The following is a 57,207-nucleotide window of genomic DNA, read 5'->3' as shown; positions in this document are numbered from 1 at the left end:
GCGCAGTACGGCGTCGGTGAACGCGGTATCCCGGTAGCGGGAGGCGGCGACGACGACGGCGTCGATGCCGGCCGCCCTGGCCGACTCGAAGAGGGTGGTGTGCGGCTGCCACTGCACCGGGTCGAGATCGGACGGCCATTGGCCGAGTTGCTGCACGACTCCGTCACGCTGCGGATCGCGCACGGTGTAGCCGACCATGCCGTGCCGACCCGAGGCGAGGCCGGTCGTGAGCGAGGCCAACGCCGACGCGGTCGTCGTCGGGAAGCCCGCGTCGATGGCTCCCCCGCGGGGTGGGATGGCGGCCAGGAGGCGCCGGGCATGGCCCGCGCGCGCGCGGAGGGCAGACATCCCGAGGCCATCGGCGAGCAGCACCGCGGCAGAGCGCGCCGCGGGCAGGGCGAGCCGCGAAGGCTGTGCGGTGAGCGAGGCGAGAGCACCCGACAACACGTCGGCGAGTGACGCCGCATCGGAGCGAGGCGCCGGTAGCATGGGCGCCATCCTATGACTCCGCCATCCCCCACCCTTCCGAGCGGGATCGAGCCCCTCCCCGACGGCGAACGCATCGACGACATCGAGCTCGCCGACGAGATGCAGGGCTCGTTCCTGGAATACGCCTACAGCGTCATCTACTCGCGCGCGCTGCCCGACGCCCGCGACGGGCTCAAGCCCGTGCAGCGTCGCATCCTCTACCAGATGGCCGAGATGGGCCTGCGACCCGACCGGGGTCACGTGAAGTCGGCGCGCGTCGTCGGGGAGGTCATGGGCAAGCTGCACCCCCACGGCGACACCGCCATCTACGACGCCCTCGTGCGGCTCGCGCAGGACTTCACGATGCGCGTGCCCTTCGTCGACGGCCACGGCAACTTCGGCTCCCTCGACGACGGTCCCGCGGCCGCGCGCTACACCGAGGCGCGGCTGCGCGCGGAAGCCCTCGCGATGGTCGACAGCCTCGATGAGGACGTCGTGGACTTCGTGCCCAACTACGACAATCAGCTCACCCAGCCGGCCGTGCTGCCCGCCGCATTCCCCAATCTGCTCGTGAACGGCGCGAGCGGCATCGCCGTCGGCATGGCGACCAACATGGTGCCGCACAACCTCATCGAGGTCTCTGCCGCTGCCCACCACCTGCTCGACCACCCCGACGCGAGCCTCGACGACCTCATGGCCTTCGTTCCCGGGCCGGATCTGCCGACGGGGGGCACGATCCTCGGCCTCGACGGCGTGCGCGATGCCTATGCGACGGGGCGCGGCAGCTTCAAGACGCGTGCGAAGGTCTCGATCGAGCCGGTGACGGCACGCAAGACCGGCATCGTCGTCACCGAGCTGCCCTACCTCGTCGGGCCCGAAAAGGTCATCGAGAAGATCAAGGACGGCGTGCAGTCGAAGAAGCTCGCTGGCATCAGCGATGTCACCGACCTCACCGACCGGCGCAACGGCCTGCGGCTCGTGATCGGCATCAAGACGGGGTTCAGCCCCCAGGCCGTACTCGAGCAGCTCTACCGCTACACCCCGCTCGAAGACGGCTTCTCGATCAACGCCGTCGCCCTCGTCGACGGATCGCCGAAGACCCTCGGGCTCAAGGAGCTCCTGCAGGTCTACGTCGACCACCGCATCGAGGTCGTCACGCGGCGCAGCCGCTACCGTCTCGACCGGCGACGCGAGCGCCTGCACCTCGTGGAGGGCCTGCTCATCGCGATCCTCGACATCGACGAGGTCATCCAGGTCATCCGCTCCTCCGATGACGCCGACACCGCGCGCACGCGCCTCATGGAGGTGTTCGACCTCTCGCAGGTGCAGAGCGAGTACATCCTCGAGCTGCGGCTGCGGCGGCTCACCAAGTTCAGCCGCATCGAGCTCGAGGCCGAGCGCGATCAGCTGCGCGCCGAGATCGCCGAGCTCGAGGCACTGCTCGCTGACCCCGCTCGCGTGCGCGCCGTCGTCGGCGAGGAGCTCGATGCCACCGCCGAGCGCTTCGGCACGCCGCGCCGAACTCTCCTCACCGAGGCCGCGCCGTCGGTCGCCACCACGCGCGGTCGAGGCGCCTCGGCGGTCTCGCTCGAGATCGCCGACTCCCCGTGCCGAGTCCTGCTCTCGACGACCGGCCGTGCCGTGCGCGTCGACCTCGCCGAGGGCGTGACGGTGACCCGACCCACCCGCCGCAGCAAGCACGATGCCGTGCAGGTCTCACTCGACTCCACCACGCGCGGCGAGCTCGTCGCCCTCACGAGCCGCGGTCGCTTCGTGCGCTTCACGCCCGTCGACCTGCCGAGCGTGCCCCCGAACTCGGTTCAGCTCGCCGCGGGCGCCAAGCTGCGCGACTACGTCGGCCTGACCGACGCGAAGGAGCGCATCGTCGCGATCGCGGATCCCGCGAGCAGCACGCCGCTCGCGCTCGGCACCCGGGACGGCGTGGTCAAGCGCCTCGCGCCAGGGTCGCTGCCGAGCCGTCCCGAAGGCGAGGTGATCGGCCTCAAGGCGGGTGACGAACTCGTGGGCGCCGCGCCAGCCGACGACTCTGCGGAGCTCGTGTTCGTCAGCTCGGCAGCCCAGCTGCTGCACTTCAGCGCCGCGAGCGTGCGTCCGCAGGGCGCCGCCGCGGGCGGTATGACGGGCATGAAGCTCGGCGCAGGTGCGCGCGTCATCTTCTTCGGCGCGATCGACCCGGCCGGGGCGCAGGTCGTCACGATCAGTGGATCTACCCAGACGATCGCCGGCACCGACCCGGGTCGCGCGAAGGTGTCGGCCTTCGCCGAGTTCCCCGGCAAGGGCCGCGCGACGGGCGGCGTGCGCTGCCACGCCTTCCTCAAGGGCGAGGATGCCCTGCAGCTCGCCTGGGTGGGTTCCGACCCGCTCGCCGTCGGCTCCGACGGATCCCAGCGCGCACTGCCCGAGGGAGGCTCCCGCCGCGACGGCTCCGGCACCCCGCTCGACGCCGTCATCGGCTCGGTCGGTCGCCCGGTCGCCTAGCCCGCGCTGCTGCGATCCGCCGCTCGGCCCGCGCCGAGCATCCCGATCTCCACAATTCAGGAGTGGTGATCGCGGGATTCCCCTCAGGGGGTCGGCCCGGGCGTGTCGCGGGGCTTGCAGAGCGCGGTCTCCTGAATTGTGGAGGTACTTCCGCGGGGTCTCCGGGGCGGGCGGATGCTGGGCTCACGCCGAGCGCTCGGCCACGGTGCCCGTCAGACGTCGATGCGGTCTCGGTCGAGACCCTGCCCGGCGATGATGAAGTCCTTGCGCGGTGCCACCTCGTTGCCCATGAGCAGCTCGAACATGCGCGAGGCCGCCTCGGCATCGGTCACGCGCACCCGGCGCAGCGTGCGGTGCCGGCGGCTCATGGTCGTGTCCGCGAGCTGATCGGCGTCCATCTCACCGAGGCCCTTGTAGCGCTGGATCGGATCCTGGTAGCGCTTGCCGGCCTTCTTGAGTGCCGCGAGCACGCCGTCGAGCTCTTTCTCGCTGTACGTGTACACCGTCTCGTTGGGCTTCGACCCCGGGTTCATGACGACGACGCGGTGCAGCGGGGGCACGGCCGAGAAGACCCGCCCCTCGTCGATCATGGGCCGCATGTAGCGGAAGAAGAGCGTGAGCAGGAGAGTGCGGATGTGGGCGCCGTCGACGTCAGCGTCAGCCATGATGATGACTTTGCCGTAGCGCGCCGACGCGAGGTCGAAGGTGCGGCCCGATCCCGCGCCGATGACCTGGATGATCGACGCGCACTCCGCGTTGGAGAGCATGTCGCTCACCGAGGCCTTCTGCACGTTGAGGATCTTGCCTCGAATGGGCAGGAGAGCCTGGAACTCGCTGTCGCGCCCGAGCTTCGCCGTGCCGAGAGCGCTGTCGCCCTCGACGATGAACAGCTCGCTCTGCTCGACGTCGCTCGAGCGGCAGTCGACGAGCTTCGCCGGCAGCGAGGAGTTCTCGAGCGCGTTCTTGCGACGCTGCGTCTCCTTGTGCGCTCGAGCCGAGATGCGACTCTTCATTTCGGAGACGACCTTCTCGAGCACGAGGCCCGTCTGGGCCTTGTCGTCTCGCTTGCTCGAGCGGAAGCGCTCCGCGAGCGATTCGGTGATGACCTTCGCGACGATCGCGCGCGCAGCGGGAGTACCGAGCACCTCCTTCGTCTGACCCTCGAACTGCGGTTCGGGAATCCGGACGGTGAGGACGGCCGTGAGGCCCGCGAGGATGTCGTCCTTCTCGAGCTTGTCGTTGCCCGCTTTGAGTCGGCGCGCGTTCTTCTCGACCTCGGCCCGGAGGAACTTCAGCAGTCCCTGCTCGAAACCGAGCTGGTGGCTGCCGCCCTTGGGAGTCGCGATGATGTTGACGAAGCTGCGGAAGGTCGTGTCATAGCCGGTGCCCCAGCGCAGCGCGATGTCGACGACGCACTCACGCTCGAGCTCGGTCGGCGTCATGTGCCCCAGCGAGTCGAGCACGGGCACCGTCTCGCTGAACGTGCCGCTGCCGGTGATGCGCCACGTATCCGTGAGCGCAGCATCCGGAGCGAGGTAGTCGGCGTACTCGCTGATGCCTCCCGAGAAGTGGAAGGACTCGGTGACCGGCGCCTCCGGCCGCTCGTCGCGCACGGTGAGCGTGATGCCGGGCACGAGGAACGCCGTCTGCCGCACGCGCGACATGAGCTCATCCGTGAGGAAGTCGGCACCCTTCGTGAAGACCTGCGGGTCGGCCCAGTAGCGGATGCGCGTGCCGGTGACCGCCTTCGCCACCTTGCCCACGACGCGCAGCTCGCTGCCAGAGACGAAGGGGCTGAACGGGGCGTCGGGGCGCGGACCTTCCGGCCCGTCGTCGAACACGCCCGGCTCGCCGCGGTGGAACGACATCGCCCACGTCTTGCCGTCACGATCGACCTCGACGTCGAGCCGCTCCGAGAGCGCATTGACGACCGAGGCGCCCACCCCGTGCAGGCCACCGGATGCGGCGTACGATCCCCCGCCGAACTTGCCGCCGGCGTGCAGCTTGGTGAAGACGACCTCGACGCCGCTCAGCCCCGTGCGAGGCTCGATGTCGACGGGGATGCCGCGCGCTTTGTCGCGCACCTCGACGCTGCCGTCGGGGTGCAGCACGAGGTCGATCGTCGACCCGTGGCCGCCGAGCGCCTCGTCCACCGAGTTGTCGATGATCTCCCACAGGCAGTGCATGAGACCACGGGAGTCCGTCGAGCCGATGTACATGCCCGGGCGCTTGCGGACGGCTTCGAGACCCTCGAGCACGGAGAGATGACGAGCGGAGTAGTCGGAACTGGCCACGGAAAGCGCCTCGCGAGATCGTTGCTGGGAACACGGTCGGTCGAGCAGGACTGCCGCGACCGCCGTCAGCCTATTCCGCGCACCCTGAGCGGTCTCGTCGCCACACCGCTCAGGCTCGCGCGCGCCGCCGGGGTCTTCGCGTTCAGCGAAATGGGAGCGCATTGTCACGAGGTGCAGGCATGCGTGTGGTGCAATGGAGCATCGACCGACTCGACGATCGTCCGAACACCCGAGCGATCCGATGAGAAGCGACTCGACTTGATGAGGGAAGGCACGAGGCACACCATGACGCAGATCACCACCGAGAGCCCGAACCTCGCGTCGACCGCACCCCTGACGGGGCTCGACCGCTGCGACAGCTGCGGCGCGCAGGCGTACGTGCGCGTGACTCTGGCGACGGGTGAGCTGCTGTTCTGCGCTCACCACGCCTCGCGCTTCAAGGAGAAGCTCGTCGGCTCCGCCCTCGCCTGGCACGACGAGTCGAGCCGGCTGCACGACGAGAACGACGCCTGAGTGGCGGCATCCCTCGGGCTGGCGCGCCGTGCACGCTACCTGGCGGCAAGGGCGCGGGCGGTCCGATCGAGCAAGCTCGCGACTCTCTCGGAACAGCTCTCCCGCAGCACGGGGCGCGCTCGACCGCTCATCGCGCTCGACATGCTGTGGTGCGCGGTGCGGCACGAGGCTGCCTTCCAGGACTACTTCGACTGGGACTTCCACGCGCTGAACCGGCGCGAGCGGCGCACGTTCATGACGCACCCGAAGTCGAACCACCTCGCCCAGAAGCTCAACGCGGTCGAGCATCGACCGCAGTTCAGCGACAAGTCGCTCTTCAACGCCCGCTTCGCTGACTACATCGGCCGGGCGTGGCTCGATCTGCGAACGGCGAGCGATGACGCGCTCGGCGCGTTCCTCCGGTCTCACGACCGCGTCATGGCGAAGGTTCCCGACAGTCTGGGTGGCGACGGCGTGGAGTCCTTCGACACGGCCGTCGCCCTCTCGGACCCGGCCGAGTTCCGCCGTGCACGCCTCGAGCGCCGTCAGTTCCTCCTCGAGGAGTTCCTCACGCAGGACGCCGAGATGGCCCGGTTGTGCCCCACGAGCGTCAACACCCTGAGAATCGTCACCTTCCGCGACGGCGACGAGGTGCGCACGCTCGTGCGCGTGCTCAAGATGGGCAACGGCGGCGACATCGACAACTTCAGCGGCGGCGGCATGTACACGATCCTCGACGCCGACGGCGTCGCCCGGTACCCCGCCTTCGACGAGTTCGGCGGAGTCTTCAGCGTGCACCCCCTCACGGGAGCCTCGATCCTCGGCTTCCAGGTTCCCCAGTGGGATGCGGTCGGACGGCTCGCCGACTCCCTCGCTCGCGAGGTGCCGGAGATCCCCTACGTCGGCTGGGACATCGCGATCACACCGGAGGGCCCCGTCGTCGTGGAGGGCAACTACAACACCGGCGTGTTCCAGCTCAAGCCGACGGCGACGGGCGTGCGCACGGGCCTGCTGCCGGTGTACCGCGAGGCGATCGGCTTCTAGGCCGATCGGCTCCTAAGCACTGACGAAGCGGACGACGCCGAGTGGCGTGCTCTGGTGCCCCTGACCGAGCGGATTGTCGGCGAGGATGCTCACGAGGCGACGCTCCCCCGCCGCGTCGAGGGTCGACCCCAGAATGTTGCCGCCGAAGTCGTTGATGTCGACCACGGCGACATCTACGGGTGCGACGGTCGCCAGAGCCTCTTGGAGGTCGCGCGCGACCTGGCGAGGTCTCTCCGGTACGAGCACGACCTGCGTGTTGTAGGGAGGAATCGTGCCCGACGTGGGTCCGTCGATGCCGCGGGCCTTGGACCCCGCGATGCGGTAGAAGTCGCCCCGTCGTCCGAGGGCCTTCGTGACGGCGGCCACGCCGGCGGCGAACACGATGCGCGCCGTGCCGCACTCGCGCAGTGCCATTTCCATGGTCTCGGGTATCCCGAGGCCAATGCCGTGCGAGGTCTTCGTCACGCGCCGCGAAAGCCAGTGCGCGAGCGGGCGAGCCTCGATCGAGTCGACCGCGTAGGAACGACCCTGCGCGATGGCCACGATCTTCTCGGTCACGAAGAGAAGATCGCCAGGCTCGATCACCGGGCTCGCATAGCGCGTGACAACCTCGACGATGTCGTCGTCCGTCGTCACGACGTGCGTCTTGATCGGGATGCGCCGCACGCGCTGCCCGGCCACATCGACGTCGAGCGCCTTGCCCTCGTTGGGTTCGCCTGCCATGGAGTCGCGCTTCCTATTCGAGGTAGTCGCGCAGTGCCTGCGAGCGCGAGGGGTGGCGCAGCTTCGCCATGGTCTTGGACTCTATCTGGCGAATGCGCTCACGCGTCACGCCGAAGGTGTCCCCGATCTGGTCAAGCGTCTTCGGCATGCCGTCTCCGAGACCGAAGCGCATGCGGATGACCCCAGCCTCGCGCTCCGAGAGGGAGTCGAGGAGGCTCTCGAGCTGCTTCTGCAGCATCGTGAAGCCGACTGCGTCGGCCGGCACGACCGCCTCGGTGTCCTCGATGAGGTCACCGAACTCGCTGTCGCCGTCCTCACCGAGGGGCGTGTGCAGCGAGATCGGCTCGCGGCCGTACTTCTGCACCTCGATGACCTTCTCGGGGGTCATGTCGAGCTCCCGGCTCAGCTCCTCCGGGGTGGGCTCTCGACCGAGATCCTGCAGCATCTGGCGCTGCACCCTGGCGAGCTTGTTGATGACCTCGACCATGTGAACGGGGATGCGGATGGTGCGCGCCTGGTCGGCCATCGCGCGCGTGATCGCCTGGCGGATCCACCACGTCGCATAGGTCGAGAACTTGAAGCCCTTGGTGTAGTCGAACTTCTCGACGGCGCGGATGAGGCCCAGGTTGCCCTCTTGGATGAGGTCCAGGAACTGCATGCCGCGGCCGGTGTAGCGCTTGGCCAGGGAGACGACGAGGCGGAGGTTGGCGCCCAGCAGGTGGTTCTTGGCCCGCTGACCATCCCGGGCGACCCAGGCGAGGTCGCGCCCCGCCGCCGTGCGCTTCTCCTTCTCCGTCATGGAGGAGAGCTTCTCCTCGGCGAAGAGTCCGGCCTCGATGCGCATGGCGAGCTCGACCTCTTCCGCGGCGTTGAGGAGGGGAACCTTGCCGATCTGCTTGAGGTAGTCCTTGACGGGGTCCGCGGTCGCACCCGTGATGGTCGTCGAGTAGACCGGCACCTCGTCGTCCTCAGTGTTGCTGAGCACGATCGCGCCGGTCGGCAGCGGGCCCGCAGCGGCCTTGTCGCCGTCGTCGTCCGCGCCCTCCTCGGCATCGCCCGTATCGTCCGCGCTCTCGGGAGCGTCCGTGCTGTCTGCCACGGCAGCCGTCGAAGTCTCCTCCTCGTCGTCATCCGAGCCCGCCGAGGAGCCAGCCGCAGACGTGGCCTTCTTGGTACGCGAAGGCTTGGTGGTCGTCGCACCGGAGGCCTTCGAGGCGGCAGGCTTCTTGGTGGCCGTGGATGCGGTCTTCGCCGCGGGGTCCTTGGGCGCAGAGCTCTTCGTCGCAGCGGTCTTCGTCGCGGTGCTCGCGGGAGCGGCAGCCTTCTTCGCCGGCGCCTTCTTGGCAGGCGCCTTCGTGGCAGCAGCCTTCGTCGCAGTCGTGGTCTTCGCGTCGTCGGACGACGAGGCGGCCTTCTTCTTCGCGGGCGTGGTGGTTGTTCGGGTAGCCATGGGCCCCTTCTTTCCGCGTTCTCCGGGCAGTACAACGACCCATGTCAAGTCGCGAACTCCTCGAGAAGCTCAGGGCTTCTGGGATGCTTCGTCGACCGACTGGGTCGTGAGGACTTATTATTGCACGCGCCGGGGCCCGGCCCGACCATCGTGCACTCAGCCGCGCCTCCGGCCGCCACGCCGACGCCAGTTCACGACGAGCGCCGTCCACAGCGGCGCGACCGCGATGCCCTCCTCCTCGACGAGCCTCCGCCGCGTCCGACGCCGGGCGGCGATGAGACCGATGACCGCGAGGCCGATGATCGGGTACTGCACGGCGAACGCGACACGCCAGTTCTGCCAGGCGTACAGCTCCGCCGGCGTCGTCCCACCGCTCACGGCGTCGAGCGCGAGGCCCACGACGAGCACGAGCACGAGAGTCGTCACGAACCCACCGACGTTCACGAAGCCCGTGGCCGCGCCGTGACTGGCTGACGGGTTGAAGGTGCGCGCGAAGTCGAAGCCGATGAGCGACCCGGGTCCGCCCACGGCGAGGATCGTGAGGAAGACGATGACCGCGGGCAGAGGTGGCGGGTTCTCGGGCAGCAGCAGCGCAGCCCACGCGATCGCGGTCATCGCCACGATGCCGAGCACGATGCTCGACCGGCGCAGCGGGAATCGTGCGGAGAGCAACCCGATGACCGGCCCCGCGAGTGCCCCTGCCAGGACGATGAGTCCGAGAAGCCAGCCCGTCACCTCGCGACTGTACCCGAGCCCTACCGACAGGAACGGATAGCCCCACAGCAGCACGAACATGGTGGGCGAGGACTGCGTGACCGCGTGCGCCCAGAACCCCAGTCGTGTGCCAGGCCGGCGAAGCGCCTCCGCCAGCCGCGTGAACGCGATACGCACCGTGAGCGCGCGCTCATCGACGTGGCCGGACGGCGCGTCCCGGACAGCCACGGTCACGAGCAGGCCCGCAAGGAGCGAGAGCGAGGCCGCAGAGAGGAAGGCCGTGGTCCAGCCTGCCAGCCCGAGGAGACCCGCGAAGGGAACGGCTGAGAGCAGCTGGCCGGACTGCCCGAGGGTTCCCACCCACTGCTGCAGCTGAGGCAGTCGCCGCGGTGAGAACCACGCGCCCAGCAGCCGCAGTACTGACAGGAACGTCATCGCGTCGCCGGCCCCGACGAGTACACGGCCGACGACCGCGAGCCCCAGATCGCTCGCGAGACCCACCGCGGCCTGCCCGAGCGCCATAGACAGGGCGCCGGCGACGATGAGCACGCGGGGGCCGAAGCGATCGATGAGCACACCGACCGGAATCTGCAGAGATGCGTAGACGCCGAGCTGAAGGACGGCGAGGGTGGAGAGCGCGGTCGCGTCGATCGAGAACCGCGTCGTCGCGTCGACACCGACGACGCCGATCGAGGTGCGTTGGAGGATCGCGACGACGTAGGCGAGGCACGCGATGACGAGGACGACGATCGCGCGGCGGGAATCCACACCGACAGCCTAGAGTCGGCGGGTCACGCCACCGTGCGGAGCGACCGCGTCAGCGGTCGCCGCGGTCGTCGTCGCTGCCGCGACGGAACGCGAGGAACTTCTCGAGCTCGGCCGCGATCGAGTCGGCAGTGGGCAGTTCGCCGTCCTCGTCCATGAGCGGTGACCGCAGCGGGTTGTCCTCCATATAGCTGTCATGACGCTCCTCGAGCGTGCCGACCATACGCGCGAGTTCGGCGTTGCCCTCCACCTGGCCCTCGATCTTGGCGAGGAACTCGCGCCCGTCCTCCCGCAGCTGGTCCGTGGGGAAGAGCAGGCCCGTGGCGGCCGTGATGCTCTCGAGCGCCGTCACCGCCGCGGACGGGAACTCGGTGTCGGCCAGGTAGTGCGGCACGAGGAGGACGAACCCGGCGAGCGGGTGGTCGCTCTCGGTGAGCCGGTACTCGAGCAGGTGCAGCGCGTTGCCGGGAACCTGCGTGCGCGGTCGCCACACGGAGAGGGTCTCGATGAGGTCCTCCCGATTGCCGCTGACGGTCACGCCGATGGGCCGCGTGTGCGGCACGGGCATGGGGATCGCGTGCACCCATGTCGTCGACGCGATGCCGTACCGCGCGATGAGCTGCTCGACCGCCTGCGTGAACCGCTCCCACTGGAAGTCGGGCTCGTAGCCGGTGAGGAGGAGAAAGGGCGAGCCGACGTCGTCCTGCGCGAGTCGCAGGGCGAGCGAGGGCTTGCGGAACTCTGTCAGCCGGGTCTCGTCGAAGAACAGCACGGGTCGCCTGGCGCGGTAGTCCAGCAGCTCGTCGTTGTCGAACACGACGACGTCGCGATGACTCAGCTCGTCGACGAGGTACTCGGAGACCTGGCCCACGGCACCGCCGGCGTCCGCGAAGCCGGTGAGCCCGACGACGAGCGGCAGCCCGGCAGGCACCTCGTCCTCCCGCAGGATGACGGTGTAGAGCTCGTCCGGCGATCGCATGCCTCCATGGTAGGGCGGCGCCCTGAACGCCCGGCACCACGGGCGAGCGCCCTGAGCGAACACCCCGACCACCGCGTCCAGGAGAGCCCCGGCTGCGTCGATACCATGGCCGGATGCCCTCCCCCACGCTCTCCACGACCGACCTCTCCCCCGCCGATCTCGACGCCGACGTGCTCGTGGTGGGGGTGCTCGCTACCGTGGACGGCCCTCGCCTCGCGGGCGAGTCGCCCCTCGGCGGATCCACACTCAGCACGGACGACTTGACGGCGGTCGGCGTCACAGGGGCCGTGGACACCACCCAGCGCCTCTCGTCTCCCGAGGGCGTGTCGGCCCGCAGCGTGCTGCTCGTCGGCCTGGGCAGTACCGCGCCCACCCCCGACTCGCTGCGATCCGCCGCTGGGTCGGCCGCGCGCGCCGCAAGCGATGCCGCCCGCCTCGCGCTCGCCCTTCCCACCGAGACCCTCGACGACACCCAGGCGGTGCTCGAGGGTGCCGCTCTCGGCGGATACAAGTACGTCGCTCGGACAGCGACGGCGCCAGCATCCACTCTCACCGAGGTGACCGTCGTCACGAGCGTGCCGGGAGCGAACGAGGCCGCCGAGCGCGCCGCCATCACCTCGGAAGCCGTCACGATCGTGCGCGATCTCGTCAACCAGCCGCCGAACGACCTCTACCCCGCGAGCTTCGTGGAGCGCGCCCGCGAGCTCACCGACGGCCTCGACCTCGAGCTCGAGGAGTGGGGCGTCGACGAGCTGCGCGAGGGCGGCTACGGCGGCATCCTCGGCGTCGGCCAGGGATCCTCCCGGCCCCCCAGACTGCTCGCGGTGCGCTACCGCGCCGGTGAGGATGCCCCGCACCTCGCCCTCGTCGGCAAAGGCATTACCTTCGACTCGGGCGGACTGTCGCTCAAGCCTGCCGCCTCGATGGTGGGCATGAAGTACGACATGACGGGGGCCGCGACGGTGCTCGCCACGATCATCGCAGCGGCCCGCCTCGGCGTGCCGCTGCGCATGACCGCGTGGCTGTGCCTCGCCGAGAACCTTCCGTCGTCGACGGCGATCCGCCCGAACGACGTGCTCACGATGCGCGGGGGCAAGACCGTCGAGGTGCTCAACACCGATGCGGAGGGCCGTCTCGTGCTCGCCGACGGCATCGTGCGCGCGAGCGAGGAGCACCCCGACGCCATCATCGACGTCGCCACGCTCACGGGAGCCGCACGGGTCGCACTCGGGGAGCGCTACGCCGGCGTCATGGGTGATGAGGAGCTCATCGAGCGCGTCCAGCGCGCGGCGAGTGCCACGGGCGAGCTCGTCTGGCCCATGCCGCTGCCGGCCGAGCTGCGACCGCTGCTCGCGACCGAGGTCGCCGACATCGCCAACGCGAAGCCGGGCAACACGGCGGCGGGCATGCTCCTGGCCGGTGTGTTCCTGCGCGAGTTCGTCGGGCGCGCGAGCGACGAGGAGGACGCGCCGGTCATCCCGTGGGCCCACCTCGATATCGCGGGCGCGGCCAACAACGGATCCGGCGCGTACGGCTACACGCCCAAGGGGCCGTCGGGTGTAGCCGTGCGTCTGCTGATCGCCCTCGCAGAGTCCTACGCCGCCAAGTAGTAGGCTCGACACCCGGGCGCGAGAGTTGCGCCCGCTGCCTCGGGCCGGCGCTCGACACTCTTTTGTCGGCCTCCGCACGAGAATCCTGATCATTGAGGGAGTACCTGCCGGTGTCGGACCAGAATTTTGACCTTGTCGTCCTCGGAGCCGGGAGCGGGGGCTATGCCGCCGCGCTGCGCGCCAGCCAGCTCGGCATGAGCGTCGGCCTCATCGAGAAGAACAAGGTGGGCGGCACGTGCCTGCACGTCGGGTGCATTCCGACGAAGGCCCTGCTGCACGCCGCCGAGATCGCCGACGCGGCGAGGGACTCCGCGCAGTTCGGCATTAACGCGACCCTCGAGGGCATCGACATTCCCGGCGTCACCAAGTACCGCGAATCGATCGTCTCGAGCAAGCACAAGGGACTCCAGGGCCTCATCAAGGCGCGCGGCATCACGACCATCGAGGGCGAGGGTCGACTGACCTCCCCGACGACGGTGGAGGTCGGCGACGACACGATCACGGGCAAGAACGTCGTCCTCGCGACCGGCTCCTACTCGCGCACCCTGCCCGGGCTCGAGATCGGCGGGCGCGTCATCACCTCCGAGCAGGCACTCCAGCTCGACCACGTGCCGAAGAAGGTCGCCGTCCTCGGCGGCGGCGTCATCGGCGTCGAGTTCTCGAGCGTCTGGCGCTCCTTCGGTGCCGAGGTTCACATCATCGAGGCGCTGCCGCACCTGGTGCCCATGGAGGACGAGGCGATCTCGAAGCTCTTCGAGCGCGCCTACCGCAAGCGCGGCATCGAGTTCACGCTCGGCAAGCGATTCCAGGGCGTGACGCAGGATGACAACGGCGTGGTCGTGACGCTTGACGACGGCACGACGATCGAGGCGGACATCCTGCTCGTGGCCGTCGGCCGCGGCCCCTCGACCGCGGGCCTCGGCTTCGAGGAGGTCGGGGTCACGATGGATCGCGGCTTCGTGCTCACCAACGAGCGACTCGAGACGAGCATCCCGGGCCTGTACGCGGTCGGCGACATCGTTCCCGGTCTGCAGCTCGCCCACCGAGGCTTCCAGCACGGCATCTTCGTGGCCGAGGAGCTCGCAGGGCTCAAGCCCGTCGTGATCGACGACGTCACCGTGCCCAAGGTCACGTACAGCGAGCCCGAGGTCGCCTCCGTCGGCCTCACCGAGGCGAAGGCCAAGGAGGTGCATGGGGACGACGCCATCGCGAGCTACGACTACAACCTGGCCGGGAACGGCAAGAGCCACATTCTCGAGACCTCCGGCATCATCAAGGTCATCCGCGTGAAGGACGGCCCCGTCGTCGGCGTGCACATGATCGGCTCCCGCGTGGGCGAGCAGATCGGTGAAGCGCAGCTCATCGTCAACTGGGACGCGTACCCCGAGGACATCTCTCCGCTGCTGCACGCGCACCCCACGCAGAACGAGGCCCTCGGCGAGGCATTCCTCGCCCTCGCGGGCAAGCCCCTGCACAGCGCCTGATCCGCAGACCGGTCACTAGGCTAAAGACACTCAAGGCTTCGAAGGAGCAACTACTGATGAGCGAATCCGTCAACCTCCCGGCGCTCGGCGAGAGCGTCACCGAGGGCACGGTCACCCGATGGTTGAAGAACGTGGGAGACCGCGTCGAGGTCGACGAGCCCTTGCTCGAGGTGTCGACCGACAAGGTCGACACGGAGATCCCCTCCCCCATCGCTGGCGTGGTCGAAGAGATCCTCGTCGCCGAGGATGAGACCGTCGAGGTGGGTACGGCGCTCGTGCGCATCGGTGACGGCGAGGGGGGCGGCTCCGCGCCTGCAGAGTCGGCACCAGCCGCATCCGCTCCCGCCGAGCCCTCCGCCCCGCCGGAGCCCAGCGCACCTGCTGAGCCATCCGCACCCACTGAGCCGTCCGCCCCGGCGGAGCCCTCCGCTCCGGCCGAGCCCTCCGCTCCCGCCGAGCCCTCCGCTTCCGCCGAGCCGTCCGCCCCGGTTGCACCGTCTGCTCCGGCCCAGCAGTCGGCGCCCGCCGAGCCGAGCGCTCCTGCCGAGCCCTCCGCACCCGCAGAGCCCTCTGCACCGGCACAGGCCAGTGCACCTGACGCGAGCGCCGCGGGCTACATCACGCCGCTCGTGCGCAAGCTCGCTCAGGAGCGCGGCGTCGACCTCTCCACCGTCTCGGGTACCGGCGTCGGCGGGCGCATCCGCAAGCAGGATGTGCTCGACGCCGCCCAGAGTGGCGGCGCGGCGACCGCGAGCGCGCCCACGCGGAAGCCCCTCGAGGCCTCACCGCTGCGCGGCACGAGCGAGTCCATGTCGCGCCTGCGCAAGGTCATCGCCGAGCGGGCCGTCGTCTCGATGCAGTCGACCGCGCAGCTCACGACCGTCGTCGAGGTCGATGTCACGAAGGTCGCCGCCCTCCGCACTGCCGTGAAGGACACCTTCCTCACGGCGACCGGCCTCAAGCTCAGCTTCCTGCCGTTCTTCGCGAAGGCGACGACCGAGGCACTGCAGGCCTTCCCGATCATCAACGCGACGGTCGAGGAGGACACGATCGTCTACCCGGAGTCGGAGAACCTCTCCATCGCGGTGGACACCGAGCGCGGGCTCCTGACCCCCGTCATCCGCAACGCGGGCGACCTGTCGATCGCCGATCTCGCCCGCGAGATCGCCGACCTCGCCGAGCGCACGCGCGACAACAAGCTCAAGCCCGACGAGCTCGCGGGCGGCACCTTCACGCTCACGAACACGGGCTCGCGCGGCGCTCTCTTCGACACCCCCGTCGTGTTCCTTCCGCAGGTCGCCATTCTCGGCACCGGTGTCGTGACCAAGAAGCCCGTCGTCATGACGGTCGACGGCTCCGACGTGATCGCGGTGCGCTCGACGGTGTACCTCGCACTCTCCTACGATCACCGCATCATCGACGGCGCCGACGCTGCACGCTTCCTGACCGCGATCAAGGAGCGCCTCGAAGAGGCGGACTTCGACGGCGACCTAGGGATCTAGCCTCCCGACGGCTCCACGAGCACGTCGCGAAGACGCCAGCCGGCCTCGCTCCTCATCAGCAGGAGCGAGGCCGTCGTCGTCTCCGGCCCGACGAGATCCACGATGACGGCCGCCCCCATGCGTTCGACGACGACGAGTTCGCGGTCGCCCTCGAGCCACCCCCGCAGACCGGTCACTGAGCCCTCCCCCGGAGCGCGAAGGACCGCCTCGGCCGACGACCCTGGCTGCGTCGACGCGTGCGCGCACGTCGCCGCGGCTGCTCGCTCGCGACAGCTCAGCCAGCGCTCGACGAGGTCGCCCACGACGTCAACCCATTGCTCTGGTTCCGGAGTGAGATGGCGCTCCGGCGCTTCGCCGCCCTCATCCCGGTGGGGAGTCGGCTCCTCAGGCAGCGCATGCTGCTCCGAGAGCGGCGAGGCGGAGGCGATCGGGGCTCCCGTTGCCCCGGGACCCTCGTCAGGGGCTCCGGCGCCCACGAGCAGCAGCGCAAGAAGCGCCGAGACGCCGCCAGCAGCGCCGAGCGCGACGGTGCGGGGCTTCACGCCCCCTCCCGGCCTCACTCGCACCGCTGCGCCGAGCGCCGCGAGCCGCGCCTCGAACGCGAGCACGGGCTGCACGAGGGAGTCGGGAAGAGCCAGACGGTGAAGGAGCGGGGCGAGCCGACTCTGCTCGGGCGGCCGTGGCGCCACGTCCCCGTGATTCGGCCCCGGGGCCCGCGCACCCGATTCCCCCGCGCCCGGGGGGTCCAGCACACCACGGTCGCGCACGCCGGTGCCGCCCGCGAGCGGTGAGCCCGGAGCGCAGCGCACCGGAGTGGGCTCTGCGCAGTCGAAGAGCGCGGCGATCGTGGACCGGAACCCGGGGTCGAGGTCGACCGCCTGGCCGCCCTCGAGCGCCGCCACGAGATCGTCGCCCGACGGAGCCGCGACATGGCCCGCCACGAGCGCGGCGAGAGACAGGGCGCTGTCGCGATCGACACCGTACTCGGCGACGCGGCCTCGGAAGTGCGCGGGAAGCACGGCTCCCGCTCGTGCTGTACTGAACCGGGTGATCACCGGCGCTCCGTCGGACCGGAGCCGGATCCCCTCGGCCGTGAGCCCGCCGAAGGTGAGCCCGCGATCGTGCGCCGACGCCACCGCCTCGAGCACGGGCACGATGAGCGTGACCGCCTCTCCCGCCGACAGGTCGCCCCTACGGGCAGCGAGGAGCTCGTCGAGTCGCGGGCCGGAGAGGTGCTCGAGCACGACGACCGGTGCGCCGGAGTCGATCGTCGCGAGATCGAGCACCGTCGCAGCGTGCTCCTGGGCCGCCCGAGCGCGAGCGTCGATCTCGCCGTCCAGCTGAGCCACGTCGTGCCCCTCCGCGACGATGCGCAGCACGCGCGGCTGCCCATCGTGATGCGCGAGCAGGAGGACGGCCCGAGGGCCGCGCGCGAGCACGCGCACGATCGTGTATCCCGCGACCTGCGCCGTCGGCTCGCTCGACACCATTCCCCCACTGTCGAGCACACACGCCGCGGCGCCGACCCGCGCACGTCTGCGTGGGGAGGAGGGCCGTGTCGACGATCGATCGGGAGGAGCAGCCGCCGAGAACCTCAGCGCGGGGCCCTATCCTAGAGACCATGGCACGCACCTCCTCCTCGACTCCCCCCAAAGAGCCCGGCCGCATGAAGCAGATGTGGCAGGTCTTCACCATGACCCGCCGCATGGACCCCGCGTCGCTGTGGTTCATGATCGCCGGCTTCGTCCTGCCCCTCGCCGCGGGCATCGTGCTCGCCATCGTGCTCTCCGGCGACAACGTCATCGGCATCATCCTGTACGTGGTCGCCGGCCTCATGGGCGGGCTCCTCGTCTTCCTCATCGTGCTCGGACGCCGCGCTGAACGCGTCGCGTACCGGCAGATCGAGGGTCAGCCGGGCGCCGTGGGCGCCGTGCTCAAGTCGTCACTGCGCCGCGCCTGGCAGGCGAGCGAGATGCCCGTCACGGTCTCTCCCCGCACCCAGGACGCCGTGTACCGCGCCGTGGGCAAGCCGGGCGTCGTGCTCATCGGCGAGGGCCCGCAGTCGCGCACCCGCCGGATGCTCGAGGACGAGCGGCGCAACGTCAACCGCATCGTGCCGAACGTGCCCGTGCACTTCGTCCACGTCGGCCCCGACGCCGAGTCGACCAAGCTCGAGCGCCTCGCAAAGACCCTCAACGGCCACAAGAAGACGCTCACGAAGGCCGAGGTGCTCGCCGTCAACAACCGCCTGAGCTCCCTCAGCAAGTCGTCGAGCCTGCCGATCCCCAAGGGAATCGATCCGACGAAGGTTCGCGCACCGCGCCAGCCGCGATAGTCGCCTGACTCCACGGGCCGACCGGCGACAGCACGACCCTGCCGGTCAGCGACGCAGCAGGATCGTGCCGGCGGCTCGATCATGCAGCCCGCGCTGGTCCACGTTCCAGAAGACCGCGGGCAGCACGAGCGCGATGAGCGCGGCACGCACGACCGGCCGCCACACGCCCAGGAGGCCTCCGGCCATGGGAACGACGCGCATCCCGAGCAGCAGGTGGCCGACGCTCGCGTTGACGACGACCGTGAACAGGATCTGCATGCCGACGAAGACCGCGAGCGTCGCGAGCGGGTCGTAGTCGAAGAACGCGACCGAGATGATCACCGCGATGCCCCAGTCGATCGCGATGGCCGCGAGGCGCCGGCCGATGCGTGCGACCGAGCGGGGTCCGCTCTCGGGGAGCCCGAGTCGCTGGCCCGGCCAGTCGGGCAGCTCGCTATCGGGAGTCACGACAGCAGTCTAGGAGGGCTCGCCTGCGAGGCCGCTCGCAGACGATCCGGAGCGCGGCACGTACACTGGCCTCGTGATCGACTACGTCGTCACGGGGCTAAGCGCCAACTCCGTGCCGTACCTGTCGGGTCTCGAGCAGCAGCGTGCCCTGCACGCCGCCGTCGTCGAGGGCCGGGCGCCCGATACCGTCATGCTGCTCGAGCACGAGAGCGTCTACACAGCGGGCAAGCGCACCGAGCCCCACGAGAGGCCCTCGGACGGCACGCCCGTCATCGACGTGGATCGCGGGGGCAAGATCACCTGGCACGGCCCCGGCCAGCTCGTCGGCTACCCCATCGTCCACCTGCGGGAGCCCGTCGACGTCGTCGCGTACGTGCGGCATCTCGAGGGCATGCTCATCGCCGTCCTCGGCGACCTCGGCATCGTCGGTGCCGATCGCGTACCCGGCCGCAGCGGGGTCTGGATGCGCGGCACCGACAAGATCGCGGCGATCGGCATCCGCGTCGCCCAGGGCGTGACGTCGCACGGCTTCGCTCTCAACTGCTCCAACTCCTTCGAGCCCTACCGCCGGATCATCGCGTGCGGGCTCGCCGATGCCGGAGTGACGAGCATCACCCACGAGCTCGGCCGCACCGTGACGCCCGGCGATGTCGTCCCGCTCGTCCAGCACCATTTCCGCCCGCTCGTGCTCGACACGGTGGGCCGAACCGAGGAGGTTTCTGCATGACCGCTCTGCCCCACGCCCCCACCGAGGGTCGCAAGATGCTGCGGCTCGAGGTGCGCAACGCCGCGACACCCATCGAGAAGAAGCCCGAGTGGATCAAGACCACCGCGAGGATGGGCCCCGAGTTCAGCGCGCTGCGCGCTCTCGTGGGTGAGAAGCAGCTGCACACCGTGTGCCAGGAGGCCGGCTGCCCGAACATCTACGAGTGCTGGGAGGACCGCGAGGCGACCTTCCTGATCGGGGGCAGCCAGTGCACGCGTCGCTGCGACTTCTGCCAGATCGACACGGGCAAGCCCGCCGACTACGACACCGACGAGCCGCGTCGCGTCGCGGAGTCGGTCGTCGAGATGAACCTCCGCTACGCGACGGTGACGGGCGTGGCGCGCGACGACCTGCCCGACGAGGGTGCGTGGCTGCACGCCGAGACGGTGCGTCAGATCCACGAGCTCAATCCCGGCACGGGGGTCGAGCTGCTCGCGACCGACTTCAGCGGTAACCCGGACCTGCTGCGCGTCGTCTTCGACTCCCGGCCCGAGGTCTTCGCGCACAACGTGGAGACCGTTCCGCGCATCTTCAAGCGCATTCGGCCGGCGTTCCGCTACGAGCGGTCGCTCGACGTCATCACCCAGGCGCGCGACTACGGGCTCATCACGAAGTCGAACCTCATCCTCGGCATGGGCGAGACGCGCGAGGAGGTCTCGCAGGCCCTGCGCGACCTGCACGCCGCGGGCACCGACATCATCACCATCACGCAGTACCTGCGGCCGACGGCGCGCCACCACCCGATCGACCGCTGGGTCAAGCCGGAGGAATTCGTCGAGATCAAGCAGGAGGCCGACGAGATCGGCTTCCTCGGCGTGCTCGCGGGTCCGCTCGTGCGCTCCAGCTATCGCGCCGGGCGGCTCTGGGCGCAGTCCATGGTCGCGAAGGGCCGGCCCATCCCCGACTCGATGCGCGCGCTCGCCGAGACGACGGAGGCGTTCGCGCAGGCGGTGGGCTGAGCATCCAGGGCCCAATGTGCTCGCAGGGTGAACCAGGCTCGGCGTAACATCCCCGAAACATAAGGGACACTGCAGGGAAACCCCTGCCCCCTAGGTTTGAGACACGGCGCGATCGCGCCCCTTTCCCGTACCAAAGCTCAGGAGATCAGTCACATGTTCAGTGATTCTTCCGAGGTGCTGAAGTTCATCAAGGACACGGACGTCAAGTTCCTCGACATCCGATTCACCGACCTTCCCGGTGTCCAGCAGCACTTCAACATCCCCGCCGCGACGGTCGACGAGGACTTCTTCACCGTCGGCCAGCTCTTCGACGGTTCGTCCATCCGAGGCTTCCAGTCGATCCACGAGTCTGACCTGCAGCTCATCCCGGACGTCTCGACGTGCTACGTCGACCCCTTCCGCACCGAGCGCACGCTCATCATGATCTTCGACATCTACAACCCCCGTACGGGCGAGATCTACGGTCGCGACCCGCGCCAGGTCGCCAAGAAGGCGGAGAAGTTCCTCGCCTCGACGGGCATCGCCGACACGGCGTTCTTCGCCCCCGAGGCCGAGTTCTACATCTTCGACGACGTCAAGTACGAGGTGAAGCAGAACAAGTCGTACTACGAGGTCGACTCGAGCGAGGCCGCCTGGAACACCGGGCGCACGGAAGAGGGCGGAAACCTCGCCAACAAGACCCCGTACAAGGGCGGCTACTTCCCCGTCACCCCCGTCGACCAGCACGCCGACCTGCGCGACGACATCGTCATGAAGCTCCTCGAGGTCGGCCTCGACGTCGAGCGCAGCCACCACGAGGTCGGTACCGCCGGTCAGGGCGAGATCAACTACAAGTTCGACACGATGGTCTCCGCAGCTGACGACATCCTGAAGTTCAAGTACATCGTCAAGAACACGGCCCTCGAGTGGGGCAAGGTTGCGACCTTCATGCCGAAGCCCCTCATGGGCGACAACGGCTCGGGCATGCACACCCACCAGTCGCTGTGGAACGGCAGCGAGCCGCTCTTCTACGACGAGGCGGGCTACGGCGGCCTCAGCGACATCGCGCGCTGGTACATCGGCGGTCTCCTCAAGCACGCGAAGTCGGTCATGGCGTTCACCAACCCCACGGTGAACTCCTACCACCGCCTCATCCCGGGCTTCGAGGCTCCCGTCAACCTCGTGTACTCGGCGGGCAACCGCTCGGCCGCGATCCGCATCCCCATCACGGGCACGAACCCCAAGGCCAAGCGCATCGAGTTCCGCGCGCCGGACGCCTCGGGCAACCCGTACCTCGCCTTCGCGGCGCAGATGATGGCCGGCATCGACGGCATCATCAACAAGATCGAGCCGCACGAGCCCGTCGACAAGGACCTCTACGAGCTGCCGCCCGAGGAGGCCAAGAGCATTCCGCAGGCGCCCGCCTCGCTGGATGCCGCTCTCGACGCTCTCGAGGCCGACCACGAGTTCCTGCTGCAGGGTGGCGTCTTCACCAAGGACGTCATCGAGGCGTGGATCGAGTACAAGCGCGAGAAGGAGCTCCTCCCCTTCGCGCAGCGCCCACACCCGTTCGAGTACGAGCTCTACTTCGGGGTCTGATTCCGGGAGGCCCTCAGAGCCACACTTCCGGTCTCTGAGCCCAGCAATTTACTGAGCCCCAGGCGGCATCTGCCGTCTGGGGCTCAGACTATCTCTGGACGTTTACGGACGGCTACGGGCGGTAAACGGACGGGTTTTCGGACGGAGCTGGTGAGCGCGGGGAGGCCACCGCCCGCCACGTAAGGCGATGGGCGTGGCGAGCTGGCGCACGCGCCCGGCACCGTTCGTTCGGGTCGGGGCTCGGATCATCCGTTCGTGGAGCACCGCGGTTACGTCGTCCGCATCGTCGAGCGGGCGTGAGGCGACGAGCGCGCCAAACGCGGTCGATCCGATGGCCGCGTCCGCTTCGGCCTCGGTGAGTCGGGTGGCGCACGAGGGCTTCCCACCTCCCTATTGTGCGGCGGCGGCGATGGTCTCGTACTCGGCGGCGAAGTGCGCGACCGAGCTCCAGGTGTCCTGCTCGGCGGCGATCATCTGGCGGGCGGCGAGTTCCGCGCCGACGTGCTGGAGCACCCCGGCGAGCACCTTGCGCGCCGCGACCGCGGCGGTGTCCTGGGTGGGCGGGTGGATGTGGTCGTCGTCGGGGCGGTTGAACGAGACGTAGGCGGTGTTGCCGAGTCGGCCGCGGATCATGGCGAGGTAGAAGTTCTCTCGCGTCCCGCCGGGCTCGACAAGGGTATGCCCGGTCTCGATCGTGACCCCTTGTGCCCGGTACGCGGTGACGGCGTAGCCGAGTTCGACGTGCTCGGCGACGTACTCGGCGTCACGATGAACGGGTCGGGCGCCCACCTCGAGTTCATCGCCTCGCGCGCTTCGTGTTCGAAGGCGAGATAGGGGTTGAGCAGGGTTGCCATCGGGGCTCCTCACTGCGGCCGCGCGGCCGCGCGGGGACAGGATGCCGCAGGCGGGCGCGCCTCGCTACCAGGAAGCGCTGCTTCCGAGTGCGAGAGATCGTGCGGGGCCGGTGCCCGCCGGTGCGCGGGCTGGACCGAACAGCGGCTGAGTGCATCGCCGCCATCGACTCCGGTGGCCGGCTGGTCGAGGATCGGCTGGCAGGGTCGGGCCTGATGAGCGGGTCAGGCCGATGCCACCTCGGCTTCGGCGTCGGTCCAGCTGCGGTTCCAGCGTTCGATCGCGAGGAAGACGTGCTCGAGCTCGCGCCCCATGTCGGTCAGCTCATAGCGCGGGCAGCCGACCTTGGGCCGGTGGATGACCACGCCAGCCCGGCACAGCTCCTCGAGCCGCTGGCTGAGCAGACGCGACGACAGGTGCGGAACCGCGTCGAGCAGGTCGCTGAAACGGACCGGCCCGTAGAACATGGGGCGCAGGATCGAGGCCGTCCACCGACGCCCGAGGAACTCGATCGACTCCTGGAACCTTGCGCAGTGCCGCGCATCCAACTCTTCCCTCACCACCATCATCTTCCCTCACCATCACAGTACGTAGGTCCCTCGCCATCACAGAACGCGGCGCATCATGTCAAGGATGCCGACGAGACTCACCTCGTCAGGACCGCATCTACAGCGTGGCGCAGTTGGGTTATGCTTCGTAATTACTAATAGTAATCGATTCGTGCTGGCTGAAGAGCCGGCTGGAAGGATGGCGTGATGGAGTGGCTAGTGCTGATAGGGCGGCTGTTGTTTGCCGTGCTCTTCCTGGGCAGCGGATGGGGTCACTTCACCCAGATTCAGATGATGGCCGGATACGCCCAAAGCAAGGGCGTGCCGTTGGCCCGCGGATCGGTCATCGGCACCGGTGTGCTGATCGTGGTGGGTGCGCTGATGGTGCTGCTAGGGGTCTGGGCCGACCTCGGTGCACTCCTGCTGGTGGTCTTCCTTGTCCCGACCGCCGTGGTGATGCACAACTTCTGGAACGTCGACGACCCGCAGAGCAAGCAGATGGAGCAGACGCAGTTCCTCAAGGACGTCGCCCTGGCTGGCGCTGCACTGATGCTGTTCGTCTTCTTCGCCACCACCCCTGAGCTGGGGCTGACTATCACCGGCCCGCTGCTGGGCGGCCTGTTCGAGTGACGCTCACGAGCTTGCCGACTCGGCCGGGGCCACGCCCGCGGCACCACGAGGGCCTCGTTCCGTTGTGGAGCGGGGCCCTCGTGGCGTTCCGCACCTCGTAGCGCTCCAGCCCTCGCCGTGCGCCGCACAGCGTCGCGAGCACCTCAGGCGTCGTAGAAGCCGCGCTCGAAGACCTGGCGGGCGAGGCGCGTGCGGCGCAAGTAGTCCTCCTCGAGCTGCGAGGCGCAGCCCGCCGGGTATCCCATGAGGCGCGCGATGCCCTCGAGCTGCAGTCGGTCGTCGGGCAGCACGTCGACCGTCTTGTTGAGCCATAGCGTGAGCGCCGACCGCACGCGTGAGGCGATGATCCACGCATCGCGCAGCCGGGCCGCGTCAGACTCCGTGACGAGGCCCTCCGCGACCACGGCGTCGAGCGCCTCGAGTGTCGACGTCGTCTTGAGCGCCGGCCTTGAGGAGGCGTGCTGCAGCTGCAGCAGCTGCACAAACCACTCGACGTCGCTCAGCGAGCCTCGACCGAGCTTGACGTGCCGCGCCGGGTCCGCCGCCTGCGGCAGGCGCTCTGACTCGACGCGCGCCTTGATGCGCCGCACCTCGCGCGCGTCCGCGGCCGGAAGCTGCTTCGGGTAGCGCACCGTGTCGGCGAGGGCGAGGAAGTCCTCGCGCAGCGACTCCTCCCCCGCGACGGCGTGCGCACGCAAGAGAGCTTGCGCCTCCCACGTGAGCGACCAGCGGTCATAGTAGGCACGGTAGGCGTCGAGCGAGCGCACGAGGGGGCCGTTCTTGCCCTCCGGCCGCAGGTCCGCATCCAGGTCGAGCGGCAGCCGCAGATCTTCGGTGAGGCGGGTGAGCTCGCGCACGATGCCCTCGGCGGTCGCCTGCGCGCGGTCCCCCGCACCCGCGTCGCGGTACACGTAGATGACGTCGGTGTCGCTGCCGAAGCCGAGCTCGCCGCCGCCGTAGCGCCCCATGCCGATGATCGCGAACTCGATGCCGTCGTCGGGCCGGTGCGCCAGCGAGAGCACTCCCGTCAAGAGCGCCGTCGTGACCGCGGTCAGGCCGCGCCCGACCTCCTGGATCGTGGACACGTCGAGGATCCCCGAGAGTGCGATGCGCAGGATCTCGCGCTGGCGGGCGGTGCGCAGGGCTTTCGCCGCAGCATCGGTGTCGCCGTCGTGCCGGGCGACCGTGGCTCGCGTCTCCTCGAGCAGGGCATCCAGTGATCGGGGCCGCAGCTCCTCATCGTTCTCGAGCCAGGCCGCACCCTCCGGATTCCGCTCGAAGAGCCCGCCCACGTACCGCGAGGCGGCGAGCACCTTCGTGAGCCGCTCTGCGGCACCGCTCGAATCGCGCAGCATGCGCAGGAACCAGTAGGACTCGCCGAGAGCCTCGCTGAGCTTGCGGAACGCGAGGAGGCCGTAATCGGGGTCGGCGCCGTCGGCCAGCCACTGCAGGATGACCGGCAGGAGCGTGCGCTGGATCGCCGCGCGACGCGACACTCCGCTCGTGAGCGCGGCGATGTGCCGCAGCGCGCCCGCCGGGTCGGTGAAGCCGATCGCCGCGAGTCGCGCCTTGGCCTGGTCGCTCGTGAGTGCGAGCCCGCCCTCCGGGAGGGAGGCCACCGCGGTGAGGAGCGGACGGTAGAAGAGCTTCTCGTGCAGTGAGCGCACCGCCGCCCGCGTGCTCTGCCAGAGCGCGACGATCTCGTCGGCCGAACCGGCGAGGCCCGTGGCTCGGGCAAGGACCCGCAGGCGGTCCTCGTCGCGGGGCATGAGGTGGGTGCGGCGCAGCTGGTCGAGCTGCACGCGGTGCTCCATGACGCGCAGAGTTCGGTAGTCGGTCGAGAACTCGGCGGCCTCGACGCGGCCGATGTAGCCGTGCTCGGCGAGGGACGCGAGAGCGCCCAGGGTGTCGGGCTGGCGCACGCGATCGTCGTGCAGGCCGTGGACGAGCTGGAGGAGCTGGATGGTGAACTCGATGTCGCGAAGCCCACCAGGGCCGAGCTTGAGCTGAACATCCAACTCATCGTCGGGGATGTGGTCGGTCACGCGCTCGCGCATGCGCTGCACCGACTCCACGAAGCCGTCCCGTTGAGAGATGGACCAGACCATGGGGTGGACCGTCTCGCAGTAGCGCTGCCCCAGCTCGGCGTCTCCCGCGAGCGGGCGCGACTTGAGCAACGCCTGGAACTCCCAGCTCTTCGCCCAGCGCTCGTAGTACGCGCGATGCGAGTCGAGCGTGCGGACGAGCGCGCCGTCCTTGCCCTCCGGCCGCAGGTTCGCGTCGACCTCCCACAGAGGGGGCTCGAGCGCCGGGTCCTGGATGCCGCGCGCCGTCTCCGCCGCGAGCCTCGTCGCGATCTCGACCGCGCGTGCGGTCTCGAGGCCCTCGGCGGCGTCGGCGACGTAGATCACGTCGACGTCGCTGATGTAGTTGAGCTCGCGAGCCCCCGCCTTGCCCATGCCGATGATCGCGAGCTTCGTGCGCTCGATATCCTCGGCGGGGAAGGTCGAGGCGCGGCGTGCGAGCAGAAGCGCGGCGTCGAGTGCCGCCCCGGCGAGGTCGGCGAGCCCCTCCGAGACGAGAGGCTGCGCCTGCAGCGGGTCATCCTGCTCGAGATCCCAGGCGGCGAGCAGCATGAGATGGCGCCGGTACGCCACACGGAGGGCTACCCGGCCCTGCTCGACATCGTCGGTGGCCTCGACCGCCGCGGCGAGTTCCGCGCGGTAGGTCGCCGCACCCAGCGGGCCGGGCGGCCGCTCGCGCAGTGCCTCGAGCTGCTGGGGGCGGCGGCGCAGAAAGTCGGCGAGCCCTTCGCTGGCACCGACGACGCGCACGGCTCGAGCGCTCCACTCGGCGTGCGACGACAGGGCCGCGACGTCCTCCGGATGCTGCTCCTGCAGCCGCGCGAGCGCCCTCAGCGCGCGATCCGGGTCGGCGGCCTGCCCGAACACGCCGGCATCCTCCGTCGCGATGTCGAGGGTCTCCAGCAGCGCGCGCACGTCACTGAGGTCGGTGAAGCCGACCCGAGCGAGCTCGGTGAGAGTGGACTGCGGTCGCGTCATGGCGTCAGCTGCCCCCGATCACAGAATCGGCAGGTTGCTCTCGAGCTCGTACGGAGTCACCTGCAGCCGGTACTCGCGCCACTCGCGACGCTTGTTGAGCAGCACGTAGTTGAAGACCTGCTCGCCCAGCGTCTCCGCCACGAGCTCGCTCTCCTCCATGAGCCCGAGCGCGAGGTCGAGGCTCGAGGGCAGCGCCTTGTAACCGAGCGCACGGCGCTCAGACTCGCTGAGCTCCCACACCGTGTCCTCCGCCTCGGCGGGCAGGTCGTAGCCCTCCTCGATGCCCTTGAGGCCGGCGGCGAGCAGCAGGGAGTAGGCCAGGTAGGGGTTCGCGGCGGAGTCGACGCCGCGGTACTCGACGCGCGCGCTCTGCCCCTTGCCGGGCTTGTAGAGCGGCACGCGCATGAGGGCGGACCGGTTGTTGTGGCCCCACGTGACATAGCTCGGCGCCTCGTCCCCACCCCAGATGCGCTTGTACGAGTTCACGTACTGGTTGGTCACCGCCGTGATCTCGGGAGCGTGCTGCAGGATGCCCGCGACGAACTGGCGGCCGATCTTGGAGAGCTGGTACTCCCCCGAGGCGTCGAAGAAGGCGTTCGTGTCGCCCTCGAAGAGCGACATGTGGGTGTGCATGCCCGAGCCCGGCTGGTTCGCGAGCGGCTTCGGCATGAACGTCGCGTACACGCCCTGCTCGATCGCGACCTCCTTGACGACGGTGCGGAACGTCATGATGTTGTCGGCCGTCGTGAGCGCGTCGGCGTACCGCAGGTCGATCTCGTTCTGGCCGGGCCCCGCCTCGTGGTGGCTGAACTCCACAGAGATGCCGAGCTCCTCGAGCATGCGTACGGCGCTGCGGCGGAAGTCGTGGGCCGAGCCGCCCGGCACGTTGTCGAAGTAACCGGCCTGGTCGACCGGCTGAGGACCCTCGGGGCCGTACGAGGCGCTCTTGAGCAGGTAGAACTCGATCTCGGGGTGCGTGTAGAACGTGAACCCGCGATCGGCGGCCTTCGCGAGCGTGCGCTTGAGCACATTGCGCGGGTCGGCGGCGGCCGGCTGGCCGTCGGGGGTCGTGATGTCGCAGAACATGCGTGCCGTCGGGTCGACCTCGCCCCGCCACGGAAGGATCTGGAACGTCGTCGGGTCGGGGTGCGCGAGCACATCGGCCTCGAAGGCGCGCGTGAACCCCTCGATCGAGGAGCCGTCGATGCCGAGCCCCTCCGCAAAGGCGCCCTCCACCTCTGCGGGGGCGATCGCGACGCTCTTGAGAGCCCCCACGACGTCGGTGAACCAGAGCCTCACGAACTTGACGCCGCGCTCCTCGATCGTGCGGAGAACGAAGTCGCGCTGCTTGTCCATGCTGCCCTTTCGTGACGCTCAGAAAGACCGCTCCGGCCCACTATTAGGCTACTGGGTATGCCCCGACTCCGCTTGGCCCTGGCCCAGTCGAACCCCGTCGTCGGGGACCTTCTCGGCAACACCGAGCAGATCGTCGAGGCCGCGCGAGCGGCCGTGCGGCAGGGTGCGGACATCCTCGTGACCGGGGAGATGGCTCTCACCGGCTATCCGATCGAGGACCTCGCCTCCCGGCCGTCGTTCCTCGCCGCCGCGAGCCGCGCCGTGCCCGCCCTCGCCGAGCGACTGCAGGCGGAGGGCCTCGGCGATATCGCCGTCGTCGTGGGCCACCCCGAGGGTCCCTTCGAGCCGCGCCTGCTCGGCACCTCGAACGCTCCGACCGCGATCGCGCAGAACTGCGCGAGCGTGCTGCAGGGCGGCACGGTGCTCGCCCTGTACGCGAAGCACCACTTGCCCAACTATTCGGTGTTCGACGAGTACCGGGTGTTCATCCCGGGCGACGAGCTGCTCGTCGTGCGGGTGCGCGGCGTCGACGTCGCCATCATCGTGTGCGAGGACCTGTGGCGCGACGGCGGCCCCGTCGGCCGCGTGCTCGAGGCCGACGCTGGCGTGCTCGTCGTGCTCAACGCGAGCCCCTTCGAGCGCGACAAGGACGAGGTGCGGCTGCCGCTCGTGACCCGGCGCGCGACCGAGACGGACACAGTCGTCGCCTACGTGAACATCGTCGGCGGTCAAGACGACCTCGTCTTCGACGGGGACAGCGTCGTGGTGGACGGCACCGGCCGCATCCTCGCGCGCGCTCCGCAGTTCGCCGAGCACCTTCTCGTCGTCGACGTGGATGCGGCCGAGGCCGCCCAGGCCGACCTTCCCCCCGCGGTGCGCCGCGTCGAGCTCGCCGCGGCGGGCTCCCCCGACCAACCGCCGCTCGCAGCCGACATCGCCGAGCTCGCGGACTACCGCGAGCAGGTCTGGAACGCGCTCGTCACCGGCACGCGCGACTACGTGCGCAAGAACGGCTTCCGCAGCGTCGTCCTGGGACTCTCGGGCGGCATCGACTCGAGCGTGTGCGCCGCGATCGCCGCCGACGCGATCGGCGCCGAGAACGTCCACGGCGTCTCGATGCCCTCGCAGTGGAGCTCGGACCACTCGCGCTCCGACGCCGACGACCTCGCCGAGCGGCTCGGCCTGCCCTACTCGGTCGAGCCCATCGCCGCGCTCGTGGAGCCCGTCGAGACGCAGCTGAAGCTCGACGGGGTCGCCGCCGAGAATCTGCAGGCGCGCATCCGCGGCGTCATCCTCATGGGGCTCTCCAACATGCACGGTCACCTCGTGCTCACGACCGGCAACAAGACCGAGCTCGCCGTCGGATACTCGACCATCTACGGCGACTCGGTCGGCGGGTTCGCGCCCATCAAGGACGTGCCGAAGCTGCTCGTGTGGGAGCTCGCGCGCTGGCGCAACGCGCACGCCGAGGCCCGCGGCGAGACCCCGCCGATCCCCCGCGGCTCGATCGAGAAGCCGCCGAGCGCCGAACTGCGGCCCGACCAGACCGACCAGGACACGCTGCCGCCGTATGAGGTGCTCGACGCGATCCTCGACGCCTACGTGACGCGCTCGCTCGGCCACGACGACGTCGTCGCGCTCGGCTTCGACCGCGAGACCGTCGACTTCGTGACGCGGCTCGTCGACCGCGCCGAGTGGAAGCGCCGCCAGGGTGCGATCGGCCCGAAGATCTCGGGAATGGCGTTCGGGCGCGACCGGCGGTTGCCGATTACGTATCGACCCACCGAGTAGCTGTCTGTCGCGGCGGCCCGCCGACCCCCGCGCGTACAGGCCGACCGAGTAGAGCCCGGGTCTAGGCTGGGCGGCATGGCTGAGGCATCACCGAAGAGAGTCCGCACCCGTCACTTCGCCCGGGCGAAGGAGCAGGGCATCAAGATCACGGGCCTCACGTCCTACGACGTGCTCACCGCCCAGATCTTCGACGAGGCCGGCATCGACTTCCTGCTCGTCGGAGACTCGGCGGGCAACACCGTGCTCGGCTACGACACGACCCTGCCCGTGACGATCGACGACCTGATCCCCCTCACGCGCGGCGTCGTGAGCGGCGTGAAGCGCGCGCTCGTCGTCGCCGACATGCCCTTCGGCTCGTACGAGACCGGCCCCGATGAAGCACTGCACACGGCGTTCCGCTTCATGAAGGAGACGGGGGCGCACGCCGTGAAGCTCGAGGGCGGGGTGCGCTCGGCCGAGCAGATCCGCCGCATCGTCGAGGCGGGCATCCCCGTCATGGCGCACATCGGCTTCACGCCTCAGAGCGAGCACGGTCTCGGGGGCCACGTCATCCAGGGCCGTGGCGACGCTGCCGACCAGTTGCTCGCGGACGCGCACGCGGTCGAAGACGCGGGCGCCTTCGCGGTGGTGCTCGAGATGGTGCCCGCGGAGGCCGCGCAGCGCGTGACGGCCGAGCTGAGCATCCCGACCATCTCCGTTGGCGGCGGCCCGCACTGCGACGGCCAGCTCGTCGTGTGGACCGACTGGGCGGGGCTCGGCGGCGGCCGCATTCCGAAGTTCGTCAAGCAGTACGCGAACCTGCGGCAGGTGCTCACGGATGCCGCTCTCGCGTTCCGCGCCGATGTCGAGTCGGGCGCCTACCCCGACGAGCAGCACAGCTACAGCGACGCGACCGCCGAGCAGGCGCTGCAGGAGCGCGCCAACTAGCGCACGGCGTGCGGAGCGGCCCAGATTCGCCGCAAAGTGGTTGGTGCGCCGAACTTGAGCGCCCCTTCGCGCCAGATCTGGCACGACGCGGGGGTCACTGCTCTCGCTCGGCCTCCTCGGCTGCCCACGCGCGGGCGCGCTCACGCGCGATCTCGGGCGCGCGGCGGGCCTCGGCCTCCGTCGCGTACGGGCCGTCGCGGTCGGAGCCGAGCGATTGCTTGCCCTGCTCGACCTCGTCCGTCTTGTGGTTGTACCACCACTGCTGCTCGTCGTTGTGCGCCATGGAGCCCCTCCCCCGATCGGTAGACTCGACTCTATGCCCCGCGACGCCTCCGGTCACCTCGTCGCCGGGCGCCTCTCAGCCCCGCGCGCTGTGCCCACGAGCATCCCGCGCCCCGAGTACGTCGGCAAGGCCGAGCCTGGCCCGCACGTGGGCGGTGATGTCTACGACGCCGAGACGATCGAGCGCATCCGCGCTGCCGGGCGCATCGCCGCCGGGGCGATCGAGGCGGCGGGCGCGGCCATCGCGCCGGGCGTCACGACCGACGAACTCGATCGCATCGCCCACGAGTTCATGCTCGACCATGGCGCCTACCCCTCGACCCTCGGCTACCGCGGCTACCCGAAGTCGTGCTGCACGAGCCTCAACGAGGTCATCTGCCACGGCATCCCCGACGATACGGTCATCGTCGAGGGCGACCTCGTCAACATCGACGTCACGGCGTTCAAGGACGGCGTGCACGGCGACCTGAACCGCACCTTCCTGGTGGACGAGGCGAGCGAGGATGCCCGGCTGCTCGTCGAGCGCACCGAGGAGGCTCTGCGGCGCGGCATCAAGGCCGTCGCGCCCGGACGTCAGATCAACGTCATCGGCCGCGCGATCGAGGCGTACGCGAAGCGCTTCGGCTACGGCGTCGTGCGCGACTTCACCGGCCACGGCGTGGGCCGCTCGTTCCACAGCGGACTCATCGTGCCGCACTACGACGCTGCACCCCAGTACGCGACCGTCATGGAGCCCGGCATGGTCTTCACGATCGAGCCCATGCTCACCCTCGGCACGATCGAGTGGGATCTGTGGGCCGACGACTGGACGGTCACGACCAAGGACAAGCAGCTGACGGCGCAGTTCGAGCACACGCTCGTCGTCACCGAGCGCGGCGCGGAGATTCTCACGCTGCCGTGAGACCCGCCTCACCGACCGAAGGAGCCCCACCATGAGCCACGCGATCGGCATCGACATCGGCGGCACCGGCATCAAGGGAGCCCTCGTCGACCTCGACTCTGGTGAGCTCGCGAGCGACCGCGTCAAGCGCTCCACCCCGGAGAACGGCGAGCCGGCCGGCATCATCGAGACGGTGCGCGAGATCGTGCACGAGCTCGAGGTGGAGGCCGGCGGCGGTGACGCTGCGCACCTCGGCGTCTGCTTCCCCGCGATCGTGCTCGAGGGCCGCACCATGTCGGCCGCCAACGTGAGCGATGCCTGGATCGGGCTCGATGCCGACGCTGCGTTCGGGGAGGCGCTCGGCCGCGACATGCACTTCGTCAACGACGCGGATGCGGCCGGGTTCGCCGAGGCGAGGTTCGGCGCCGCCCGCGACGTGCGCGGGCTCGTGATCATGACGACTCTCGGCACGGGCATCGGCAGCGCGCTCATCCACCGCGGCACGCTCATCCCGAACAGCGAGCTCGGCCACCTCGAGATCGATGGCGCCGACGCCGAGAGCCGCGCGGCGAACTCCGCGCGCGAGCGGGAGGAGCTGAGCTTCGCGGAGTGGGCGGAGCGCCTGCAGCGCTTCTACAGCCACGTCGAGTTCCTCTTCTCGCCGAGCCTCTTCGTCGTCGGAGGGGGTATCTCCAAGAGTCACGAGGAGTTCCTGCCCCTGCTCGACCTGCGCGCGCCGATCGTTCCAGCCGAACTGCGCAACAATGCAGGCATCATCGGCGCCGCAGCCCTCGCCGCCGACTAGCCCGAGGCGGGAGGGCGCTGCGGTGTCCGCCTGGCCGTCATGTTCGGCGGAAGCGGTTCACCATCGGGCAGTCGAAGGGGTCGCGCGCGGCGAGACCGACCTCGTTGAGATAGCGGATGACGATGCGGTACGACTCGAGGATGCCCGCCTCGGTGTAGGGGATGCCGAGCGTGCGCGAGTGCTCCCGCACGATCTGCGCCGCGTGCCGCAGCGCGGGGCGGGGCATGTTCGGGAAGAGGTGGTGTTCGATCTGGTAGTTGAGGCCACCGAACATCGCCGTCGACCACCATCCGCCGCGCAGGTTGCGCGAGGTCATGACCTGGCGCGTGAGGAAGTCGAGGTCGGTGTCGGCGGGGAGGATCGGCATGCCCTTGTGGTTGGGCGCGAAGGAGGCGCCCATGTAGACGCCGAAGACGGCGAGCTGCACACCGAGGAACGCGAAGGCCATGCCCAGCGGCAGGGCCCAGAAGACAACGGCGATGTAGAGGCTCAAGCGCGCTGTGATGAGCCCGAGCTCGAGGAAGCGACCCTCGACGCGTCCGCGGTCGAAGAGCGTGATGATGGAGCGCAGGTGGAGGTTGATGCCCTCGAGCGTGAGAAGCGGGAAGAACAGATAGCCCTGCTTACGGGTGATGAGCGCCATCGCGCCCGTCGACTTCGCGGCATCCTCCGGCATGAACGTGATCGTGTCGGGAGCGATGTCGGGGTCGGCGCCCTTCTGGTTGGGCTTCGCGTGGTGACGCGAGTGCTTGTGCATCCACCAGTGGTAGCTGATGCCCACGACGCCAGCGGCGAGGATGCGGCCGAGTCGATCGTTGGCGACACCCGAGGTGAAGATCTGCCGGTGCGAGGCCTCGTGGGTGACGAAGGCGATCTGCGTGAGGACGAGACCGAGGCCTGCCGCGATGAGGAGCTGGTACCAGCTGTCGCCGAGCAGCACGAAGCCCGTGGTGAGGCCGCCGAGCGCGAGGGCGAGACCCGCGAACACCGCGTAGTAGAAGCCACGACGCCGACGCAGCAGACCGCTGTCGCGGACGGTGCGCATGAGGGCGCTGTAGGTGCTCGTGGGCCCCACGGACCCCGGATCCCGCGGAGACGTGCGACGGATGGTGCCGGGCGCGGACGAGGAAGAACTGGTCATGACGGCCTTTGGAGTCGAAACGCGACTTCCCAGCCGACAGAAGAACGGGCGGTTGCCCGGTGGATGCTGTTCACCCTAGGCGCCGAACCTTGGCGTTTCATGCCGCGATCGGCGTGTTGTGCATGCCGATTAGGGCATGTGGGGTGTGCATAGGGCAAGTGGGTCGGCCGATACGCCGGGTTCTGTTCCAGGGATCTCTCCCCTTCGACGGCCATCTCTCTCGGGACTACGTTGCCGCAGCCCTCTAGCGGTCTACCCGACACCTCAGCGAGCAGCTTCATCGGTGCCTGTCTGACCTTGCTCCGGGCGAGGTTTGCCCAGCGCGCCCGATCACTCGGGCCCCTGGTGGTCTCTTACACCACCGTTTCACCCTTACCGTCGGCCGAAGCCGACGGCGGTCTGCTCTCTGTTGCACTGTTCTCGCGGATTTCTCCGGGTGGGTGTTACCCACCGCCCTGCTCTGCGGAGCCCGGACGTTCCTCGGCGGAGTCGTTCCCCTCGCGGGGCGTGCCTCCGACGCGACCGTCTGGCCGGCCCACTTGCGCTCCCAGGCTACCGCGTGCGGGATGCTCGCCGCGGGTATCCTCTCGGTCGTGCACCGCTCAGCGCTCGAACGAGGCCCGAGCGTCCATCGCGTCGTTCGCGCATTTGTCGGCGCGCGAGTTCTGCAGGCGCGGCACCCACTCGAAGCGCACGGGTGTGCCGGAGAGCACCCGCCGCGCTTCGGCGGCGAGCTCGGCCATGGCGGGGTGCTTGATCTTCCAGCGGCCCATCATCTGCTCGACGACGAGCTTGGAGTCCATGCGGATCGTGAGCTCAGCATCCGGAGCGATCGCGAGAGCGCGGCGCACCCCGGCGAGCATTCCCGAGTACTCGGCCACGTTGTTGGTCGCCGTGCCCACCCAGACGCCGACCTCGGCGAGCACCTCGCCGCTTGCCGGATCGATCACGACGGCGCCACCCGCGGCGGGGCCGGGGTTGCCGCGCGAGCCGCCGTCGGCCTCGACGAGCAGCTCTCGCGTCACAGGCCCGACTCCCCGGTGCGCACGAGGATCGCGTTCGAGTCAGGGCACATGACGACGGCGTCGGGAGCCGCGGAGCGCACGGTCTCCAGATCGCTGCCGGTCAGCTCGACCCCGCTCGCGCTCGAGACGCGGGCGCGCAGATGCGAGGCCCCCACGCCGTAGCGCTCGCGCTGCTTCTCGTAGAGGGCCAGAAGATCATCGGGGATGCTCGCCGACAGAGTCTCTCGCTGCGCGAGCACTCCGGCCCGCTCCTCGCGGAGCGCCGCCAGAGCAGCGTCGTACGCCTCCTGCGCGGCGGAGAGACGTGCGGCGTGATCCCGGTGCTGCGATTCGGCAGCCTCGACCGTGAGCTCGAGGACCTCGACGCGCTCCATGACGGCGAGCTGGATCTCCTCCAGGTCGTTCAGCCTCGTGCGCAGCGAGGCGACCTCGTGCTCGAGCCCCTGGATGTCTTTGACGGAGGAGCTCGACTGCAGTCGGTCGGTGTCGCGCGCGATGCGCTTCTCGACCAGGTCGACGTCGGACTCCACACGACCTAGCTCGGTGCGGGAGTCGTCGAGGTCGCCGCGCGCATCGACGAGCGTCGCGCGCACCGACTCGGATTCCGCGGTGATGGCCGTGAGGGTCTCGTGCTCGGGAAGGGTCTTCTCGCGGTGCGCGAGCTGCTGCAGGTGGGTGTCGAGAGCCTGCAGGTCGAGCAGGAGCGCCTGCGTCTCGGGGGGTGCGGTGAGGGCCATGTGACTACTGAACCACAACGAAGTCCCACGGGTCGGTGCGCAGCTCGCTCACGACCACCTCCACACCCGGAAGCGCCGTGCGCAGCTCGGCAGCGGCGGTGTCGAGCCACAGCCACTCGCTCGCCCAGTGGGAGACGTCGATGAGCGCGGGGCCCCCGGCGACTCGGGCAGTCTCGAGCGCCTCGCTCGCGGGGTGATGCCGCAGGTCTGAGGTGATGTACACGTCGCTGTCGCGCACGGCCGGCTCGGCGAGCAGGGAGTCGCCCGCTCCCCCGCACAGGGCGATCCTGGCGACGCGGCGGTCGTACTCGCCGCCGACGCGCACGCCCCCCGCCGTCGCCGGCAGCAGCTGCGCGAGCGTGCGTGCGAGCTCGCCGAGGGTCGTCGCCTCGGGAAGGACGCCGGTGCGGCCGAGTCCGGTGACCCCGTGCCCGTCACCGGCGTGCCCGTCGCCGCCATGGCCGTTGCTGGTGGGGCCCTCGGCGATCGCCGCGACCTCGCGCAGCTGCAGGAGCTCCGCGAGTCGCCCGCTCGTGCCCGTCTCGACGATGTCCGCGTTCGTGTGGGCGGCGACGAGGGCGCACTCGCCGCGGATGAGCCGAGCGAGCATCGCGCCCTTCGCCGTCGACTCCGCGACCGTCGTGACGCCGCGCATGAGCAGCGGGTGATGCACGAGCAGGAGGTCGTGGTCGCCCTCGATGGCCTCGTCGACGGTCGCGGCGACAGCATCCACGGCGAGCAGGATGCGCGAGACGCCCGCGGCGGGGTCGCCGCTCAGGAGGCCGGGCGCATCCCACCCTTCAGCGCCACGTGCGGGCCACAGGCTCTCGATCGCGTCGAGCACGTTCTGCAGCGTCGTCACGGGGCGCGCTCCGCAGCGGTGACGATCGTCGAGGTCGTCCCTGTCGCGGTCGCCGCCCCCGCGTTCTCGCCGATGAGGCTCGCCTGCGGCACCGTGGTGCCGGATGCAGCGCGCTCCGCGCGCTGGAGTCGACGCAGGCCCGGGATGCCCGCCACGAGCGGCGTGAGCAGCCCGAGTCCGAGCGCGACCGCGACACCGACGTCGCTCGACACGAGCGCGCCGTCCGCCGGCAGCTCCACGACGCCCCACAGGTAGCCCTGCCATTGCAGCCCCACCACCGTGGCGGTCGTGAATCCCCAGCCGACAGCGGTCGCGACGAGGAGCATGGAGAGGTTGACCCAGCGGATCGCCGGGTAGACGCCGCCGGAGCGAAGGAGCGAGGGCGCGTGGAGGCGGCCCGAACGGGTCGCCGCGCGGAGGCTGACCTCCGCCCCGAAGATGCCCGCCCAGGCCGCGATCGGCACGGCGAGGGTCGTGAGCACATCGCGGAACAGGCTGTCGAGGTCGGTCACGGCGAGCAGCAGCACGGCGAGGAGGGCGCCGGACACGACGACCGTCACGAGGACGGCCATCGGGCGCGGCAGTCGCGCGCCGAGGGCCTGCAGCGCGAACCCGCCCGAGTACAGGGCGAGCGCTGCGGCGGTGATGAGACTCAGCGCGACCGCCGCGATGAGCGGCACCGGGTACCAGAGCGGCAACAGTCGTGAGATCAGGTCGACCGGGTTCGCCACGAGGCCCTCGGCGATGAACGGGTTCGAGGCGGCGAGCACGGTGCCCCACCCGATGAGCAGGAAGGAGGGGATCGTCGCCCCGAACGTCGCCCACAGCACGGCAGCGGCGCCGCTCGTGCCCTGCGCCTGATAGCGCGCGACGTCGCCGCTGCCGTGCGCCCACGCGAGCCCGACGACGCTGAACACGAGAATCGCACCGGTCGCGAGCAGCGCCCACGGTCCATCCGCGACGGAGAGCGCCAGATCGAGATCGACGTACTCGACCGTGAGGACGATGATGCCCACGACGAGGATGCCCGCGAGCGCGCTCACGACAGCGCTCACGACAGCGATCATGCCGAAACCGAATCCGGCGATGAGCGCCGACAGGATGAGAGCGAGACCCGCGGCGATGAGGGAGAGCTCGAGCCGGCCGAGCGTCGTCACGACCTGCCCGCCGACCAGGATCTCCGCGACACCTGCGGCGAGCATCCAGAGCAGGGCCGACGCCCACAGCGCGCGGCTCACGAGGGCGACGAGTGCCGGCAGGACGTTGCCGGCCGTGCCGAACGTTGCCCGGGAGACGACCATCGTCGGCTGGCCGCTCCATTTGCTCGCGAGAGTGCCGAGACCCAGCGGCAGGAACGACATCGCCACACCGATGAGAGTCGCGAGAATCGCCTGCCGGAGGCTCATGCCGAGCGAGAACACGACCGCGCCCAGGCCGATGCTCACGACGGAGGCGTTGACCGCGAACCACAGCCAGAACAGGCGCACCGAGGCTCCTGCGCGCTGCTCGGCCGGCGTCGGTTCGAGACTCGTCGACTCGACGCGGGCGGCCGGGGGCGTGGCCGGCTCCATCGCGTCCGACCGCAGAGCCGCCTCCGCGGGAGGCACCGTCGTGGCCGTGGCCGCGACGGCAGCTCCCGCGGCGGTCGCCTCGGCGGCTCGGAGTTCCTGGTCAGGCTCGGGCTCGGGCTCGCGCAGCAGGTCCTCGAAGCCGAACGCGGCCGCCGGGTCGGTGTCGCTCGCAGCGGGTTCCTCGAGCGGCGCGTCGTCGACGACGGTGGCGGGCGATGGCTCGCCGAGCGCGCTCTCATCAGTCGTCGGCTCGGCGTTCTCGGCAGCCACGGCTGCGCCGAAGATCGCCTCGAGACTCGTCGGCCCCGTGAGCACCTCAGGGTCGACCGACCCAGGCGCCGAGGTCTCGGGCTCCACGAGCGGCGGAGGTGCGTCGTCATCAGCAGCGGCCGAGGGGGGTGGCGGCACGTCGGCTGCCGTCGCGCCGAAGGGCGGCGGGGCATCCGCGAGCGCGAGGTCGAGCTCGGGGCCGCTCGGCGGCGCCGAGGCGGACTCCACCGACGCCGGAGCGGCCGGAGACTGCTCCGAGGGCATCGGCTCGGCCTCCGCCGTCGGGGCGGATGCGTGATGCTCCGACTGCGGTTCCTCTGACCGGGAGGGCTCCGGCGGCGCTGGCTCTGTCGGTGCTGGCTCCGTCGGCCCGGGCTCTGCCGGGGCAGGTTCGGGCGCGCGCTGCGGGGCCGCGATGCCGCCGACGATGGGAATCGACCCCGTGAACTGCGCGCGCACCTCGGCGACGAGCGGCTCGGCCGCGGGGCCGGCGGTCTCGCGCACGTGGCGCTCCCACTCCCCCAGACGGGCCACCTCGGCCTCGCGCAGAAGCAGCTGCTGTTCGAGGAGGTCGAGGAGTGCGCTCGTGTCGTGGTCGGGAGCATCGAGGTCTGCGGCGGCGAGAAGCTGCTCGTCCGTCATCGACTCACGGCGCGGCGGAGCGGGGATGCCCGGGGGCGGACCGTCTGACGCTGCGGGCGTTGCGGCTGCGGGCGACGCTGCCGGGGGCTTCGGTGCGGCGGGAGGCAGTGGCTCTGCGGGGACGGCGCGCGAGGGCGAGTAGGCGGGTTCGCTGTGCGGGGCGGTCGCCGCTGGCTCGTCGCTCGGCTGCTCCGCGATCGGAGGGGCAGGCTGAGGCGGTACGGGAGGAGCCGACCACCAGGTCGACGGAGCGGGATGAGACGGCTCAGCCGGTGCCGGCTCAGTCGGCGCGCGATACGCGGGAGGCGGGGGCACGGACTCGACCGGGGATGACTCCACCGGGGATGACTCGACCGGCGCGGGCTCCGAGGGGGGCGGTGCCGGTGTCGCGGGTGCCGCTGCCGGGGAGGCCGGTTCGCGGCCCGTCTCGGGCGTGCTCTCCGTGCGGCGCGGCGGCGGCGTCCACCGACGGAACTCCTGCGCGAGCGCTCCCGCGAGCGCGTCGTCGTCGGTCGCGCTCGCGTCATACTGGGCGTCAGCGGGTGGCGGCGTGTACGTCGAGCGCCGGGGTCCGGGTGGCTCCATCGACGTCGCGTCGTCCTCGGGCGGCTGCTGCTCGTCGACCATGCCCCGATGATAGGGCGGTCAGGACATCTGTCGCGGGTGACGAGCCGTAGAGAGCACAGTTACCCCGACGAGGATGAGGGCGAGCCCCAGCCATCCCGCGGCCTCGAGGCGCTCACCCACCACCGCGACCGCGAGCAGCGTCGCGACGAACGGCTCGAGCAGCGTCACGACGGTGACGGTCGAACTGCGCAGCTCGCGAAGGCTGCGAGCGAAGAGCACGTAGGCGATGAACATCGGGCCCACGGCGAGATACACCGCGATGCCCGCATTGGCGACCGTGGCGACCAGCGGAGCGGCGGTGACGAGCATGACGACCGAGAGCGGCACGGCGGCGAGACCGAACGCGGCTCCCATCGTCGCGCGCCCGCCGTGACCCGCGCGCACGATGACGCCGGCCGCGTAGGTGAAGAGCGCGTATCCCGCGCCGGCCGCCAACCCCAGCAGCACGCCGAGCGGCACCGTCGCCGGGTCGACGACGGAGCCAGCGCCGTGGCCGCCGCCCACGAGCAGGGAGACCCCCACGAGCGCGACCGCCGTGCTGAGCATCCAGCGCAGCGTCAGCCTCTGACGATCGACGCGCCATTCCAGCAGCGCCGCGAACAGCGGGCCGGAGCCGAGGGAGACGACGTTGCCGATCGCGACGCCGGCGAGATCCATGGTCGCGTAGAACGTCAGCGGGTAGACGACCATGCCCGCGGCCGCCGCGAGGAGCCAGCCGCGGCACGAGCGCTCGCGGACGACCGCGAGCGAGGAGCGCGCGGAGGTCGCGAACAGCAGCGCACCGCCCAGCGTCATCGTCGTCGCGCCGATGGCAAGCGGACTGACGCCCCCGGTCAGGAAGGTCGCCGAGGTTCCCGTGGTGCCCCACAGCACGGAGGCGAGCACGAGCGCCCCGATCGCTGCCGCCACCGCCACCGCCTCCGGCTCGGGCTCACGGCGGGCCGGGCTATCGTGTGGCCATGACCGAGAGCGAACTTCTCACGCACTGGGCGAGCGCCCGGTGGCACATCATCATCTCGCAGGTCGCGCCGACGCTGCTGCTGACGGCGACGGTCGGGATGCTCGCCGTGGGCCTCGGCGACGCCGACCTGCCCGTGCGCCTCGCGGCGGCCGGCATCCTGCTCGCCTCGGGCCTGCTCGGAGCCGCGGCCCAGATCGCCGCCGCGAACGAGGGCAGCGCGGTCGTGACCGAGTTGCGGGCGCTCGAGAGCCGCTCGGCGATCGCCGAGCGCATCATCGCGACGTCGCGCGGCATCGAGATCGTGCGCGTCGTCGGGCCCGCGGTGTTCGTGCTCGTCTTCGTCGCGCTTCTCTGGGCGCTGTTCCTCTAGATCGCGGCAGACCCGCCGTGCGTGCGTCGGCACGCTCGGCCGGGCATCGGCCGGGTCCCGGCTGACATGGCGCTCTCAACCGGCGCGCGGAGACCGGTAGGCGGCGACCATGAGCTCGCCCCGCACTGCCGCCATGCGGTCGACGAGTGCGTCCACCGCGCGTGCGGAGACTCTCGGCACGACGAGGTCGTGCTCCCCGAGCGCTCGCAGGGGCCGGCAGCGCATGCGGATGACGACCCAGCCCACGTCGGCGAGCACCCTGTCCTTGCGACGATCGACGCGCTCGCGCTCTCCCACGTGCTCATCGCCGGCGCGCCCGATCGTGTCGAGCTCTACCGCGATCGCGAGCTCGGGCAGCACGAGGTCGGGCCACACTTCGAGCCTGCCGAAGAACGGCGTGCGCACCCGCACGGCGTTGGGGCTCAGGTCGATGTCGAGCCGCTCGGCCACGAGCGTCCGCAGCCGTTCCTGGGCTGCCGACGAGGCACGCGATGCCGCGCCGCTCACGAACGCCGCGCCCGGCGCGACCTCCCCCGCCGACCTCCACACCTCAGGAGTGCGCGCGGCCGGGACGTGCACGACACGCCGACGCGAGGCGCGAGAACCCTGCACTGACGCGGACGACCCCGAGCCGACGCTCTCGCCGACTCCTGAATTGTGGAGACCCGACTCGGGTGCTGCCGCGGGGTCAGCAGGGTGCGGGCTGCCCGAGGAGGGCGCGGGGCGCGGGATGCCGCGGGGCCACTTGGGTGCGGGCGGCAAGGCGGAGGGGGTCGCGCAGACAGGGCACCACGAGCGACGTGAGCGCGACCGCACGGGCCGGGCGCGCTGCTCCGCGGGCGTCGCGACGAAGTCGTGCCCGATGCCGCACACCCAGAGCAGCCACACGTCGGCGGCGGGCGGAATCTGGCTCAGCACGAGCTCGCGATTGCGGTCGGGGTGGAACTGCTCGACGAGTCTCGGGAAGGCGGCCCAGGCATCCCGGAACTCGCCGATCGGATGCGGCACGTCGCGCCCGGTCACCCACTGGCGGCGCGCCCACCACTGCTCCACACTCACCGGCACATGTCCACGCTAGGCGGGCGCACCGACACCGCAGCGGCGCACCGCAACGCGAGTGGCTCGGATGGGATCGCGCAGAAGAAGGGTGGGGAGGGTGGGCCCTGACGGACTCGAACCGCCGACATCCTCGGTGTAAACGAGGCGCTCTACCAACTGAGCTAAGAGCCCGACGACGAGAATGCTACTGCTCCGCGGGCCGCCGCGCCTCGCGCCGGCCGGTCACGGTAGGTGCAGGCGGGCATGACTAGACTCGATCACGCTCGAAACGGTCTCCCGCCGCAACCCGGTGGTGACGACCGACGACACACTCTGTCTACCACCAGGAAGAGGTCAAGGGTGACGGTCAACGACCAGGATCCGTACTCGGTCAAGCACACAGACTCCGATCCGGAGGAGACCAGCGAATGGAATGAGTCGCTCGACGCGGTCGTTCAGGCTCGCGGTCCGCAGCGAGGGCGCGAGATCATGCTCAGCCTCCTCAAGCGCTCGAAGGAGCTGCACCTCGGCGTGCCGATGGTGCCGACGACGGACTACCTCAACACGATCGCTCCCGAGAACGAGCCGGCCTTCCCGGGCGACGAGGAGCTCGAGCGCCGCTACCGCGCGTGGATCCGCTGGAACGCCGCGATCACCGTGCACCGCGCGCAGCGGCCGAACATCGCCGTCGGCGGTCACATCTCCACGTACGCGTCGAGTGCGGCGCTGTACGAGGTCGGCCACAACCACTTCTTCCGCGGCGCCGAGCACCCCACGGGCGGCGACCAGATCTTCTACCAGGGTCACGCCTCCCCCGGCATGTACGCGCGCGCCTACCTCGAGGGCCGCCTCACGACGGACCAGCTCGACGGCTTCCGGCAGGAGAAGTCGCACCCCAGCGGCGGGCTCTCGAGCTACCCGCACCCGCGTCTCATGCCGAAGTTCTGGCAGTTCCCGACCGTGTCGATGGGCCTGGGCCCCATCAACGCCATCTACCAGGCGCAGCTCAACAAGTACGTGACCAACCGCGGCATCGCCGAGGCCGACGACTCTCAGGTGTGGGCCTTCCTCGGCGACGGCGAGATGGACGAGGTCGAGAGCCGCGGCGCCCTGCAGCTCGCTGCGAACGACGGTCTCGACAACCTCAACTTCGTCATCAACTGCAACCTGCAGCGCCTCGACGGCCCGGTGCGCGGCAACGGCAAGATCATCCAGGAGCTCGAGAGCTTCTTCCGCGGTGCCGGATGGAACGTCATCAAGGTGGTCTGGGGCCGAGAGTGGGATGCCCTGCTCGCGAACGACCACGAGGGCGCGTTGCGCGACCTCATGAACCGCACCCCGGACGGCGACTACCAGACGTACAAGGCCGAGTCCGGCGCGTTCATCCGCGAGCACTTCTTCGGGCGCGACCCGCGCACGGCGGCGATGGTCGAGCACATGAGCGACGACGAGATCTGGAACCTCAAGCGCGGCGGCCACGACTACCGCAAGGTGTACGCGGCGTTCAAGGCTGCGAGCGAGCACACCGGCCAGCCGACCGTCGTCCTCGCGAAGACCGTCAAGGGCTACGGCCTCGGCCCGAGCTTCGAGGGCCGCAACGCGACCCACCAGATGAAGAAGCTCACGCTCGACAACCTCAAGCAGTTCCGCGACGAGATGCGCATTCCCATCACCGACGCCGAGCTCGAGAAGGACCCGTACCAGCCGCCCTACTACCACCCGGGCAACGACGACCCGGCGATCCAGTACCTGCACGAGCGCCGGCGCGAGCTCGGCGGCTTCGTGCCCGAGCGCCGCACGAAGTACACCCAGATCTCGCTCCCCGACGAGAAGACGTACGACATCGTGAAGAAGGGCTCGGGCAAGCATGAGATCGCCACCACGATGGCCTTCGCACGACTGCTCAAGGACCTCCTGCGGTCGAAGGACTTCGGTCACCGCATCGTGCCGATCATTCCGGATGAGGCGCGCACCTTCGGCATGGACGCCTACTTCCCGTCCTCGAAGATCTACAACCCGGCCGGCCAGCACTACACGAGCGTCGACCGCGAGCAGCTGCTCGCCTACAAGGAGAGCCCGCAGGGCCAGATTCTGCACACGGGCATCAACGAGGCAGGCGCGGTCGCCGCGTTCACCGCCGTCGGCACGAGCTACGCCACGCACGGCGAGCCGCTCATCCCCGTCTACGTCTTCTACTCGATGTTCGGCTTCCAGCGCACGGGCGACGCGTTCTGGGCTGCGGGCGACCAGATGGCGCGCGGCTTCGTCATCGGCGCGACCGCGGGTCGCACGACCCTGACGGGCGAGGGCCTCCAGCACGCTGACGGGCACTCGCCGCTGCTCGCGAGCACCAACCCGGCCGTCGTGTCCTACGACCCCGCCTTCGGGTTCGAGCTCGGTCACATCGTCAAGGCGGGTCTCGAGCGCATGTACGGCGGCGAGCACCCCGACCCGAACGTCATGTACTACCTCACGGTGTACAACGAGCCGCAGGTGCAGCCGGCCGAGCCCGAGAACCTCGATGTCGACGGCGTGCTGCGTGGGCTGTACCTGTACCGGCGGGCCGAGAACATCGGCCCGAAGGCGCAGTTGCTCGCCTCGGGCGTCGCGGTGCCCTGGGCGCTCGAGGCCCAGCAGCTGCTCGCCGACGACTGGAACGTCTCCGCCGATGTGTGGAGCGTCACCTCGTGGACCGAGCTGCGTCGCGACGGTCTCGCGGCGGAGGAGCACAACTTCCTGCAGCCGGGCGAGCGCCCGCGGGTGCCCTACGTGACGCAGAAGCTCGAGGCCGCCGAGGGCCCCGTGGTCGCGGTGAGCGACTTCATGCACGCGGTTCCTGATCAGATTCGGCAGTTCGTGCCTGGCGACTTCGCCACGCTGGGCGCCGACGGCTTCGGTTTCAGCGACACGCGGCCTGCCGCACGTCGCTACTTCACGATCGACGGGCCCTCGGTCGTCGTCCGCACGCTCCAGCAGCTCGCGCGGCGCGGCGTCGTCGACCCCGCTGTCGTGGGGCAGGCGATCGAGCGGTACCGCCTGCACGACGTCACCGCGGGCACGACGGGCGCTGCGGGCGGCGACGCCTGACGCACGCGGCAGCACCGGGTCGCGCGCTCCGGCGCGCGCCCGGTACTCGAGGAAAGGGGTGCACGTGGCCTCGATGACGAAGGCTCAGACGCTCACCTGGTTGCGCAACATCTCGGGCGACCTCGCGTCGGAGACGCTCAAGAAGCTCGACGACACGCTGCCGTGGTACGGCACGATGCCGCCCAGTCGACGTTCCGCCGTCGGGCTCGTCGCGCAAGCGGGCATCACCTCCTTCATCAGCTGGTACGACGACCCGAGCTCGCAGCCGTGGATCGCCGCCGATGTCTTCGACGCCGCGCCGCGCGAGCTTCTGCGCTCGGTGAGCCTGCAGCAGACCCTGCAGCTCATCCGAGTCGTGGTCGAGGTCGTCGAGGAGCGCGTCAAGGGCCGCGATGAGAGCGTGCGCGAGGCGATCCTGCTGTACAGCCGGGAGATCGCCTTCGCCGCTGCTGACGTCTACGCGCGCGCCGCAGAAGCGCGGGGACTCTGGGATGCCCGGCTCGAGGCCCTCGTCGTCGACTCGATCCTCAGCGGCGAGTACGACAACGAGCTGCCGAGCCGCATCGCCGCCCTCGGGTGGAACGGTCACGGCGAGGTGTGCGTGCTCGTCGGCACGACGCCCCGCATCGTCGACGTCGACCAGGTGCGCCGCATCGCGCGCCACGTGGACGCCGACGTGCTCATCGGAGTGCAGGGCAATCGCCTCGTCGTCGTCATCGGGCGCGCGACGCCGCGCGGAGAAGACGGCACCGATGCCCCGCCGACTCACACCTTCGCCCAGATCGCGGAGGCGCTCGAGCCCAGTTTCGGGGAGGGGCACCTCGTACTCGGCCCCGAGGTGCCCGACGTGGTAGAGGCAGGCAAGAGCGCCAAGGCGGCACTCGCCGGATTCGCCGTCGCGCGATCGTGGCGCAACGCTCCGCGCCCCACGCATGCCGACGACCTGCTGCCCGAGCGCGCCCTCGCGGGCGATCCGATCGCCCGCCGCACCCTCATCGACCGCATCTACACGCCGCTCAAGAATCACAACGTCGAACTGCTCGCGACCCTCTGGGCCTACCTCGACAACGGTCGCAGTCTGGAGGCGACGGCGCGCGAGCTGTTCGTGCACCCCAACACGGTCCGGTACCGCCTCAAGCGCATCAGCGAGGTCATCGGATGGGATGCGACCGGCTCACGGGAGGCGCTCATCCTGCAGTGCGCGCTCGTCGTCGGCTCGATTGCGGAACCAGGAGGGCCACGGCGCTGACTCGCCGTGACCCCCGCCGCGTGCCACTGTAGAGACTGGACAACACCGTGACGACTTTGTTCACGACCTCCACCAGCACCCGACCGCAACCCTCTTTGGGAGGATGGAACTCATGATCGTCGTCGTCGCCCCCGGCCAGGGCTCGCAGTCCCCCGGCTTCCTCGCACCCTGGCTCGAAGACCCCGCCCACCGCGCGACCCTCGACCGCTACTCCGCTGCGACCGGCCTCGATCTCGCCGCGCACGGTACGGAGTCCGAAGCCGACACCATCCGCGACACGGCCGTCGCTCAGCCCCTCATCGTCGCCGCGAGCCTGCTGAGCGCCTCCGCCCTGCTCGACGGGCGGCGCGACCGTGTCGGCGCGGTCGCGGGTCACTCCGTCGGCGAGTTCGCAGCAGGCGCCCTCGCGGGAGTGCTCTCGGAGGAGGAGGCCCTGCGCCTCGTCCGCGAGCGCGGGCTCGCGATGGCCGACGCGGCCGCCCTCGTGCCCACCGGCATGAGCGCCGTCATCGGAGGCGACGCCGATGCCCTCGCGGCGCGCATCACCGAACTCGGCCTCGAAGCGGCCAACGTCAACGGCGGCGGCCAGACCGTCGTCGCGGGCGAGCTCGCGAACCTCGAAGCCCTCGCCGCCGACCCCGTGCCGGGCACCCGCGTCATTCCGCTCCAGGTGGCCGGCGCCTTCCACACGAGCTACATGGGAGACGCCGTGGAGCGCGTGCGCACGGCAGCCGACGGCATCGCGGTCGGCGACCCCAGCATCCGTCTCTACACGAACCGCGACGGGGGCGTCGTGGAGACCGGTGCAGCCTTCCTCGACCTGCTCATCGGCCAGATCTCCTCGCCCGTGCGCTGGGACTCCTGCATGGAGTCGATGGCGGCCGACGGCGTCACCGGCATCATCGAACTGCTGCCCGGCGGAGCCCTCACGGGTCTCGCGAAGCGCGGGCTGCGCGGCGTGCCGAGCGTCGCGATCAAGACCCCAGACGACCTCCCCGCCGCGATCGAGATGCTGGAGAACGCATGAGCCCCGCGAGCCTCACCCAGTCCACGGGCGTGCCGTACACGCGCATCCACGCTGTCGGCGCAGCACGCGGCGACGTCATCGTGCCCAACGACGACATCGTCGGGCCGATCGAGTCCTCCGACGAGTGGATCCGCCAGCGCACGGGCGTCATCACCCGCACCCGCGCGAGTGCGAACGTGCAGGCGGTCGATCTCGCCGAGGCGGCCTCGCGCGAGGCCATCCAGAAAGCCGGCATCAGCCCGAGCGACATCGGCGCGGTCATCGTCTCGACCATCAGCAACACCGTGCAGACGCCCTCCCTGGCCTCGCTCCTCACCGAGCGCATCGGGGCGACCCCGGCGCCCGCCTACGATGTCTCCGCCGCGTGCGCCGGCTACGCCTACGGCATCGCCCAAGCGGATGCCCTCATCCGGGCCGGCGCGGCCCGCTACGTGCTCGTGGTCGGCGCCGAGAAGCTCAGCGATTTCGCCAAGCCCACCGACCGCACCATCTCCTTCCTGCTCGGGGACGGCGCCGGGGCCGCGATCGTCGGTCCCGCCGACGAGCCCGGCATCGGGGCGACCGTCTGGGGCTCCGACGGCTCCAAGTGGGACGCCGTCGGCATGGACCGCCCCCTCAAAGAGGCCTTCGACGACCCCGACGGCGAGTACCCCACCCTGCGCCAGGAAGGCCAGACGGTCTTCCGCTGGGCAGTGTGGGAGATGGCCAAGGTCGCGAAGCAGGCCCTCGACGCCGCGGGAGTGACGGCCGACGACCTCGCCGCCTTCATTCCGCACCAGGCCAACATGCGCATCATCGATGAGTTCGCCAAGCAGCTCGCTCTGCCCGAGCACGTCGTCGTCGGGCGAGACATCGCCACGACCGGCAACACCTCGGCGGCGTCGATACCGCTCGCGACGCATCGACTGCTCGCCGAGCATCCCGAACTGAGCGGGGGCCTCGCCCTCCAGATCGGCTTCGGAGCCGGCCTCGTCTTCGGCGCCCAAGTGGTGCGCTTGCCCTAGCCCCGCGCGGCCTCCCCCGACCCCGACCGCACCCCGCCCTAGGATGGGAGGCGGTCATACACACCCCCTAGGAGACAACACCATGGCACTGTCCACCGAAGAAGTTCTCGCCGGCCTCGCCGAGCTCATCAATGACGAGACCGGAATCTCGACCGACTCGGTCGCTCTCGACAAGTCGTTCACCGACGACCTCGACATCGACTCGATCTCGATGATGACGATCGTCGTGAACGCGGAAGAGAAGTTCGACGTCAAGATCCCCGACGAAGAGGTCAAGAACCTCAAGACCGTCGGTGACGCCGTCACCTACATCGTGGGCGCCCAGGGCTGACCTGACCCGCGAGTGCGCGCCGATGCCGGGGCCAGGACGCCCCGGCGCCGCCCCGGCATCGGCGCACACGCCCGAAACACCTGCAGAGAGTTGACGCTATGACCACCATCGTCGTCACCGGAATCGGTGCCACCTCCCCGCTCGGCGGGACCGCCCGCGACAGCTGGGATGCCCTGCTGCGCGGCGAATCCGGCGTGCGCGCCCTCGAGCACGACTGGGTCGCCCAGCACGAGTTGCCCGTCACCTTCGCCGCCGAGGCCGCCGTGCGCCCCTCCGAGGTGCTCGAACGCCAGGAGATCAAGAGACTCGACCCCTCGGCCCAATTCGCGCTCATCGCCGCGCGCGAAGCCTGGGCCGACGCGGGTACCCCCGACATCGACCCCGAGCGCATCCTCGTCGACTACGCGACCGGTATCGGCGGCCTCTGGACGCTCCTCGAGGCCTGGGACGTGCTCAAGGAGAAGGGCCCGCGCCGGGTCCTTCCCATGACGATCCCCATGCTCATGCCCAACGCCGCCGCCGCCGCGATCAGCATGGATCTCGGCGCTCGTGCCGGCGCGCGCACGGTCGTCTCCGCATGCGCCTCGGGCACCGAGGCGATCGCGAACGCCTACGAGCACCTCCAGCTCGGTCTCGCCGATGTCGTCGTCGCCGGCGGTACCGAAGCGGTCGTGCATCCCCTCCCCATCGCCGCGTTCGCGGCCATGCAGGCGCTCTCCCGCCGCAACGACGACCCCGCCGCCGCCTCGCGGCCGTACGACGTCGACCGCGACGGCTTCGTGCTCGGCGAGGGCGCCGCGGCCCTCGTGCTCGAGACGAAGGAGCACGCGCTCGCTCGTGGCGCTCGCATCTACGCCGAGCTCGCTGGCGGCTCCGTGACCTCCGACTCCTTCCACATCACCGCGCCCGACCCCGAGGGTTCGGGGGCAGCGCGCGCCGTCATCGCCGCTCTCGAGCAGGCCGGCGCCACGCCGTCGGAGGTGTCGCACATCAACGCGCACGCGACCTCGACGCCCGTGGGCGACGTCGCCGAGTACGCGGCCCTCGCGCGCGTCTTCGGTGACCGGGTCGGGTCGATCCCCGTGTCGGCGACGAAGGCCTCCACCGGGCACCTGCTCGGCGGCACGGGCGCTCTCGAGGCGGTCTTCACGATCCTCGCGCTGCACGAGCGCACCGCTCCCCCGACCATCAACGTCGACAACCAGGACGAGCGGATTCCGCTCGACGTCGTGACGTCGCCGCGCGCGCTCGGCGACGGGCCGTTGCTCGCCCTGTCGAACTCGTTCGGCTTCGGCGGCCACAACTCGGTCGTCGCGTTCCGCAGCGTCTGAGCGTCTGACTTACTGACGCTCGCGCGTCGCGCCCAGCGCCGGTCGGTGCTGCCGCCTCCATCCGCGTGGGCGATCTCCACAACTCAGGAGATCGCGTCTGGAAGGACGTGCGACACGCCGATCAGGTGCCCCGAGCACGCGTCAAACCGGCGCAACTCCTGAATTGTGGAGATGACGCGCGGGTGGGCGGGCGCGAAGCGCGGCGGGCCGGTCAGCCGGCGCGGTGGCGCAGCCAGACCACGCGGCTGCCCTCGTCACCCGCGTGGCGGAACGCCTCGAGCTCGTCGTCCCACGCCTGACCCAGGGCCAGACGCAGTTCGCGGTGCAGCTCGAGGGCGTTGCTGCCGGCGACCTCCATCGCGTACCGCACGCGGTCCTCGGGGATGACGGTGTTGCCCGCGGCATCCGTCTGGGCGAAGAAGATGCCGAGGTCGGGCGTGTGCATCCAGCGGCCTCCGTCGGAGCCGAGCGCAGCATCCTCGGTCACCTCGAAGCGCAAGTGCTCCCAGCCGCGCAACGCGCTCGCGATCTTCGCACCGCTGCCCGCCTCGCCCTCCCAGACGAACTCGGCGCGCTGGGTTCCGGGGAGGACAGGCTGCTCGATCCAGTCGAAGTTGACGGCGCGGTCGATGGCGCGACCTGCAGCCCACTCGATGTGGGGGCAGAGCGCGCGGGGAGCGGAGTGCACGAACAGCACTCCGCGAGCCGATGCAGTAGCCACAGTTCACTCCGTTTCGTTCAGGTGCGACTTCCCCATCGACCTGGCTCGGAGTGAGCGTGCAGCGTATTCGGTTGGAACGGTTGCCCGTCAGGGCCCATTATCCACCCAGCACACCGGAAATCACAAGAGTGTGATTCTCGGGATGCCCGACCGGCGACTCGCCTAGGCTAAAGCCATGACGCTGCGACACTCCCTCCTCGCAGTCCTCACCCTCGGGCCCGCCTACGGGTATCAGCTTCACGGCGAAGTCGTCGAGCGCACGCGGCGCGACACGCCCCTCAACGTCGGGCAGGTGTACTCGACCCTGGACCGGCTGCGCCGCGACGAGCTCATCGCCTCCGCCGGCATCACCGACGACCATCTCCCGCTCTACGAGCTCACCGACGACGGGATCATCGAGGCGCGCATGCACCTCACCGAGCCGGACATCGCCGACTGGCACGACATGGTCGAGCGCATCCTCCTGGCGCTCTCCCTCCCGGGAAGCCACCACGACACCCTCGTCGCCAACTACCGCCGCCTGTGGGAGCCGTACGCGGGCGCCTCGAGCGAGACCCTCGACCCCACGGGAGGTCAGGCCCAGGCCGCCGCCGAGCACGCAGCACGACTGCTGCGCTCCGCCGCGCTCGCGTGGCTCGACTCCCTGCCCGACATCGAGCCGTGGCCGCTGCGCACGGATCGCCGTCGCCGTGGCCGCCGTGCGGCGGAGACCGTGCATCCGCCGACCTGACCGTCGCGCGCGCTACTTCGCTTCGCTGTAGCGCTGCACAGCGGCGACCGTGACCGGAAACGTCACCGGCGTGGCCCCGAACACGATGCGGCCCGCCTCCGCCGCCGCCTCACGCAGCGCCGACTCCACGTCGCTCACGCGGTGCGCAGGAGCGTGCACCACGAGCTCGTCGTGGAGGAAGAACGCGAGGTGCGGCTGCCCCTCCAGGGGGCCGCCCTCCGCTGCCCACAGTCTGCGACGCACACCCGCGAGCCACGCGAGGGCCCACTCGGCCGCCGTGCCCTGCACGACGAAGTTGCGCGTGAAGCGACCCCACGACCGGGCATCGGTGCGCGCCGCGCGCCGCAGGCCCTCCGACGCTCCCTCCGCGGCCGCGTGCGACTGGCGGTCGAGCCACTCCGCGCTCGGCGGCGGAGAGGTGCGGCCGAGATGCGTCGTCACGGAGCCACCGCGCTCCCCCGTGCGGGCCGCCGCCTCGACGAACGCGATCGCGGCCGGGAACGAGCGGGCGAGGCGCGGCAGCACGCGGGCGCTCTCACCGGTTGTTCCGCCGTACATGGCCCCGAGCATCCCCAGCTTCGCGTGCTCGCGAGAATCGACGACGCCCCGCTCCACCATGCCCGCGTACAGATCGACACCCGCGCCGGCGCGCGCCATCGCCTCGTCACCGGAGAGAGCGGCGAGGATGCGCGGCTCGAGCTGCGCCGCGTCGGCGACCACGAGCATCCACCCCTCGTCGGCCCGCACGGCCGGACGCACCTGCCGCGGCAGCTGCAGCGCGCCGCCCCCGTCGGAAGCCCAGCGCCCACTGCTCGCACCGGCCGGCAGGAAGACCGGGCGGAAGCGACCGTCGTGCACCCACTCGTCGAGCCACGCCCAGCCGTTCGCCGTCCACAGCCGCGCGAGGCTCTTGTACTGCAGGAGCGGCTCGATCGCCGGGTGCGCCAGCCGCTGCAGCTCGCGCTGCTGCGTCGTCGCCACCTCGAGGCCCGCGCGGCGCAGCGCCCGGATGAGCTCGGTCGGCGAGTCGAGCGCCACGGGGCCGACGCCGAGTCGCCGGGTCACCTCGGCCGCCAGCTCGTCGAGACGCGCCGGGCGCCCACCCACCGGAGGGCGAGGCCCGAGAACGGCGGTGAGCAGAGCATCGTGGTCGCGCTCGCTCCACGGCAGGCCCACGTGGGTCATCTCCGCGGCCGCGAGGGCCCCGGCCGACTCCGCCGCGGCGAGCAGCGTGAGATCACGGGACCGGGGGTGCGCGGCGATCACGGCGAGGTGCTCGCGATAGGTGGCGACGGCGGGCGGCGCGAGCGGAGCATCCTGCCCCCATACGGAGTGCGCGGGGGCGCTGCCGGGGCCGCTGGGGAGATCGCTGTCTAGGTCGCTGTCGAGGTCGAAGAGCGTGTCGCCGTGCCGCTGCCGGGTGGCGGCAGGTGCGCCCCAGTCGGTGCGGGGAGCGCGACCCTCGATGCCCGCGAGCAGGCGGTCGACGAGGCGCAGATCGTGGCAGCGCTCGACGCGCACGCCCGCGGCGAGCAGCGGCGGGTACCACTGCGCCGTGTCGGTCCACACCCAGCGCGGATGCTCTGCCTCTCGCTCGGCGACGAGGGCGGGCAGTTCGGCCTCGGTCGTGAGGGTGCTCGCGCGATCGTCGCGCGCCGCGCCCGAGTCGTCGACGTCGACGAGCGCGACTGTCGCGCCCCGGCGCTCGACTACGATCGGCATGCGCTCAGTCTGCCGTGTCGCACCGACGCGCCCCGCCGCCCGGTCACCTCCACAACTCAGGAGTTCGCGCGCTCGGAGCCGCGCGACACGCCGCGGACGACCCCGAGAGACGGGTTGCTACCGCTTCGACTCCTGAATTGCGGAGGTGTGCGGGTGGGATGCTCGGCTCGCCGCCGCGCTGGGCGCGAGTGCAGCATCCCGCGCCACGGGACGCGGCTCAGTGCAGGAGCGAGCCGTCCTTCGCGAGCACGTTCTTCTCTCCGGCCTCGATGGGGAACGGGAAGCGGTTCTGCTTCGGCGGCAACGGGCAGTTGAAGTTGTAGTTGAACGCGCACGGGGGCAGGATCGCGAGGTTGAAGTCGAGAGTGATCGAGCCGTCGGCGTTCGGGGCGAGAAACAGGAAGCGCCCGACGCTGTAGGTGGACTCGCCGTTCGTCGCGTCGGCGAACACGAGCTGCAGAGCGCGCCCCGCCTTGAAGGCGGCGATGTCGTAGTCGACGCCCTCGTGCGTGAAGCGGATCTCGCCGGGGACTACCTGCTCGCGGGTCTTGCCCTCGTCCTTGAGGTGCTCGAAGCCGACCGTCGTGCCGCCTTCGATCTCGCGGAAGGTGCCCGTCACGACCCAGTCGGGGTTGTAGTCGAAGGCATCGATGCCGCCGAAGTTCTCGATCGCCTCGCTGCGGGCGTCCCACACTCGCAAGGCGTACGTGCCGCCCTCGCCCGCGATGACGAACCCGGTCGTGTGGTCGTCGAAGACGATGCTGCTCGGCTCGGCATCGTCCTTGCCGCGCACGCGCACGGTGCCGTCGACGAGCTCGCCGTCGACGGTGATGCCGTCGTCGGGCGAGGCCGTCACGAGCAGCCCGCCCTCGGGCGCGGTCGCCCAACGACCGGGCACGCCCCAGATGGTCTGCTCGCCGTCCACCCACTGCGTGTTGACGAGCGCGAGGGGCCCCTGCGGCTGCACGGCGGCGAGGGAGCGCCGCTCGCGGAAGGACGCGTAGCGCTCGAGGGCGGTAGGGGCGGGTGCGGTGTCAGCCATGCACTCATCCTCTCCAAGCGACGGGATGCGCGCCAATCGACGCGCGGGCAGGCTCAGCCCCCGAGGAGCGCGAGCACGAGGACTGCGCCCGCCGGAACGCTCGCGAGGCCGGTCGACGAGATCACGCGCAGCCGCGCGGCGCCCTCGGGTGTGCGCGCCACCCCGGCGGGTCGCGCGATAGCCCACTCCGCGACGGCCCAGGCGGCGGTCGCCGCGAGAACGACGAGCGTCGTCACGCGCACGCCGTCGCTCGCCGGTGCGCCGAGCGCGAGGCCCGTGATCTGCACGAGGGCGATGACGCCCCAGGGCACGATCACGAGCACCGTGAGAAAGGCGTAGGGCCACAGGTGGGCCCGCGACTGGGTCAGGCGCGGTGCGCGATCCTGCAACCACCCGAGGAGGCCGCCGGCGGCGGCGAGCGCGTAGGCGAGGATGATGGTGCTCGCAGCGGCGGCACCATTGAGCAGCGCGATGATGACGACCGTGATGCCGAGCGACTGGGACACGGCGATCCAGTGCGCGGTCGACGCCGTCGAGGCGCCGAGCGCTCCCCGCGCCGAGCGGTGGACGAGGAATGCCTGCAGCACGGCCGTCGCGAGCAGCACCGCGAGCATGCCGCGCACTGCTTCGGGAGTGAGGAGCACGCCGGTGACGAGCGGAGCCGAGCCCTCCCCCAGGAGGACGGGAGGCTCGACGAGGACGAGCACGTCGAGTCGCGCGTCGGTGAGCCCGAGCGCGACGAGCGTGCCGAGCGCCTGCAGGGCCAGAACGATCGCGGCCACTCGAGAGTCGGCCGCGCGGGGCACGGCGTGAGCGATGGTCATGGGGCCTCCCGATGCAGGTTTGAGCGGTAGGGCGGACGGGACTTGAACCCGTGACCGATGGATTATGAGTCCACTGCTCTAACCAGCTGAGCTACCGCCCCGAGACCCGGCGAGCGGGCCGCTCACACTCTACCGAGCGCGCGCTCGTGGCCGACGTCAGTCGTGCGACGAATCCGTGCTGTGCGCGTCGGCGTCGCTCGAGACGGGTGCTGGCACGTGCTCGCCGCGATAGAGCGCCTCGAACGTGTCGAGAGTGCGATTGATGTCGTGGTCGGCGACGATCGAGAGGCTCTCGCGCTTGAGGGCGAGCAGCTCGTCGTGCGGCATGGTGAACACCTTCGTGAGCAGCTCCGCGAACCGCGGCACGTCGCCGGGCTCGTAGAGGTAGCCGTTCTCCCCGTCGTGGATGAGGTGCGGCAGCGCCATGGCGTTGGCACCGATGATGGGCAGCCCCGAGGCCATCGCCTCCATGGTCGCGATCGACTGCAGCTCTGCCCGCGACGGCATGGCGAAGACGGATGCCCGGGTCAGCTGCTGCTTGAGGTACGACTCGGGCGCGTGGCCGGCGAAGTGCACGCGGTGCGAGATGCCGAGCTGCGCGGCGAGTCGCTCGAGCGCGGGCCGCTGCTCGCCATCGCCGATGATCTCGACCTTGACGTCGAGCTCGGGGTCGAGCATGGCCGCTGCACGCAGCAGCTCGTCGATGTGCTTCTCTGACTCGACACGGCCGAGGAAGAGCACGACGTTCTCGCTGCGCGGCTCGAGGTTGGGCGTGTAGTGGTCGATGTGCAGGCCGCAGCTGATGGGGTAGACGCCCTTCAGGTACGTGTAGCGCTCGATGTAGTCGGCGGCCTTGCGCGTGGGCGTCGTGACGGCCTCGGCGAGCCCGAATGTGCGCGCTGCGGCGTTCCACGCGGCGCGGATCGCCGGCTCGCGCAGGGGGCCGATGAACGGCGTGAACTGGAGGCCGTTCTCGGGCATGAAGTGGTTGGTGCCGATGAGGCGGATGCCGCGCTTGACCGCCTCACGGGCGAGGCCCCGGCCGACGACGATGTGGGACTGGAAGTGCACGACGTCGGGCTTCACCTCGTCGAGAAGGCGGGCGGCGTTCGGCTCGATGCGCCACGGCAGCGCGTAGCGCAACCACGGGTGCGGGTACCAGCGCCACGAGCGCAGTCGATGCACGGTCATGGGCTGGCCCTCGTGCACCTCCACGGAGGTCGAGTTGGGCCCAGACTCGGCTCCCGGAGCGACGACGTGCACCTCGTGCCCGCGCTCGACGAGGCCGGCCGCGAGGCGCTCGGCGAACTTGGCCGCGCCGTTGACATCGGGCGCGAAGGTGTCGCCCCCGATGAGGACGCGGAGCGAGCGGGAGGTCGCTGCACCCGTAGGCGGTAGGTCAGGCACGTCGATGAGGTTCCTTGAGGTGATCGGCGGACGCCGTCGGGGGCGCCGCGGTCGCGAGAGGACCGTCGACCTACGCTATCGCAGGACGGGGCTCCGGCAGGCGAGATCAGCGGTGCGTCTGCGGGTGGTGCTCGGCGAGCTGGATGACGCCGAAGATGGCGACCACCCCGACGATCACGGCTGCGATGGCGGCCACGGGCGGAATGAGCGACGCCTCGCCGAGCACGATGACGCCGATGAGCACGG

49 protein-coding genes, 2 tRNA genes and 1 other RNA gene (2 of these 52 running past the window's edge) are annotated in these 57,207 nt (G+C 70.3%); 23 read left to right on the top strand and 29 right to left on the bottom strand.

Annotated features, from left to right (window positions below; all coding sequences use genetic code 11):
- Window positions 1–489 carry the 5' end (the start) of an alkaline phosphatase family protein gene (locus IE160_RS05765; RefSeq protein ID WP_224744599.1) on the bottom strand. 642 nt of this gene lie to the left of the window's left edge, so the window shows 489 of its 1,131 coding nt (coding positions 1–489); its start codon is at window positions 487–489; the stop codon falls past the left edge of the window.
- 12 nt (window positions 490–501) lie between these two features.
- Here IE160_RS05765 and IE160_RS05760 point away from each other — a divergent pair, with 12 nt between their 5' ends.
- Window positions 502–2,967 carry a DNA gyrase/topoisomerase IV subunit A gene (locus IE160_RS05760; RefSeq protein WP_179873728.1) on the top strand — a complete coding sequence of 822 codons (2,466 nt, stop codon included), beginning with the start codon at window positions 502–504 and terminating at the stop codon, window positions 2,965–2,967.
- Between the two features lie 212 nt (window positions 2,968–3,179).
- Here IE160_RS05760 and IE160_RS05755 read toward each other — a convergent pair whose 3' ends face one another.
- Window positions 3,180–5,261 carry a DNA gyrase/topoisomerase IV subunit B gene (locus IE160_RS05755; RefSeq protein ID WP_191151900.1) on the bottom strand — a complete coding sequence of 694 codons (2,082 nt, stop codon included), beginning with the start codon at window positions 5,259–5,261 and terminating at the stop codon, window positions 3,180–3,182.
- 285 nt (window positions 5,262–5,546) lie between these two features.
- Here IE160_RS05755 and IE160_RS05750 point away from each other — a divergent pair, with 285 nt between their 5' ends.
- Both IE160_RS05750 and IE160_RS05745 read left to right on the top strand, forming a co-directional pair.
- Window positions 5,547–5,774 (top strand): DUF7455 domain-containing protein, encoded by a 228-nt coding sequence (locus IE160_RS05750; RefSeq protein ID WP_152582935.1) that lies wholly within the window; start codon window positions 5,547–5,549, stop codon window positions 5,772–5,774.
- The gene (locus tag IE160_RS05745; RefSeq protein ID WP_191151899.1) at window positions 5,775–6,797 is read left to right on the top strand and encodes a sugar-transfer associated ATP-grasp domain-containing protein; all 1,023 of its coding nucleotides are present in this window, start codon (window positions 5,775–5,777) and stop codon (window positions 6,795–6,797) included.
- Window positions 6,798–6,809: 12 nt separating this feature from the next.
- On the opposite strand, the gene IE160_RS05740 is transcribed toward IE160_RS05745, so the two are convergent.
- The 4 genes from IE160_RS05740 to IE160_RS05725 all read right to left on the bottom strand — a co-directional run bounded on the left by IE160_RS05740 (window position 6,810) and on the right by IE160_RS05725 (window position 11,428).
- Window positions 6,810–7,520, bottom strand: coding sequence for a coenzyme F420-0:L-glutamate ligase (locus IE160_RS05740; protein ID WP_191151898.1), 711 nt, complete (start codon window positions 7,518–7,520; stop codon window positions 6,810–6,812).
- Between the two features lie 13 nt (window positions 7,521–7,533).
- Complete coding sequence (locus IE160_RS05735) at window positions 7,534–8,970, bottom strand: RNA polymerase sigma factor (protein ID WP_191151897.1); 1,437 nt, start codon at window positions 8,968–8,970, stop codon at window positions 7,534–7,536.
- A gap of 156 nt (window positions 8,971–9,126) precedes the next feature.
- Window positions 9,127–10,452, bottom strand: coding sequence for an MFS transporter (locus tag IE160_RS05730; protein ID WP_191151896.1), 1,326 nt, complete (start codon window positions 10,450–10,452; stop codon window positions 9,127–9,129).
- A 49-nt stretch (window positions 10,453–10,501) separates the two neighbouring features.
- Window positions 10,502–11,428, bottom strand: a complete 927-nt coding sequence (locus tag IE160_RS05725) for a proteasome assembly chaperone family protein (RefSeq protein ID WP_179873722.1) — start codon at window positions 11,426–11,428, stop codon at window positions 10,502–10,504.
- Window positions 11,429–11,541: 113 nt separating this feature from the next.
- Here IE160_RS05725 and IE160_RS05720 point away from each other — a divergent pair, with 113 nt between their 5' ends.
- From IE160_RS05720 to sucB, 3 genes are all read left to right on the top strand, one after another.
- Entirely contained in the window at window positions 11,542–13,038 is a 1,497-nt protein-coding gene (locus tag IE160_RS05720; RefSeq protein WP_191151895.1) for a leucyl aminopeptidase, read from the top strand.
- A 110-nt stretch (window positions 13,039–13,148) separates the two neighbouring features.
- On the top strand, window positions 13,149–14,522 hold the full coding sequence (gene lpdA / locus IE160_RS05715) for a dihydrolipoyl dehydrogenase (protein ID WP_191151991.1): 1,374 nt from the start codon (window positions 13,149–13,151) through the stop codon (window positions 14,520–14,522).
- A gap of 56 nt (window positions 14,523–14,578) precedes the next feature.
- Window positions 14,579–16,024: a 2-oxoglutarate dehydrogenase, E2 component, dihydrolipoamide succinyltransferase gene (gene sucB, locus IE160_RS05710; RefSeq protein WP_191151894.1), complete on the top strand. Its 1,446-nt coding sequence runs from the start codon at window positions 14,579–14,581 to the stop codon at window positions 16,022–16,024.
- On the opposite strand, the gene IE160_RS05705 is transcribed toward sucB, so the two are convergent.
- The gene (locus IE160_RS05705; protein WP_191151893.1) at window positions 16,021–17,514 is read right to left on the bottom strand and encodes a serine/threonine-protein kinase; all 1,494 of its coding nucleotides are present in this window, start codon (window positions 17,512–17,514) and stop codon (window positions 16,021–16,023) included. The two genes, sucB and IE160_RS05705, sit on opposite strands and share 4 nt — an antisense overlap.
- A 131-nt stretch (window positions 17,515–17,645) precedes the next feature.
- Between IE160_RS05705 and IE160_RS05700 the strand changes: the two genes are divergently transcribed.
- A complete protein-coding gene (locus IE160_RS05700; protein WP_179873718.1) occupies window positions 17,646–18,359 on the top strand; it encodes a DUF4191 domain-containing protein in 714 nt (237 codons plus the stop codon).
- A 45-nt stretch (window positions 18,360–18,404) separates the two neighbouring features.
- Here the strand turns inward: IE160_RS05700 and IE160_RS05695 are convergent, their stop codons facing one another.
- Entirely contained in the window at window positions 18,405–18,806 is a 402-nt protein-coding gene (locus tag IE160_RS05695) for an RDD family protein (protein WP_191151892.1), read from the bottom strand.
- Between the two features lie 73 nt (window positions 18,807–18,879).
- Between IE160_RS05695 and lipB the strand changes: the two genes are divergently transcribed.
- The 3 genes from lipB (at window position 18,880) to glnA (ending at window position 22,109) form a co-directional block, all read left to right on the top strand.
- Window positions 18,880–19,533: a lipoyl(octanoyl) transferase LipB gene (gene lipB, locus IE160_RS05690; RefSeq protein ID WP_179873716.1), complete on the top strand. Its 654-nt coding sequence runs from the start codon at window positions 18,880–18,882 to the stop codon at window positions 19,531–19,533.
- Complete coding sequence (lipA, locus tag IE160_RS05685; protein WP_179873715.1) at window positions 19,530–20,531, top strand: lipoyl synthase; 1,002 nt, start codon at window positions 19,530–19,532, stop codon at window positions 20,529–20,531. Before lipB ends, lipA begins: the two co-directional genes overlap by 4 nt.
- 153 nt (window positions 20,532–20,684) lie before the next feature.
- Window positions 20,685–22,109: a type I glutamate--ammonia ligase gene (gene glnA, locus IE160_RS05680; protein WP_179873714.1), complete on the top strand. Its 1,425-nt coding sequence runs from the start codon at window positions 20,685–20,687 to the stop codon at window positions 22,107–22,109.
- 390 nt (window positions 22,110–22,499) lie between these two features.
- Here glnA and IE160_RS05675 read toward each other — a convergent pair whose 3' ends face one another.
- On the bottom strand, window positions 22,500–22,898 hold the full coding sequence (locus IE160_RS05675) for a hypothetical protein (RefSeq protein WP_191151891.1): 399 nt from the start codon (window positions 22,896–22,898) through the stop codon (window positions 22,500–22,502).
- 287 nt (window positions 22,899–23,185) lie between these two features.
- A complete protein-coding gene (locus tag IE160_RS05670; protein ID WP_179873712.1) occupies window positions 23,186–23,428 on the bottom strand; it encodes a winged helix-turn-helix transcriptional regulator in 243 nt (80 codons plus the stop codon).
- A gap of 288 nt (window positions 23,429–23,716) precedes the next feature.
- Here IE160_RS05670 and IE160_RS05665 point away from each other — a divergent pair, with 288 nt between their 5' ends.
- Window positions 23,717–24,139: a DoxX family protein gene (locus tag IE160_RS05665; RefSeq protein WP_179873711.1), complete on the top strand. Its 423-nt coding sequence runs from the start codon at window positions 23,717–23,719 to the stop codon at window positions 24,137–24,139.
- A gap of 143 nt (window positions 24,140–24,282) precedes the next feature.
- Here the strand turns inward: IE160_RS05665 and IE160_RS05660 are convergent, their stop codons facing one another.
- Window positions 24,283–27,201 carry a bifunctional [glutamine synthetase] adenylyltransferase/[glutamine synthetase]-adenylyl-L-tyrosine phosphorylase gene (locus IE160_RS05660; protein ID WP_191151890.1) on the bottom strand — a complete coding sequence of 973 codons (2,919 nt, stop codon included), beginning with the start codon at window positions 27,199–27,201 and terminating at the stop codon, window positions 24,283–24,285.
- Window positions 27,202–27,219: 18 nt separating this feature from the next.
- A complete protein-coding gene (locus IE160_RS05655) occupies window positions 27,220–28,557 on the bottom strand; it encodes a glutamine synthetase family protein (RefSeq protein WP_179873709.1) in 1,338 nt (445 codons plus the stop codon).
- A 57-nt stretch (window positions 28,558–28,614) separates the two neighbouring features.
- Here IE160_RS05655 and IE160_RS05650 point away from each other — a divergent pair, with 57 nt between their 5' ends.
- Both IE160_RS05650 and panB read left to right on the top strand, forming a co-directional pair.
- On the top strand, window positions 28,615–30,348 hold the full coding sequence (locus tag IE160_RS05650) for an NAD+ synthase (protein WP_191151889.1): 1,734 nt from the start codon (window positions 28,615–28,617) through the stop codon (window positions 30,346–30,348).
- Between the two features lie 75 nt (window positions 30,349–30,423).
- Complete coding sequence (gene panB, locus IE160_RS05645; RefSeq protein ID WP_179873707.1) at window positions 30,424–31,275, top strand: 3-methyl-2-oxobutanoate hydroxymethyltransferase; 852 nt, start codon at window positions 30,424–30,426, stop codon at window positions 31,273–31,275.
- A gap of 94 nt (window positions 31,276–31,369) precedes the next feature.
- On the opposite strand, the gene IE160_RS05640 is transcribed toward panB, so the two are convergent.
- On the bottom strand, window positions 31,370–31,558 hold the full coding sequence (locus IE160_RS05640) for a methionine aminopeptidase (protein WP_179873706.1): 189 nt from the start codon (window positions 31,556–31,558) through the stop codon (window positions 31,370–31,372).
- A gap of 33 nt (window positions 31,559–31,591) precedes the next feature.
- On the opposite strand from IE160_RS05640, the gene map reads away from it, so the two are divergent.
- Both map and ppgK read left to right on the top strand, forming a co-directional pair.
- Window positions 31,592–32,458 (top strand): type I methionyl aminopeptidase, encoded by an 867-nt coding sequence (gene map, locus IE160_RS05635; protein WP_191151888.1) that lies wholly within the window; start codon window positions 31,592–31,594, stop codon window positions 32,456–32,458.
- A gap of 31 nt (window positions 32,459–32,489) precedes the next feature.
- On the top strand, window positions 32,490–33,242 hold the full coding sequence (ppgK, locus tag IE160_RS05630; protein ID WP_179873704.1) for a polyphosphate--glucose phosphotransferase: 753 nt from the start codon (window positions 32,490–32,492) through the stop codon (window positions 33,240–33,242).
- Between the two features lie 37 nt (window positions 33,243–33,279).
- Here ppgK and IE160_RS05625 read toward each other — a convergent pair whose 3' ends face one another.
- The 7 genes from IE160_RS05625 to IE160_RS05600 all read right to left on the bottom strand — a co-directional run bounded on the left by IE160_RS05625 (window position 33,280) and on the right by IE160_RS05600 (window position 41,026).
- Window positions 33,280–34,383, bottom strand: coding sequence for a fatty acid desaturase family protein (locus tag IE160_RS05625; RefSeq protein WP_179873703.1), 1,104 nt, complete (start codon window positions 34,381–34,383; stop codon window positions 33,280–33,282).
- Window positions 34,384–34,538: 155 nt separating this feature from the next.
- An RNA gene (rnpB, locus tag IE160_RS05620) (RNase P RNA component class A) lies at window positions 34,539–34,921 on the bottom strand.
- A 64-nt stretch (window positions 34,922–34,985) separates the two neighbouring features.
- Window positions 34,986–35,408 (bottom strand): reverse transcriptase-like protein, encoded by a 423-nt coding sequence (locus IE160_RS05615; RefSeq protein ID WP_179873702.1) that lies wholly within the window; start codon window positions 35,406–35,408, stop codon window positions 34,986–34,988.
- A complete protein-coding gene (locus tag IE160_RS05610; protein WP_179873701.1) occupies window positions 35,405–36,145 on the bottom strand; it encodes a zinc ribbon domain-containing protein in 741 nt (246 codons plus the stop codon). The genes IE160_RS05615 and IE160_RS05610 overlap by 4 nt, the downstream gene beginning before the upstream one ends.
- A 4-nt stretch (window positions 36,146–36,149) precedes the next feature.
- Window positions 36,150–37,007, bottom strand: coding sequence for a Nif3-like dinuclear metal center hexameric protein (locus IE160_RS05605; RefSeq protein WP_224744597.1), 858 nt, complete (start codon window positions 37,005–37,007; stop codon window positions 36,150–36,152).
- Window positions 37,004–40,117, bottom strand: a complete 3,114-nt coding sequence (locus IE160_RS12535) for a cytosine permease (protein ID WP_224744596.1) — start codon at window positions 40,115–40,117, stop codon at window positions 37,004–37,006. Before IE160_RS12535 ends, IE160_RS05605 begins: the two co-directional genes overlap by 4 nt.
- An 18-nt stretch (window positions 40,118–40,135) precedes the next feature.
- Window positions 40,136–41,026, bottom strand: a complete 891-nt coding sequence (locus IE160_RS05600) for a DMT family transporter (RefSeq protein WP_224744595.1) — start codon at window positions 41,024–41,026, stop codon at window positions 40,136–40,138.
- A 50-nt stretch (window positions 41,027–41,076) separates the two neighbouring features.
- Between IE160_RS05600 and IE160_RS05595 the strand changes: the two genes are divergently transcribed.
- Entirely contained in the window at window positions 41,077–41,448 is a 372-nt protein-coding gene (locus IE160_RS05595) for a hypothetical protein (RefSeq protein ID WP_191151885.1), read from the top strand.
- A 75-nt stretch (window positions 41,449–41,523) separates the two neighbouring features.
- Here IE160_RS05595 and IE160_RS05590 read toward each other — a convergent pair whose 3' ends face one another.
- A complete protein-coding gene (locus tag IE160_RS05590) occupies window positions 41,524–42,513 on the bottom strand; it encodes a putative endonuclease domain-containing protein (protein WP_191151884.1) in 990 nt (329 codons plus the stop codon).
- 92 nt (window positions 42,514–42,605) lie between these two features.
- A tRNA-Val gene (locus tag IE160_RS05585) sits at window positions 42,606–42,678 on the bottom strand.
- Window positions 42,679–42,846: 168 nt separating this feature from the next.
- On the opposite strand from IE160_RS05585, the gene aceE reads away from it, so the two are divergent.
- From aceE to IE160_RS05555, 6 genes are all read left to right on the top strand, one after another.
- The gene (aceE, locus tag IE160_RS05580; protein ID WP_191151883.1) at window positions 42,847–45,573 is read left to right on the top strand and encodes a pyruvate dehydrogenase (acetyl-transferring), homodimeric type; all 2,727 of its coding nucleotides are present in this window, start codon (window positions 42,847–42,849) and stop codon (window positions 45,571–45,573) included.
- 73 nt (window positions 45,574–45,646) lie between these two features.
- On the top strand, window positions 45,647–46,822 hold the full coding sequence (locus tag IE160_RS05575; RefSeq protein ID WP_191151990.1) for a PucR family transcriptional regulator: 1,176 nt from the start codon (window positions 45,647–45,649) through the stop codon (window positions 46,820–46,822).
- 112 nt (window positions 46,823–46,934) lie between these two features.
- Window positions 46,935–47,849, top strand: coding sequence for an ACP S-malonyltransferase (locus IE160_RS05570; protein ID WP_191151882.1), 915 nt, complete (start codon window positions 46,935–46,937; stop codon window positions 47,847–47,849).
- Window positions 47,846–48,853, top strand: a complete 1,008-nt coding sequence (locus IE160_RS05565; protein ID WP_191151881.1) for a beta-ketoacyl-ACP synthase III — start codon at window positions 47,846–47,848, stop codon at window positions 48,851–48,853. Before IE160_RS05570 ends, IE160_RS05565 begins: the two co-directional genes overlap by 4 nt.
- 82 nt (window positions 48,854–48,935) lie before the next feature.
- Window positions 48,936–49,184: an acyl carrier protein gene (locus IE160_RS05560; RefSeq protein ID WP_152584058.1), complete on the top strand. Its 249-nt coding sequence runs from the start codon at window positions 48,936–48,938 to the stop codon at window positions 49,182–49,184.
- Between the two features lie 98 nt (window positions 49,185–49,282).
- The gene (locus IE160_RS05555; protein ID WP_179873687.1) at window positions 49,283–50,515 is read left to right on the top strand and encodes a beta-ketoacyl-[acyl-carrier-protein] synthase family protein; all 1,233 of its coding nucleotides are present in this window, start codon (window positions 49,283–49,285) and stop codon (window positions 50,513–50,515) included.
- A 211-nt stretch (window positions 50,516–50,726) separates the two neighbouring features.
- Here the strand turns inward: IE160_RS05555 and IE160_RS05550 are convergent, their stop codons facing one another.
- Window positions 50,727–51,236 carry a DUF3145 domain-containing protein gene (locus IE160_RS05550; protein ID WP_179873686.1) on the bottom strand — a complete coding sequence of 170 codons (510 nt, stop codon included), beginning with the start codon at window positions 51,234–51,236 and terminating at the stop codon, window positions 50,727–50,729.
- 175 nt (window positions 51,237–51,411) lie between these two features.
- Between IE160_RS05550 and IE160_RS05545 the strand changes: the two genes are divergently transcribed.
- The gene (locus tag IE160_RS05545; RefSeq protein ID WP_179873685.1) at window positions 51,412–51,966 is read left to right on the top strand and encodes a PadR family transcriptional regulator; all 555 of its coding nucleotides are present in this window, start codon (window positions 51,412–51,414) and stop codon (window positions 51,964–51,966) included.
- Window positions 51,967–51,978: 12 nt separating this feature from the next.
- Here IE160_RS05545 and IE160_RS05540 read toward each other — a convergent pair whose 3' ends face one another.
- The 6 genes from IE160_RS05540 to IE160_RS05515 form a co-directional block, all read right to left on the bottom strand.
- Window positions 51,979–53,688, bottom strand: a complete 1,710-nt coding sequence (locus tag IE160_RS05540; RefSeq protein ID WP_179873684.1) for a bifunctional 3'-5' exonuclease/DNA polymerase — start codon at window positions 53,686–53,688, stop codon at window positions 51,979–51,981.
- A 217-nt stretch (window positions 53,689–53,905) separates the two neighbouring features.
- Entirely contained in the window at window positions 53,906–54,730 is an 825-nt protein-coding gene (locus IE160_RS05535; RefSeq protein ID WP_191151880.1) for a DUF1684 domain-containing protein, read from the bottom strand.
- Window positions 54,731–54,783: 53 nt separating this feature from the next.
- Complete coding sequence (locus IE160_RS05530) at window positions 54,784–55,554, bottom strand: hypothetical protein (protein WP_191151879.1); 771 nt, start codon at window positions 55,552–55,554, stop codon at window positions 54,784–54,786.
- 27 nt (window positions 55,555–55,581) lie between these two features.
- Window positions 55,582–55,655: transfer RNA gene (locus tag IE160_RS05525), tRNA-Ile, on the bottom strand.
- Window positions 55,656–55,710: 55 nt separating this feature from the next.
- On the bottom strand, window positions 55,711–56,961 hold the full coding sequence (locus tag IE160_RS05520) for a glycosyltransferase (RefSeq protein ID WP_224744594.1): 1,251 nt from the start codon (window positions 56,959–56,961) through the stop codon (window positions 55,711–55,713).
- Window positions 56,962–57,067: 106 nt separating this feature from the next.
- Window positions 57,068–57,207: the final stretch of a DMT family transporter gene (locus IE160_RS05515; protein WP_191151878.1), read on the bottom strand. Its footprint extends 778 nt past the window's final position; only the last 140 of its 918 coding nucleotides appear in the window; the start codon falls outside the window, past its right edge — the gene reads right to left on this strand; the stop codon is at window positions 57,068–57,070.

The sequence above is a fragment of the Chryseoglobus sp. 28M-23 genome (assembly GCF_014789785.1).
Lineage (GTDB): Bacteria > Actinomycetota > Actinomycetes > Actinomycetales > Microbacteriaceae > Microcella > Microcella indica.
The sequence above is the reverse complement of the archived record's forward strand: the minus strand, read 5'-3'. Positions and strand labels throughout refer to the sequence as shown.

What these genes read in the sequence shown, in the direction of transcription:
- IE160_RS05760 (WP_179873728.1), top strand. Translation starts at nt 502, where the DNA reads ATGACTCCGCCATCCCCCACCCTTCCGAGCGGGATCGAGCCCCTCCCC.
- IE160_RS05750 (WP_152582935.1), top strand. Translation starts at nt 5,547, where the DNA reads ATGACGCAGATCACCACCGAGAGCCCGAACCTCGCGTCGACCGCACCC.
- IE160_RS05740 (WP_191151898.1), bottom strand. Translation starts at nt 7,520, where the DNA reads ATGGCAGGCGAACCCAACGAGGGCAAGGCGCTCGACGTCGATGTGGCC.
- IE160_RS05735 (WP_191151897.1), bottom strand. Translation starts at nt 8,970, where the DNA reads ATGGCTACCCGAACAACCACCACGCCCGCGAAGAAGAAGGCCGCCTCG.
- IE160_RS05725 (WP_179873722.1), bottom strand. Translation starts at nt 11,428, where the DNA reads ATGCGATCGCCGGACGAGCTCTACACCGTCATCCTGCGGGAGGACGAG.
- IE160_RS05720 (WP_191151895.1), top strand. Translation starts at nt 11,542, where the DNA reads ATGCCCTCCCCCACGCTCTCCACGACCGACCTCTCCCCCGCCGATCTC.
- sucB (WP_191151894.1), top strand. Translation starts at nt 14,579, where the DNA reads ATGAGCGAATCCGTCAACCTCCCGGCGCTCGGCGAGAGCGTCACCGAG.
- IE160_RS05705 (WP_191151893.1), bottom strand. Translation starts at nt 17,514, where the DNA reads ATGGTGTCGAGCGAGCCGACGGCGCAGGTCGCGGGATACACGATCGTG.
- IE160_RS05700 (WP_179873718.1), top strand. Translation starts at nt 17,646, where the DNA reads ATGGCACGCACCTCCTCCTCGACTCCCCCCAAAGAGCCCGGCCGCATG.
- lipA (WP_179873715.1), top strand. Translation starts at nt 19,530, where the DNA reads ATGACCGCTCTGCCCCACGCCCCCACCGAGGGTCGCAAGATGCTGCGG.
- glnA (WP_179873714.1), top strand. Translation starts at nt 20,685, where the DNA reads ATGTTCAGTGATTCTTCCGAGGTGCTGAAGTTCATCAAGGACACGGAC.
- IE160_RS05670 (WP_179873712.1), bottom strand. Translation starts at nt 23,428, where the DNA reads ATGTTCTACGGGCCGGTCCGTTTCAGCGACCTGCTCGACGCGGTTCCG.
- IE160_RS05665 (WP_179873711.1), top strand. Translation starts at nt 23,717, where the DNA reads ATGGAGTGGCTAGTGCTGATAGGGCGGCTGTTGTTTGCCGTGCTCTTC.
- IE160_RS05660 (WP_191151890.1), bottom strand. Translation starts at nt 27,201, where the DNA reads ATGACGCGACCGCAGTCCACTCTCACCGAGCTCGCTCGGGTCGGCTTC.
- IE160_RS05655 (WP_179873709.1), bottom strand. Translation starts at nt 28,557, where the DNA reads ATGGACAAGCAGCGCGACTTCGTTCTCCGCACGATCGAGGAGCGCGGC.
- IE160_RS05650 (WP_191151889.1), top strand. Translation starts at nt 28,615, where the DNA reads ATGCCCCGACTCCGCTTGGCCCTGGCCCAGTCGAACCCCGTCGTCGGG.
- panB (WP_179873707.1), top strand. Translation starts at nt 30,424, where the DNA reads ATGGCTGAGGCATCACCGAAGAGAGTCCGCACCCGTCACTTCGCCCGG.
- IE160_RS05640 (WP_179873706.1), bottom strand. Translation starts at nt 31,558, where the DNA reads ATGGCGCACAACGACGAGCAGCAGTGGTGGTACAACCACAAGACGGAC.
- map (WP_191151888.1), top strand. Translation starts at nt 31,592, where the DNA reads ATGCCCCGCGACGCCTCCGGTCACCTCGTCGCCGGGCGCCTCTCAGCC.
- ppgK (WP_179873704.1), top strand. Translation starts at nt 32,490, where the DNA reads ATGAGCCACGCGATCGGCATCGACATCGGCGGCACCGGCATCAAGGGA.
- IE160_RS05625 (WP_179873703.1), bottom strand. Translation starts at nt 34,383, where the DNA reads ATGACCAGTTCTTCCTCGTCCGCGCCCGGCACCATCCGTCGCACGTCT.
- IE160_RS05610 (WP_179873701.1), bottom strand. Translation starts at nt 36,145, where the DNA reads ATGGCCCTCACCGCACCCCCCGAGACGCAGGCGCTCCTGCTCGACCTG.
- IE160_RS12535 (WP_224744596.1), bottom strand. Translation starts at nt 40,117, where the DNA reads ATGGTCGACGAGCAGCAGCCGCCCGAGGACGACGCGACGTCGATGGAG.
- IE160_RS05595 (WP_191151885.1), top strand. Translation starts at nt 41,077, where the DNA reads ATGACCGAGAGCGAACTTCTCACGCACTGGGCGAGCGCCCGGTGGCAC.
- IE160_RS05575 (WP_191151990.1), top strand. Translation starts at nt 45,647, where the DNA reads ATGACGAAGGCTCAGACGCTCACCTGGTTGCGCAACATCTCGGGCGAC.
- IE160_RS05570 (WP_191151882.1), top strand. Translation starts at nt 46,935, where the DNA reads ATGATCGTCGTCGTCGCCCCCGGCCAGGGCTCGCAGTCCCCCGGCTTC.
- IE160_RS05565 (WP_191151881.1), top strand. Translation starts at nt 47,846, where the DNA reads ATGAGCCCCGCGAGCCTCACCCAGTCCACGGGCGTGCCGTACACGCGC.
- IE160_RS05560 (WP_152584058.1), top strand. Translation starts at nt 48,936, where the DNA reads ATGGCACTGTCCACCGAAGAAGTTCTCGCCGGCCTCGCCGAGCTCATC.
- IE160_RS05555 (WP_179873687.1), top strand. Translation starts at nt 49,283, where the DNA reads ATGACCACCATCGTCGTCACCGGAATCGGTGCCACCTCCCCGCTCGGC.
- IE160_RS05545 (WP_179873685.1), top strand. Translation starts at nt 51,412, where the DNA reads ATGACGCTGCGACACTCCCTCCTCGCAGTCCTCACCCTCGGGCCCGCC.
- IE160_RS05540 (WP_179873684.1), bottom strand. Translation starts at nt 53,688, where the DNA reads ATGCCGATCGTAGTCGAGCGCCGGGGCGCGACAGTCGCGCTCGTCGAC.
- IE160_RS05535 (WP_191151880.1), bottom strand. Translation starts at nt 54,730, where the DNA reads ATGGCTGACACCGCACCCGCCCCTACCGCCCTCGAGCGCTACGCGTCC.
- IE160_RS05530 (WP_191151879.1), bottom strand. Translation starts at nt 55,554, where the DNA reads ATGACCATCGCTCACGCCGTGCCCCGCGCGGCCGACTCTCGAGTGGCC.